This window comes from Bacillus sp. OTU530, assembly GCF_038440375.1.
On record NZ_JASATP010000007.1, the window covers coordinates 1 to 57,671 of the forward strand.

Annotated in this window: 48 protein-coding genes and 1 pseudogene (1 of these 49 running past the window's edge); 39 read left to right on the forward strand and 10 right to left on the reverse strand. The window is 42.7% G+C overall.

The genetic code is table 11. From position 1 onward, the window contains the following. Positions 1-241: 241 nt before the first annotated feature. Complete coding sequence (locus AAHB12_RS06875; protein ID WP_129727440.1) at positions 242-682, forward strand: DUF1934 domain-containing protein; 441 nt, start codon at positions 242-244, stop codon at positions 680-682. Further along, entirely contained in the window at positions 679-2,349 is a 1,671-nt protein-coding gene (gene argS, locus AAHB12_RS06880; protein ID WP_342044737.1) for an arginine--tRNA ligase, read from the forward strand. Before AAHB12_RS06875 ends, argS begins: the two co-directional genes overlap by 4 nt. Positions 2,350-2,565: 216 nt before the next feature. Here argS and AAHB12_RS06885 read toward each other — a convergent pair whose 3' ends face one another. Beyond that, entirely contained in the window at positions 2,566-3,771 is a 1,206-nt protein-coding gene (locus AAHB12_RS06885; RefSeq protein ID WP_342044738.1) for a nitrate/nitrite transporter, read from the reverse strand. A gap of 415 nt (positions 3,772-4,186) precedes the next feature. Next, entirely contained in the window at positions 4,187-4,936 is a 750-nt protein-coding gene (map, locus tag AAHB12_RS06890) for a type I methionyl aminopeptidase (protein ID WP_342044739.1), read from the reverse strand. A gap of 228 nt (positions 4,937-5,164) precedes the next feature. Between map and treR the strand changes: the two genes are divergently transcribed. The 3 genes from treR to treC all read left to right on the forward strand — a co-directional run bounded on the left by treR (position 5,165) and on the right by treC (position 9,321). Beyond that, positions 5,165-5,869 carry a trehalose operon repressor gene (treR, locus tag AAHB12_RS06895; protein WP_342044740.1) on the forward strand — a complete coding sequence of 235 codons (705 nt, stop codon included), beginning with the start codon at positions 5,165-5,167 and terminating at the stop codon, positions 5,867-5,869. Positions 5,870-6,071: 202 nt separating this feature from the next. Further along, positions 6,072-7,478: a PTS system trehalose-specific EIIBC component gene (gene treP / locus AAHB12_RS06900; RefSeq protein WP_129727449.1), complete on the forward strand. Its 1,407-nt coding sequence runs from the start codon at positions 6,072-6,074 to the stop codon at positions 7,476-7,478. 178 nt (positions 7,479-7,656) lie between these two features. Beyond that, the gene (gene treC, locus AAHB12_RS06905) at positions 7,657-9,321 is read left to right on the forward strand and encodes an alpha,alpha-phosphotrehalase (protein ID WP_342044741.1); all 1,665 of its coding nucleotides are present in this window, start codon (positions 7,657-7,659) and stop codon (positions 9,319-9,321) included. 151 nt (positions 9,322-9,472) lie between these two features. Here treC and AAHB12_RS06910 read toward each other — a convergent pair whose 3' ends face one another. Then, positions 9,473-10,492, reverse strand: a complete 1,020-nt coding sequence (locus AAHB12_RS06910) for a DUF3231 family protein (protein ID WP_342044742.1) — start codon at positions 10,490-10,492, stop codon at positions 9,473-9,475. A gap of 227 nt (positions 10,493-10,719) precedes the next feature. On the opposite strand from AAHB12_RS06910, the gene AAHB12_RS06915 reads away from it, so the two are divergent. The 3 genes from AAHB12_RS06915 to AAHB12_RS06925 all read left to right on the forward strand — a co-directional run bounded on the left by AAHB12_RS06915 (position 10,720) and on the right by AAHB12_RS06925 (position 12,579). After that, the gene (locus AAHB12_RS06915; protein WP_342044743.1) at positions 10,720-10,941 is read left to right on the forward strand and encodes an aspartyl-phosphate phosphatase Spo0E family protein; all 222 of its coding nucleotides are present in this window, start codon (positions 10,720-10,722) and stop codon (positions 10,939-10,941) included. Positions 10,942-11,092: 151 nt separating this feature from the next. Continuing rightward, on the forward strand, positions 11,093-12,097 hold the full coding sequence (locus AAHB12_RS06920) for a DUF3231 family protein (protein ID WP_342044744.1): 1,005 nt from the start codon (positions 11,093-11,095) through the stop codon (positions 12,095-12,097). A gap of 26 nt (positions 12,098-12,123) precedes the next feature. Further along, a complete protein-coding gene (locus AAHB12_RS06925) occupies positions 12,124-12,579 on the forward strand; it encodes a hypothetical protein (protein ID WP_342044745.1) in 456 nt (151 codons plus the stop codon). A 382-nt stretch (positions 12,580-12,961) separates the two neighbouring features. Here AAHB12_RS06925 and AAHB12_RS06930 read toward each other — a convergent pair whose 3' ends face one another. Genes AAHB12_RS06930 through AAHB12_RS06940 form a run of 3 tightly spaced genes read right to left on the reverse strand, consistent with a single transcriptional unit; the run spans position 12,962 to position 14,607 of the window. After that, positions 12,962-13,501 (reverse strand): chromate transporter, encoded by a 540-nt coding sequence (locus AAHB12_RS06930; RefSeq protein ID WP_342044746.1) that lies wholly within the window; start codon positions 13,499-13,501, stop codon positions 12,962-12,964. Further along, positions 13,498-14,085, reverse strand: a complete 588-nt coding sequence (locus AAHB12_RS06935; RefSeq protein ID WP_342044747.1) for a chromate transporter — start codon at positions 14,083-14,085, stop codon at positions 13,498-13,500. Before AAHB12_RS06935 ends, AAHB12_RS06930 begins: the two co-directional genes overlap by 4 nt. A gap of 18 nt (positions 14,086-14,103) precedes the next feature. Beyond that, positions 14,104-14,607, reverse strand: coding sequence for an Lrp/AsnC family transcriptional regulator (locus tag AAHB12_RS06940; RefSeq protein WP_425455866.1), 504 nt, complete (start codon positions 14,605-14,607; stop codon positions 14,104-14,106). Between the two features lie 186 nt (positions 14,608-14,793). On the opposite strand from AAHB12_RS06940, the gene AAHB12_RS06945 reads away from it, so the two are divergent. Together AAHB12_RS06945 and ggt are read left to right on the forward strand one after the other, a co-directional pair. Further along, entirely contained in the window at positions 14,794-16,041 is a 1,248-nt protein-coding gene (locus AAHB12_RS06945) for an MFS transporter (RefSeq protein ID WP_342044748.1), read from the forward strand. Further along, positions 16,038-17,618: a gamma-glutamyltransferase gene (gene ggt, locus AAHB12_RS06950; RefSeq protein WP_342044749.1), complete on the forward strand. Its 1,581-nt coding sequence runs from the start codon at positions 16,038-16,040 to the stop codon at positions 17,616-17,618. Before AAHB12_RS06945 ends, ggt begins: the two co-directional genes overlap by 4 nt. A gap of 180 nt (positions 17,619-17,798) precedes the next feature. On the opposite strand, the gene AAHB12_RS06955 is transcribed toward ggt, so the two are convergent. Beyond that, positions 17,799-18,581, reverse strand: a complete 783-nt coding sequence (locus tag AAHB12_RS06955; protein WP_205650899.1) for a DeoR/GlpR family DNA-binding transcription regulator — start codon at positions 18,579-18,581, stop codon at positions 17,799-17,801. A gap of 496 nt (positions 18,582-19,077) precedes the next feature. Between AAHB12_RS06955 and AAHB12_RS06960 the strand changes: the two genes are divergently transcribed. From AAHB12_RS06960 to ribB, 8 genes and pseudogenes are all read left to right on the forward strand, one after another. Beyond that, a complete protein-coding gene (locus AAHB12_RS06960; RefSeq protein ID WP_342044750.1) occupies positions 19,078-20,193 on the forward strand; it encodes an MDR/zinc-dependent alcohol dehydrogenase-like family protein in 1,116 nt (371 codons plus the stop codon). Positions 20,194-20,280: 87 nt separating this feature from the next. Next, complete coding sequence (locus AAHB12_RS06965; protein WP_342044751.1) at positions 20,281-21,561, forward strand: MFS transporter; 1,281 nt, start codon at positions 20,281-20,283, stop codon at positions 21,559-21,561. A gap of 453 nt (positions 21,562-22,014) precedes the next feature. Continuing rightward, a complete protein-coding gene (gene rpiB, locus AAHB12_RS06970; protein WP_342044752.1) occupies positions 22,015-22,479 on the forward strand; it encodes a ribose 5-phosphate isomerase B in 465 nt (154 codons plus the stop codon). 1 nt (position 22,480) lies between these two features. Beyond that, positions 22,481-23,485 carry a dihydroxyacetone kinase subunit DhaK gene (locus tag AAHB12_RS06975; RefSeq protein WP_342044753.1) on the forward strand — a complete coding sequence of 335 codons (1,005 nt, stop codon included), beginning with the start codon at positions 22,481-22,483 and terminating at the stop codon, positions 23,483-23,485. Positions 23,486-23,499: 14 nt separating this feature from the next. After that, positions 23,500-24,150, forward strand: coding sequence for a dihydroxyacetone kinase subunit DhaL (gene dhaL, locus AAHB12_RS06980; protein ID WP_342044754.1), 651 nt, complete (start codon positions 23,500-23,502; stop codon positions 24,148-24,150). A 329-nt stretch (positions 24,151-24,479) separates the two neighbouring features. Beyond that, positions 24,480-25,460 (forward strand): class II fructose-bisphosphatase, encoded by a 981-nt coding sequence (gene glpX / locus AAHB12_RS06985; RefSeq protein WP_342044755.1) that lies wholly within the window; start codon positions 24,480-24,482, stop codon positions 25,458-25,460. 12 nt (positions 25,461-25,472) lie between these two features. Beyond that, positions 25,473-27,476 carry a transketolase gene (gene tkt, locus AAHB12_RS06990; RefSeq protein ID WP_342044756.1) on the forward strand — a complete coding sequence of 668 codons (2,004 nt, stop codon included), beginning with the start codon at positions 25,473-25,475 and terminating at the stop codon, positions 27,474-27,476. Between the two features lie 35 nt (positions 27,477-27,511). Continuing rightward, positions 27,512-28,126: pseudogene (gene ribB, locus AAHB12_RS06995) on the forward strand (3,4-dihydroxy-2-butanone-4-phosphate synthase); the annotation flags it as partial. A gap of 152 nt (positions 28,127-28,278) precedes the next feature. Here the strand turns inward: ribB and uvsE are convergent. Further along, positions 28,279-29,232 carry a UV DNA damage repair endonuclease UvsE gene (gene uvsE / locus AAHB12_RS07000; RefSeq protein ID WP_342044757.1) on the reverse strand — a complete coding sequence of 318 codons (954 nt, stop codon included), beginning with the start codon at positions 29,230-29,232 and terminating at the stop codon, positions 28,279-28,281. A gap of 34 nt (positions 29,233-29,266) precedes the next feature. Further along, on the reverse strand, positions 29,267-30,460 hold the full coding sequence (gene cls / locus AAHB12_RS07005; protein ID WP_342044758.1) for a cardiolipin synthase: 1,194 nt from the start codon (positions 30,458-30,460) through the stop codon (positions 29,267-29,269). Between the two features lie 468 nt (positions 30,461-30,928). Between cls and AAHB12_RS07010 the strand changes: the two genes are divergently transcribed. From AAHB12_RS07010 to AAHB12_RS07060, 11 genes are all read left to right on the forward strand, one after another. After that, positions 30,929-33,040, forward strand: coding sequence for a (Fe-S)-binding protein (locus AAHB12_RS07010; RefSeq protein WP_342044759.1), 2,112 nt, complete (start codon positions 30,929-30,931; stop codon positions 33,038-33,040). A gap of 141 nt (positions 33,041-33,181) precedes the next feature. Further along, complete coding sequence (locus tag AAHB12_RS07015; protein ID WP_342044760.1) at positions 33,182-34,363, forward strand: acetyl-CoA C-acetyltransferase; 1,182 nt, start codon at positions 33,182-33,184, stop codon at positions 34,361-34,363. A 258-nt stretch (positions 34,364-34,621) separates the two neighbouring features. After that, positions 34,622-35,473 carry a 3-hydroxybutyryl-CoA dehydrogenase gene (locus AAHB12_RS07020; protein WP_342044761.1) on the forward strand — a complete coding sequence of 284 codons (852 nt, stop codon included), beginning with the start codon at positions 34,622-34,624 and terminating at the stop codon, positions 35,471-35,473. A 62-nt stretch (positions 35,474-35,535) separates the two neighbouring features. Continuing rightward, on the forward strand, positions 35,536-36,666 hold the full coding sequence (locus tag AAHB12_RS07025) for an acyl-CoA dehydrogenase (protein ID WP_129727468.1): 1,131 nt from the start codon (positions 35,536-35,538) through the stop codon (positions 36,664-36,666). Positions 36,667-36,683: 17 nt separating this feature from the next. Beyond that, positions 36,684-37,823 carry an acyl-CoA dehydrogenase gene (locus AAHB12_RS07030; protein WP_342044762.1) on the forward strand — a complete coding sequence of 380 codons (1,140 nt, stop codon included), beginning with the start codon at positions 36,684-36,686 and terminating at the stop codon, positions 37,821-37,823. Positions 37,824-37,916: 93 nt separating this feature from the next. Beyond that, positions 37,917-38,549 carry a TetR/AcrR family transcriptional regulator gene (locus AAHB12_RS07035; protein WP_342044763.1) on the forward strand — a complete coding sequence of 211 codons (633 nt, stop codon included), beginning with the start codon at positions 37,917-37,919 and terminating at the stop codon, positions 38,547-38,549. 20 nt (positions 38,550-38,569) lie between these two features. Further along, positions 38,570-41,815 (forward strand): fused isobutyryl-CoA mutase/GTPase IcmF, encoded by a 3,246-nt coding sequence (gene icmF / locus AAHB12_RS07040; protein WP_342044764.1) that lies wholly within the window; start codon positions 38,570-38,572, stop codon positions 41,813-41,815. A 322-nt stretch (positions 41,816-42,137) separates the two neighbouring features. Continuing rightward, complete coding sequence (gene rpoE, locus AAHB12_RS07045) at positions 42,138-42,701, forward strand: DNA-directed RNA polymerase subunit delta (protein WP_342044765.1); 564 nt, start codon at positions 42,138-42,140, stop codon at positions 42,699-42,701. Between the two features lie 448 nt (positions 42,702-43,149). Then, entirely contained in the window at positions 43,150-44,757 is a 1,608-nt protein-coding gene (locus tag AAHB12_RS07050) for a CTP synthase (protein WP_129727473.1), read from the forward strand. 340 nt (positions 44,758-45,097) lie between these two features. Continuing rightward, positions 45,098-45,424: a hypothetical protein gene (locus AAHB12_RS07055; protein WP_246040202.1), complete on the forward strand. Its 327-nt coding sequence runs from the start codon at positions 45,098-45,100 to the stop codon at positions 45,422-45,424. A gap of 818 nt (positions 45,425-46,242) precedes the next feature. After that, the gene (locus tag AAHB12_RS07060; protein WP_342044766.1) at positions 46,243-47,394 is read left to right on the forward strand and encodes an SLC13 family permease; all 1,152 of its coding nucleotides are present in this window, start codon (positions 46,243-46,245) and stop codon (positions 47,392-47,394) included. A 477-nt stretch (positions 47,395-47,871) separates the two neighbouring features. On the opposite strand, the gene AAHB12_RS07065 is transcribed toward AAHB12_RS07060, so the two are convergent. Next, positions 47,872-48,399 carry a DUF2529 domain-containing protein gene (locus AAHB12_RS07065; RefSeq protein WP_342044767.1) on the reverse strand — a complete coding sequence of 176 codons (528 nt, stop codon included), beginning with the start codon at positions 48,397-48,399 and terminating at the stop codon, positions 47,872-47,874. A 255-nt stretch (positions 48,400-48,654) separates the two neighbouring features. Here AAHB12_RS07065 and AAHB12_RS07070 point away from each other — a divergent pair, with 255 nt between their 5' ends. The 10 genes from AAHB12_RS07070 to spoIIR form a co-directional block, all read left to right on the forward strand. After that, positions 48,655-49,023, forward strand: coding sequence for a response regulator (locus tag AAHB12_RS07070; protein ID WP_129727477.1), 369 nt, complete (start codon positions 48,655-48,657; stop codon positions 49,021-49,023). Positions 49,024-49,230: 207 nt separating this feature from the next. After that, positions 49,231-50,091, forward strand: coding sequence for a class II fructose-bisphosphate aldolase (locus AAHB12_RS07075; RefSeq protein ID WP_342044768.1), 861 nt, complete (start codon positions 49,231-49,233; stop codon positions 50,089-50,091). A gap of 229 nt (positions 50,092-50,320) precedes the next feature. After that, complete coding sequence (gene fsa, locus AAHB12_RS07080) at positions 50,321-50,980, forward strand: fructose-6-phosphate aldolase (RefSeq protein WP_129727479.1); 660 nt, start codon at positions 50,321-50,323, stop codon at positions 50,978-50,980. 46 nt (positions 50,981-51,026) lie between these two features. Continuing rightward, the gene (locus AAHB12_RS07085) at positions 51,027-52,313 is read left to right on the forward strand and encodes a UDP-N-acetylglucosamine 1-carboxyvinyltransferase (protein WP_342044769.1); all 1,287 of its coding nucleotides are present in this window, start codon (positions 51,027-51,029) and stop codon (positions 52,311-52,313) included. A 303-nt stretch (positions 52,314-52,616) separates the two neighbouring features. Continuing rightward, entirely contained in the window at positions 52,617-53,894 is a 1,278-nt protein-coding gene (rho, locus tag AAHB12_RS07090; RefSeq protein WP_129727481.1) for a transcription termination factor Rho, read from the forward strand. Positions 53,895-54,197: 303 nt separating this feature from the next. Beyond that, positions 54,198-54,440, forward strand: coding sequence for a type B 50S ribosomal protein L31 (locus AAHB12_RS07095; protein WP_129727482.1), 243 nt, complete (start codon positions 54,198-54,200; stop codon positions 54,438-54,440). A 171-nt stretch (positions 54,441-54,611) separates the two neighbouring features. Continuing rightward, positions 54,612-55,187: a thymidine kinase gene (locus AAHB12_RS07100; RefSeq protein WP_129727493.1), complete on the forward strand. Its 576-nt coding sequence runs from the start codon at positions 54,612-54,614 to the stop codon at positions 55,185-55,187. Between the two features lie 327 nt (positions 55,188-55,514). Beyond that, positions 55,515-56,582 carry a peptide chain release factor 1 gene (gene prfA, locus AAHB12_RS07105; protein ID WP_129727483.1) on the forward strand — a complete coding sequence of 356 codons (1,068 nt, stop codon included), beginning with the start codon at positions 55,515-55,517 and terminating at the stop codon, positions 56,580-56,582. Next, complete coding sequence (prmC, locus tag AAHB12_RS07110; protein ID WP_342044770.1) at positions 56,582-57,430, forward strand: peptide chain release factor N(5)-glutamine methyltransferase; 849 nt, start codon at positions 56,582-56,584, stop codon at positions 57,428-57,430. Before prfA ends, prmC begins: the two co-directional genes overlap by 1 nt. Before the next feature lie 235 nt (positions 57,431-57,665). Continuing rightward, a protein-coding gene (spoIIR, locus tag AAHB12_RS07115; RefSeq protein ID WP_342044771.1) for a stage II sporulation protein R crosses the window boundary here: on the forward strand, positions 57,666-57,671 show its beginning. It continues 897 nt past the right edge of the window; 6 of the gene's 903 nt are visible here — the first part of the coding sequence; its start codon is at positions 57,666-57,668; its stop codon lies beyond the right edge, outside the window.

The following is a 57,671-nucleotide window of genomic DNA, read 5'->3' on the forward strand; positions in this document are numbered from 1 at the left end:
AGCTAGAAGATAATTCGACGTAGTGAGAAATTTTGGGAATAAAGTATAAATAGAGCTACGCCTCTGTCTTCACCCGAAGGCAGGGCTCGCCAATCGGCGAGTTTTCTTTACATCTTAGGAAAGTATGAGCTTTCAGCTAAGCAGTCAATGCTTTTTCTCACTTTTTGCAAGACATTCCCCTTTTCTTTTTGGTATGATAGTGAAAGTGACTATTTTAGCGAATGAGAAAGGTGGGCAAGATGTGGACAAGGGTACTGCAGGTTTGCCGATACATGTTCATTTTGTAACACAAATTCGCGAAGGGGCGCGCAAGGAAACTATTGCTTTTGAAACAAATGGTTTATACTATGAAAAAGGTCAAGGTACATACATTACGTTTCAAGAGCCAAATGAGCAGGGAGAGGTAAAGACAGTCGTTAAAATTCAGGACGATACAGTGCTCATTATGCGCTCTGGTTCTGTGTCCATGCGGCAAACCCATAAAAAGGGAGAATGGACAAAAGGAACGTACACAAGCGAGCTAGGAACATTTCCATTAGAAACAAAAACAGATAACGTTCTTTTTGAATGGTCGGATCAGAAGAAAAGAGGACAGCTGTTTTTTACATACGCTTTGCGCATTAGCGGCAGTGAAGCGGGACGATATACGATTACGATGAAGTTGAAGGAGAGTGTAAAATGAATTCCTTAGAGCAAGTAAAAGAACTAGTAAAGCAAGAGATTCAAGCGGCAGTTGTGAAGGCAGGCTTGGCTTCAGAAGAGCAAATCCCCAATGTTATCCTTGAAACGCCGAAGGACAAGACACATGGCGATTACTCTACAAACATGGCGATGCAGCTAGCGCGTGTTGCGAAAAAGCCTCCTCGTGCGATTGCCGAGGAAATTGCTGCAGGCTTTGACAAAAATAAGGCATCTGTTGAGAAAATTGAGATTGCCGGACCAGGCTTTATCAACTTTTACATGAATAACAGCTATTTAACAGACCTCATCCCTGCGATTCTGCAAGCAGGAGAGAAGTATGGCGAAACGAATACAGGGAAGGGGCAAAAGGTTCAGGTGGAATTCGTATCCGCAAACCCAACCGGTGACCTTCACTTAGGGCATGCCCGCGGCGCGGCTGTTGGCGATACCCTGTGCAATTTGCTTGCAAAGGCGGGCTACGATGTATCTCGGGAGTATTATATTAACGATGCCGGAAACCAAATTCATAATCTCGCTCTTTCCGTAGAGGCGCGCTACATGCAGGCACTTGGCAAGGAGGCAGAAATGCCGGCGGATGGTTATTATGGCGAGGACGTTATCCAAATCGGTAAGCGCTTGGCTGACGAGTTTGGGGATCGCTATCTAAATGCGGACGAAAAAGAACGTTATGATTTCTTCCGCGAATACGGCTTAAAATATGAATTAGAAAAGCTGCAAAAAGACTTAGAAAGCTTCCGTGTTGGCTTTGATGTGTGGTATTCTGAGACGTCCCTATACCATAACGGAAAGATTGACCAAGCTTTAGACGTATTAAAGGAGCGCGGCGAAATCTTTGAGGAGGGCGGGGCGACATGGTTCCGTTCCACAACGTATGGCGATGACAAGGACCGCGTGCTTATTAAAAATGACGGTTCTTACACATACCTAACACCGGATATCGCCTACCACCGTGATAAGCTAGAGCGCGGCTTTGAGAAGCTTATTAACATCTGGGGCGCGGACCATCACGGCTACATCCCGCGTATGAGAGCGGCAATCCAGGCACTTGGCTATAGCGGCGATGCCCTGGAAGTACAAATCATCCAGATGGTGCAGCTGTACCAAAACGGTGAAAAGGTAAAAATGAGCAAACGTACAGGAAAGGCTGTTACATTGCGCGAGCTGATGGAAGAGGTTGGCGTAGATGCGATGCGCTACTTCTTCGCGATGCGCAGCAGCGATTCCCATCTTGATTTTGATATGGACCTTGCTGTATCCACATCAAATGAAAATCCTGTATACTATGGACAATATGCGCATGCCCGTGTTTGCAGCATCCTTCGTCAAGGCGAAGAGCTTGGCTTAACACACGGCAGCAGTGCCAATTATGCATTAGTGGACTCTGAGAAAGAAATTGACCTCTTGAAAAAGCTTGGTGAATTTCCGGCAGCAGTAGCGGAGGCGGCTGTAAAACGTTTGCCGCATCGCATGACGCACTACGTATTTGAGCTAGCATCTGCCCTTCATAGCTTCTACAATGCGGAAAAGGTATTAGATCGTGAAAACATGGAAAAAAGTCAGGCGCGTTATGACCTAATGAAGGCAGTGCAAATTACCTTGCATAATGCATTAGCTTTAATTGGCGTCTCTGCACCGGAGAAAATGTAAAGACAAGAAGCAAAGCAGATTTAATCTGCTTCACTGCTTCTTAAAGCATAAAAAAACACAGCCGGAATGGCTGTGTTTTTTATTGCACTTTCAGAAAGTATAAATTTCTAGCTGGATGCCAATTCGACGGAGCGAGAAATTTTAGGAATAAAGTATAAGTAGGGCTATGCCGCTGTCTTCGCCCAAGGGCAGGGCTCGCCAGTCGGCGAGTTTTCTTTATGCTTCTACCTTATTGCTTTGAACTAAGAAAGTTTTCTTCCAAGTTTGTACAGCTGTAAGCAATACAATTAAAGCTGCAAGTCCCATTAAAGAATACCCAATAAATCCTGATGCATATGTGCCTGTAATCTGCTTAAGAGATCCTAATAGGTTTGGTACGAAGAAGCCGCCGATACCGCCAGCCGCGCCGACAAGACCTGTAACCATACCGATCTCTTCACGGAAGCGCTGTGGAATGATTTGAAATACTGCGCCATTCCCCATACCAAGGCAGCCCATTCCGACAAATAGCATAACCATAACGATACTAAAGGCAGGCAAGTAGCTTACGCCGAACATGAGAATAGCCACTGCGCTAAACAAGAAGATAAGTAGCTTTGTTCCGCCGATTCTATCAGCAAGAAAACCGCCAACTGGTCGTAAGATACTTCCAGATGCCACGCAAAGGGTTACGAAATCACCTGCAGATACCTTTGATAAGCCATACTGATCTACGAAGAAAATGCTCAGGAAGCTGGAAAGTCCCACAAAGCCTCCGAATGTAACGCTATATAGAGCACAGAAGAACCAAGTATCTTTATGTTTGAACACGGAGAATGTCTCTTTTAATGTTTTTGGTGCTGGTTGGGACGGTGCATCCTTTGCCATAAATAGGTAAGCAATAAATACAAGGATTAAAGGAATAAGTGCAAAACCTAAAACACTGTGCCAACCGTATGCTGTTGCAAGACGAGGACCAAATAATGTTGCAAATAATGTTCCGCTGTTACCTGCGCCAGCGATCCCCATTGCCAAGCCCTGCAGATGAGGCGGATACCAACGGCTTGCCATTGGCAGTGCAGCAGAGAAGCTTGCGCCGGCTACCCCTAATAAAATACCAATTGCAAGTAATTCATTCAGGCTGCTTCCAGCTAACCATCCCCAAAGCAGAGGAACCATTGTGACAATCATACCGCCGATTGCTGTTTTTCTTGGGCCAATGCGGTCTGTTAGAACCCCTAATATGATTCGGAAGATAGATCCCCCTAAGATCGGAATCCCAACGATTAATCCTTTTTGCGCTGGCGATAATCCGAAATCGGCTGTGATGAAGGCTCCAAGTGCTCCAAGGATAACCCAAATCATAAAGCTTACATCAAAGTATAAAAACGAGGCAATGAGTGATGGTGTATGTCCGCTCTTCTTTAAATCAGCTAACTTCATATTTTCCCTCTCCCTTACTCAATTATTGTATCTAGAGTATTTATACTATGGCTAAAGAAAAAATGAAGCAGTTTTGTGAGAAAAGTTAACATCATTTTGAAAATTCAGAAAATGATAACGCATACATTTCATATTGGTCAAAGAGGAAGAAGCCTAGGAAATTCAAGTAGAATAAGGGTTTAAGGGAAAAAGGAGCTTTATTATATAAAAAATTGAATGTTATAAAACATTACATGAAGTGGAATTTTTAGGAAGTAAAGTGTTTAGGGAATAGAACGAATCAGTCAAAATCATAGCTGCTTAGTGGGCGAATTCCTGCAAGTGCATAATGGGGAACTTTCTGAAAGTTTAAAATAGGACACTCTTCCCTGCAACACTGCACGGAAGAGTGTCCCGTTTCCATAAGATTATCCCCTTAATCTAGAGCAGTTAAAATAATTGGTTCACCTTTGGTAACAACAATTGTATGCTCACATTGTGCCACCAAGCTTTTATCCGGTGTTACAAATGTCCAGCCGTCACCTAGCTCAACAATATGGTTTGCTCCTGCGGAGATAAACGGCTCTACTGCTAATACAAGTCCATCCTTTAGCAATGCCCCGTCACGCGGATCGAAGTAGTTTAAGATATGCTCTGGTTCCTCATGGAGGCTGCGGCCGATGCCATGACCGGTCAGGTTTTCGATAACAGCAAGCCCATTTTTACGTGCCTCGTTAAAGACGGCACGCCCAATTTGGTTACGCTTCGCACCAGCTCTTGTTTTTTTCATCGCTGCCCAAAATGCATCCTCTGCAACCTGGCATAGCTTTGCTTTGAGCTCATCTCCTTGCCCAACTACAAAGGAAATGCCGGTATCCGCGTAATAGCCGTCGAGCGCTGCCGAAATATCAATATTTACAAGATCACCATCTTGAATCATGCGATCCCCAGGGATACCATGTGCGACTTCCTCGTTAACACTGATGCATGTGATGCCTGGGAAGTTATATTCCTTCTCTGGCGCAGATTCTGCACCATGCTCGTCAAGGATGCGTTTACCGATTAAATCGAGCTCCTTCGTTGTCATGCCGGGTTTTGCCGATCGCTTCATTTCCTCACGCGCGAGAGCGACAATTCGTCCGATTTTTCGTAATCCTTCCAAATCCTGTTCATTTCTAATGATCATGATAAACCTACCTTTTCTCTGAAGTGTATCTCACATGATAGTATCATTTTTCCCTAGATGATGACAATTGCCGCCTCTAAATAATGATAATATATGTGGCGGAGAAGTTTTGTGATAAAGCAGCTAAAAGTCTTTGTATTATACACCATTAGCCATGTAGGGCGCTTTTTTTCCTGTCGCCGCAAACAATGGTATACTAAGGTTATATAGAAAAAAGGAGATTTTTGAATGAGCAAGTACGAAACGATATATAACGCAATCATAAAACAAATTGAAGGCGGTAAACTGAAAGAAGGAGACAAGATCCCATCAGAGACAGAGTTAATGGCACAGTTCGATGCAAGCCGCGGTACGGTGCGCAAAGCGGTGGATCTATTGCAGGAGCGCGGGTATGTGCAAAAGATTCATGGTAAGGGCGTCTTCGTTCTTCGTAAGAAAAATATTGAGTTTCGTCTTGGCGGAATTGTAAGCTTTAGAGAGGAAAATGAACGGCTCAATCGACATATTGTAACCAAGGTAGTTGAAATGCAGAGGCTGTCTGCTGACAAGGCTGTTGCGAAGCTTCTGAATGTAAAAAGAAAAACAGAGATTGATCTAATTAAGCGTGTTCGTAATATTGATGGGGAGAATGTGATTTTAGACGTGAACTATTTTGTCTCTGATATCATACCCGACCTCACGAAGGAGACTGTACAGGCCTCAATTTACGAGTATATTGAACAAACGTTAAATCTGCAAATTAGCTATGCACACCGAGTAATTGAAGCACAGCCCTGTACGGAGGAAGACCAAAAATACTTAGACTTAAATGGAACAGATTATGTAATTGTGGTTAAAAACTATACGCATTTATATGATGGACGGCAATTTGAATATACAGAATCACGACACCGCCTGGATAGATTTTATTTTTCAGATGTGGCTCGTCGCTAGAAGCATACCCAGCAATGTGTATGCTTTTTATTATGGTGAAAAATATGTACTGTCTATTAAGGACCAATCAGCAGTTGATTGAGGCAATATATAACTCGTATATATAAGTGTTGACTAACTCGTATATATAAGTTAAGATGAAAACTGTAAACGCTACATGTAAACGCTATCTAAGGCGTTTCTAATAAAGGGAGGATTAATAATGAGCGATAAACATCGTCAGGTTGCTGAAGAGATACTTGTCCATGTTGGCGGTAAAGAAAACATTGCTGCTGCGACTCACTGTGTAACTCGTTTGCGCTTTGCTTTAAAGGATGAGAGTAAAGTAGATAAAGAGGCATTAGAGCAGATTGATTTAGTTAAAGGCTCCTTCTCTACAAACGGTCAGTTCCAGGTTGTTATCGGGCAAGGGACCGTTGATAAAGTGTATAACGAAATGGTTGGGATGACAGGAATCTCTCAAGCTAGTAAGCAAGAAATAAAGGATGAAGCGGCTAAAAAATTGAATCCGCTGCAGCGTGCGATTAAAACATTGGCAGATATCTTTATTCCAATTTTGCCAGCCATTGTAACAGCAGGTTTGCTGATGGGGATTAATAATATCTTGACCGGACCTGGCATTTTCTTTGATAAGAAGGCGTTAGTCGATGTCTATCCGCAATGGAAGGACTTTGCCAGCATTATTAACTTAATTGCAAATACGGCGTTTGTATTTTTGCCAGGCTTGATTGGTTGGTCCGCTGTCAATAGATTTGGCGGAAGTCCGCTATTGGGGATCGTTCTTGGTTTAATGCTCGTCCATCCTGATCTTCTCAACGCATGGGGATATGGAGCGGCAAAGGAAATCCCGAAATGGAACTTATTTGGTCTAGACGTCCAAAAGGTTGGTTATCAAGGTCAGGTATTGCCGGTATTACTTGCTTCTTATGTGTTAGCTACGATTGAAAAATTTCTAAGGAAGCGTATCGCAGATGCATTCCAGCTATTACTTGTAGCACCGATCGCGTTATTACTAACAGGCTTTCTTTCATTTATCGTAATTGGACCAATCACATTTGCGATTGGCAACGTCATTACAAATGCAGTAGTAGGTATTTTCGAGGTGGCGCCGCTTTTAGGCGGACTTATTTACGGAGGACTTTACGCACCGCTTGTTATTACAGGGATGCACCATACGTTTTTGGCGGTGGACCTGCAGCTAATTGGAAGCACAGGAGGTACATTCTTATGGCCGATGGTTGCTTTGTCAAATATTGCGCAAGGTACGGCTGCATTGGCTATGATGTTCGTAGTAAAGGATGAGAAATTAAAGAGCTTATCCGCAACGTCTGCTGTCTCTGCTTATCTTGGTATTACAGAACCGGCTATGTTTGGTGTAAACCTACGATTCCGCTATGCCTTTATTTCAGCTGTCATTGGCTCCGCGCTTGCGGGTATGTTTATTTCACTTCAAGGTGTAAAAGCTGCATCCATTGGTGTAGGCGGTTTACCTGGATTCTTATCCATTTTCCCGGAAAAATGGGGAGCGTTTTTCATCGGTATGGTAATCGTGTTAGTTGTACCATTCGTATTAACTATAATCCTTGGAAAACTGCGTAAGGAAAAATAATCTATGCATCATTCGGAGCCTGTCACTTGCACAGTCTCCTAGTGCTGCTGATGCAGCGAAGTAAAACGATATCACTATAAGCGGACAAGGTTTGCTCATAGTGGTATCTTGTCTTATTTTAGAAGCGGCGATAGGAGTAAGAAATGTCCGCTTCAATAACAAATGGTGGTGGAAAAAAATGAAACAGGACTGGAAAAAGTCTGTAGTATATCAAATTTATCCGAAAAGCTTTCGCAGTCATAATGGTGGTGCAACAGGAGATATAAAAGGGATTATTGAAAAATTGGACTATCTTTCCTTTTTAGGAGTCGATTATATTTGGTTAACTCCGATTTATGAATCGCCGCAAAATGATAATGGCTATGATGTAAGTGATTATTATGGAATTGATGAAAGCTACGGTACGATGGAGGAGTTTGAAGAGCTTCTTGCGGAATCCAAAAAGCGAAATATCGGCATTATGATGGATATCGTCGTGAATCATAGCTCAACGGAGCATAAATGGTTTCAAGAGTCGAAAAAGAGCCAGGACAACCCGTACCGCAATTTTTACATTTGGCGTGACGAGCCAACGAATTGGGAATCCAAATTCGGCGGATCTGCTTGGAAGTATGATGAAATAACCGGACAGTATTACCTTCATTTGTTTGATACTACACAAGCAGATTTAAATTGGGAAAATGAAGAGCTGCGCAAGGAAGTATATAAAATGATGGCGTTTTGGGCGGAAAAAGGGGTGACTGGCTTTCGACTTGATGTTATCAATCTAATCTCAAAGGATCAAAGCTTTCCGAATGACACAGCAGAGGGCGCAATGAATGATGGGCGTAAATATTATACTGACGGTCCGCGTGTGCATGAATTCCTGCAAGAGATGCATGAGGAAGTATTTGCAGGCACAGATATTATTACGGTCGGTGAGATGTCTTCTACAACGATTGATAACTGCATCAAGTATTCAAACCCAGACCGAAAAGAGCTAAGTATGACGTTTAGTTTCCATCACTTAAAGGTAGATTACCCGAATGGAGACAAATGGACAAAAGCGGACTTTGATTTCTTGCAGCTAAAAGACATTATGTCAACATGGCAGAAGGGGATGTATGATGGAGGAGGCTGGAATGCCATCTTCTGGTGCAACCATGACCAGCCGCGTATTGTTTCTCGGTTTGGTAACGACACGATGTATCGAAAGGAATCAGCAAAAATGCTGGCAACCTCCTTGCATATGCTGCAGGGGACTCCTTACATTTATCAAGGCGAAGAAATTGGCATGACAAACCCAGGCTTCAATTCGATTGATGACTACCGTGATGTAGAAACATTAAATATCTATAAATTAAAGCGGGAGCAAGGCATGAGCCATGAGGATATTATGGCCGCGATCCAGCAAAAATCCAGAGACAATTCACGTACGCCAATGCAGTGGGATGCTACTGAAAACGCGGGCTTCACAACAGGAATGCCTTGGATTGCAGCAGCTTCCAATTACAAGGATATTAATACAGAAGAAGCGGTCAAGGATCCTGATTCCATTTTACATTATTATAAAAAGCTCATTGAACTTCGAAAGCAATACGATGTTATTACGTATGGCAATTATGAGCTGCTGCTGGCAGATCATCCACGGATTTGGGCGTATATACGCCGTACGGAGGATGAGGTATTATTGACGGTCAGCAACTATTACAGTGAGGGGGCAGAATGGGTATTTCCGGAAGAGATCAGCTTTGAAGGCTGGAACAGCGAAGTGTTGATTTCTAATTACGCAGACCCAGCTCAAGACTATAAGCGTAGTAACCTTCGCCCATATGAGGCAGTTGTATACCGTTTTACCAAATAATTGTTGGACTGTGAGGGTGTCCCAAAGGTTAGCGATGCATGCTATCCTTTGGGACACCCTTGATTACTTGGAGAAGGTTTAACTGTTGATTAGGAAAAAGAAACATCATACTGGAAAGCTTGTCATTTCTCAGTGTGATGTTTGTGAAAAGCTATGATAGGTTCTTTTTTTTCGTCAACGCTGCTTTATCTAGTGTCCCAGGTGGTTGCTCTAGCCATTCGTTTTGAATCATGATATCCGCACCATCTTTAGCATATTGTCCTATTTCAAGTGATAGACGCTCATAATTGGTTGCTAAGTCGCTTCGCTGACTCGCTGCAGCTGCGGTCGCATAGTTTCCCATACCTGCCGTACTTAACAATGTCATGTGAAACATGGTCAATTTGTCAGAAAAGGGAGGAACTGTCGAATCGGTTATAGAGCTATCGGACGACATAGGCGGTTGTATATCGTTATCCATAAGGATAGCAGTGAAGAGTTTTACATGTTTTTTAGAGATGTCCCTTCCTCGTAACATCCATTGCTGAATGTTTTCTATGGGGGAGATTTGGGCAAAGCTAATTGCCAATTTTGACCCTATTAAGTTGGTTTGCATATTCATGAAAAGATGAGAGATCTCAATAGTATTTAACGGTCTTTCTTTACTAAAGAGAGAAAACCCGCTTAAATATTTTTTGCTATCAACATAATCGGTTGTTGTTGGATAGGCAATATAAGGAGCTCTAACAAATATACCCTTTGATAGAGCAACATCAGAGCTTCTATCATATAACTCGGATAATTTCTCAAGACCTTTTATAAAATGGGTTCTTACATCTTTACGTGCGCTTACACTAATATAACCACTGTATGTAAGTAAACCAACCTTTGCCATATGGTTAAGGTATGTAAGCATAAACATATCCGTATATAGACGAGGAGCATTCATATTAACATCTTCATTTGTGAAACCTATCGGCACAGGTAAAGCCTCTTCTTTATACAAATGAGTAAGCTTTTCTAAATTAGTAGTTGCAGTATCATAAATAAATTGAACAATAGGGCGAATATCTTCATCTTCTACATCTTTCAGAAAATAGCTTAAAATGCATTTGGCCATACTATTATTGATGTAAGATGTCCAAATCGCAGCAAGTTCAGATGAAGTTAATTTGATCCGATTTTCATTCATATTGATTTTCCTCCAAAGAATAAATTTTCCAACTAGAATTTATTCTTTACAAAAACGTAGATATTCATAAAAAAGCCAAGAAATAAAAACATTTCTTGGCCTTTTTGTGCTTTTCAGCTAGTTGTCAGATATAAGGTGTAAATGAATACCATAATTTGGACTGTTTTATATGGACTTACTTTTGTTTATTATTTAATACCTTATTTTTGGACAAAAGGATTGCTACTATGTTTAGTCTTACAAACTTAATCGAAACAAAAAGAGAGCAACTATTTTATTTAGGTAAGTTATATGGGCTAACCCATCCTAAAACCATTCAATGCAGTCAACAATTAGATGTATTGATAAATGCTTCTTTCAAAAAAGAGAAGCACAAGGGTAAAATTACAGGAAAATATTTAAAAAGGTATATCTTTATTGAGAGATGTATCTTTTTTTGTATACCCTAGTCATGAAAGGTTGACATAATAAACGAAAGAGGAAGTTGATACACTATAAGGTGAGCATAGTGTTTTGCTTACCCTTTTTAGTGAATTTGCCTGTCTAAAAAAAATTCATATTTATTGCTAAATAAGTGAATAATACTTAAGAGGTGATAACATGGATCAGAATAAATTAAAACTCACATCTTCCGAAATAGGGTCACTGTGGGCAGAATATGTAAACGGAACAATGACAGATACAGTAAATAGATATATGGTCTCTATTATTGAGGATGAGGAAATAAAAGCCATTTTTGAGGATGCTATCAGGACGTTCGAAAAACATAAGAAACAACTTGTAACTTTTATAGAAAATGAGGGATTTCCAGTTCCGATTGGATTTACTGAATCTGACCTCAATAAAGGTGCAGAGAGACTGTTTACTGACATATTTTGCTTAAATTATTTACATGTCATGACTTTGCATGGTTTGTTAGGACATTCAACTGCATTAGCTGTTTCTGTTAGAAAGGATTTAAGATATTTTTACGACTCTTGTGATAACGACGGGAAAAGGATGTATCATCAAACCATTGAGTTATTGCTTAAGAAGGGGAATTTTCAGAGAGATCCTTTATTTTATCCTGCCAAGAACCCTGAATTTGTTTCTAGCCAAGATTTTACAGATGGAATTTTCGGAAAAGAGAGATGTTTAGCCGCAACAGAAATCATTGGCATTTCGTTCAACCTTAAAAAGAGCATTATGGCTAAAACCCTTTCTATCGCATTCAGTCAAGTTACTCAAACAAAAGAAGTAAGAGAATTTTTGACGGATTCCGAGAAAACAGCTGATCAACAAATACAAGCCTTTGCGAAAATCATGATGGCAGATAATTTACCAGTTCCTAAGTCCTGGGAAACAGAAGTGACAACTTCAACAAATGCTCCTTTTTCGGATAAGTTAATGTTGTATCATACTGGCTTTTTATTTCAAACTGCCCAAGCATATCACGGGACTGGTTTAGCAGCAGCTATGCGAACAGACCTTGTAACGACTTATGAACGCATCATTCTAAAAAACCTGATGGTTACCAAAAAATGGTTTAATCTTATGGTACAAAATAAATGGTTAGAGCAGCCACCACTTGCTCCTAGTAGAAACAAAATTGCAAAAGAAAAATAATAATAACAATATCTAGGTATGTATAAGTGAATAAGAATATATTTGAAAAACTAATGTGGAGCATTGCACTTCCTGGGTTTGGACAGTATTTAAATGGAAAGTATTTTAAAGGTACAGTTTTATTGATACTTGAATTCCTGGTTAATGTACAAGCCAATTTTAATCAGGTCATACTTCTAAGTTTTCACGGGGAAATTGGTGCTGCCATAAAACATACCAATTATCAGTGGTTGATGTTTTATCCTTGTTTGTATTTTTTTTCTATGTGGGATGCTGTGAAAGATGCAGGCGGCAGGAAAGGCCCTTATTCTTTTCTTCCGTATGTGTTCGCTGCGTTTTTTGTAACTGTTGGATTGATTTTTTCCTCAAACATAACGATCTTTGGATTGTTATTGGGTCCTGTTTGGCTTCCAATATTGTTTGTTTTTCCTGGAATAATAATCGGATTTATTATTAGAGAAATCATAAATAACATTTCATAAAAAACCATCCTCTATCTACCAATTACAATCGGATGGTTTTTTATGTTGAATAAGTTTGAAGAACAATTCTTATATGGAAGTTGAACAAGAAGCAATGTATATTCTATACAAATCCAGTTAACATAATCCCTAATTACCGGCAGTGGGATTCCCGAGGGATTCCGCACCAATACTGGGTTTATCACAATCTCAGACAATAGAAAATATACAGAATTTTATGCAAGGCAGTAATGGAGCGGCTTTGGCCGCCTCCGTGCCTCGACAGGTCTCCCTGTTTTCTGCATAGAATCCTGTATATTTCTATCTGGTTCAAAAGGTGGCCGGATATTGTTTGTAGGAGATGAAAAGCATACTCCTAAGGATGCACTTTTTTGCATGTAAACTACAAATACGGAAGAATCAGCCCGCCGTATGTAAAGGCAGCAACGATAAGTAGGGCAGGATGAACCTTCCATTTTGTTAGCGCCAGCAAAGCAATAAGCGCAATAATGAGTGATTGCCATATTCCGATGGATAGGGCAGCATCCTTCATCATTTGCCAGGTTAGGACGGCCATCATAATCGCAATGACAGGCTGAACAAGTAAAGTCATTCCTTTTACGATGAGGGACTGGCGATGGCGCTGGATAACCTTTAATAACAGAATCAGCGCAAGAGCCGATGGAAAAACAGTCGCGAATAAAGCAACAAAGAAGCCCCACCATCCATAGACATCATAGCCAACATATGCAGCAATTTTGGTCGCAATTGGTCCTGGCAATGCGTTTCCAAGTGCCAGCATATTTGAAAATTCTGTATTGGTTAACCAATGATGATGGGTTACAATCTCTGCATACATAAGAGGAATGGAAGCTGGGCCTCCGCCATAGCCAAGTACATTTGCAAGGAAGAAGCCTATCAATATATTAATCCAATCAGTCATACCGACATCTCCTTGCCTTTTGATTTGTTATGCTTACTTTTATCCTTGAGCTTGAAGTGAACAGCCCCATATGCGAGAAATATGACAATGACAATGGCAGGATGGATGGAAATCACCTGCAGCAGTAAAAAGGAAATGATAAAACAAAGCCCGCCAAGCCATTTCCCTAAGCCCTTCACAGCCTTTTCCGCAAACTCATAGGCCATGAGCCCAAGCATGACTGCAATTACCGGCATCACCGCTGCAATCATACCGCCCACAGCTTTTGAGTAGCTCAGGACATTTACAGCTGTGAGAAGCAGAATCATCGCCAAACCCGTTGGCAAAATATGTGCCAGCACACCAGTAAAGGCGCCCAATACCCCTTTTTGTTTATACCCTAAGTAAGCTGCCATTTTTGTTGCAATTGGTCCGGGTAAAGCATTGGCGATTGCCAAAACTTCACCAAATTCATCATCCTCCAGCCAGCGGTAACGAGAAACGGCCTCATGGCGGATTAACGGAATAACCGAAGGACCGCCGCCAAACCCGAATATACCTGTGCGAAGCATCGCCAGTGTAAGCTCCTTATATGAACCTTTCACCTTTCTTCCCCCATTCGTCTATAACTTCATTCCCATACGGCTTTTATAGCGCTTAATTAAAATCTGACAGTCGACGCTTACTACCCCTTGAAGAGGGTACAGCTTTGTTGTTAAAAAAGTCTCCATTTCCTGATTATCAGTAAAAATCCCATGCATATGCAATTTGCTTGGTCCTGTCATATGATATAGGCTTGTAACCGCATGCTCCTCAGCTAGCCGATCAGCTACCGCCTCTAAATGCTGCGGCTCTACCTCCACGCTAAAAAAAGCAGATACGTGAATTCCAATTTTGGTTGGATTGATAACGGTCGTAAATTTTTCGATTACTCCCTTTTCCATCAAATTGTTAATACGAGACTGTACTGCTACACGTGATATTCCAATTTCCTTTCCTAAATCTGTGTAGGAGAGACGGCTGTTTTCGTGAAGCCGGGACAGAATCTTCTTGTCTAGTTCGTCTAAAACCAGATTTGGAACATGATAGTCAGATGACAAAAAACTCACCTTTCCTTTCGTAATCATATTTGATAAATATTGATCTATTTGTAATTATATTAACATTTTTTTGTTCTTAATCAATAAAAATGAGTGATTATAATTTCGAAACGAAAGAAAGTGTGTAAGAAAATCTTCCGAGAATACAGCAGGGTGGAAAATGTGTTTATATAATGAGCTCATCATTTCCAAAAAACGTAAGGAGTGAAAGCGATGAAGAAAACACATCCTGCTGTGGTCATTTTCCTATTCTTTTTAGGGTGGGTGTTTATGTATGCTGACCGCAATATTTTGTCACCGGTGATGGGGGAGATTGGACAGCAATGGAATTTAGACAAGGCGCACCTGGGACTTATGTCCACTGTCTTTTTTGCTGCATACGCGTTTATGCAGATTCCAACTGGATTTTTAGCTGATAAGTTTGGTCGGGTGAGGGTGTTGGTGACTGGGTACATTTTATTTGGTGTTGCTACTTATCTGAGCGGTACGGCTGCCACCTTTGTCATGTTTCTGATGCTGCGGGCTTTAACGGGATTAGGAGAAGGGACATATTACGGCTCTCAATACGGTATTTCTTCTAACTTAACTCCTAAAAAGTACCGTGGTATTGTATCAGCTCTTATCAATAGCGGTATGGCATTTGGGATTTCACTTGGTTTTATTTCCGCTAGTTATTTTACATATACATTAGATAAAGGCTGGCAGTTCTCATTTTACCTATTTGCAATTCCAACCATCGTAATTGCGATTTTAATTGGTTTATTTGTCCGTGATAGTCAGGGAGGAAATGAGAAGCAGCATGTGCAACAACAAGAGAAGGGGAATTTAAAGCTTTTATTCACAAAAAACCACATTTTCGTCTATATTATCATTTTTTGTTCTCTATATGGCTTTTTCGGAATGCTAACCTGGCTTCCGTATTACCTGCAAACCGCAAGAGGTGTGGAGGGCTCACAAACAGGTATCATCTCTTCCTTGGTACCATGGGCTTCTATACCAGGTGCGATTTTCTTTGGATTCATCTCAGATAAAATCAAAAGCAAGAAGCCGCTTATTATTGGTTTAGCCTTAGCTGGAGCTGTTTGTCAGCTTGTAATTCCATATACAGAAAATTACTCGCTGATGATTGTCGGCTTAGTATTGTATGGATTACTTGGAAAGCTTGCGCTGGATCCAGTTCTTATTTCTTATATTGCCGATATCACACCATCGTCAATGTATTCCAAGGTATATGGGTTCTTTAATTTTAGCGGTATGCTGTCATCTATCTTTGCACCATACATTACAGGCTATTTTGCTGATGTAACAGGAAGTTTGGAATTTGGTTTTTACCTGTCAGGAGCTTTATTGATTGTCGGAGCGATTCTGTTTATGTTTACCGATAAAGGAATAAATAGAGATGATCGCTCTATATTAGGGATAAATAAAGATCATAAAACAGGGGAGGAACATGCGGTATGAATGAAGCTATGGTTGGAACGAAAACAATGGTTGTCAGCCCGCATTACTTGGCTTCCGCGGCAGGACAGAGGATTTTACAAAAAGGGGGAAATGCCTTTGACGCAGCAGTGGCAGTAAGTGCCTGCCTCGCAGTTGTCTATCCGCATATGACAGGGCTTGGGGGAGATTCATTTTGGCTGCTGTACAATAAGAAGGATCATAAGGCGCGAGCATATAATGGCAGCGGGAGATCAGGGTATAAGGTAACAAGGGCGTCCTTTGCTGGTCTTTCCTCGATTCCAACTCGCGGGATCAAAAGTGCCATTACCGTTCCGGGCATGGTTGATAGCTGGGATGCTGTATTACGGGAGTATGGCCGTCTTTCCCTCAGCGATGTCTTGGAGCCTGCGATTACATATGCAGAGTCTGGCTTTCCTTTTTCAAAAAATCAGCATGTTAACACATTGCATACTATGGACGTATTGGCTCAGTATCCTGAAACAGCAGCTATTTTCTTGCCGAATGGTCGGGCTCCGCGCATAAATGAGAAGTTTATTCAAAAAGGCTTAGCTAACACATTAAAAGCTCTTGCCGAGCAGGGAAGGGATTCCTTTTATAAGGGCGAACTAGCGAGGCGGATTGTAGCGGGTCTGCAAGAAAAGGGCGGATTGCTGGAGATGGAGGATTTTGCAGCGCACAAGGGGAGCTGGGCAGAGCCAATATCCTCTACCTATCGTGGCTATAATATCATGCAGGTGCCGCCAAATTCACAAGGCTTTGTTGGTTTAATGGCATTAAATATTTTAGAGAACTATGATCTTAAGACAATTCCACACGGCTCCTATGAATACTATCATCTGCTAGTAGAAGCACTGAAACGGAGCTTTGAGGATCGAAACGCATTCTTAACAGATCCTAATTTTGCTTCCATTCCTCTTGAGAGGCTATTAAGCAAGACATATGCAAAAGAAATGGCCCAATCCATCAGCCTCCAAAAGGTGCGGGATATCACGACACAGCCAATTGGAAGTGACACAGCCCATGCGGCTGTAGTTGATGAGGAGGGTAATGCAGTATCATTTATTCAAAGTCTTTATTTTGAATTTGGCTCTGGGATCGTTGCAGGGGACACGGGCATTCTTATGCAAAATCGCGGCTCCTTCTTTTCAATAGACCCGAATCATGTCAACTGCTTAGAGCCTCGGAAACGAAGCTTCCATACGTTAATGCCAGCAATGGCCTTTAAGGATGATAAGCCTTATGTGTTATATGGCACGCAAGGGGGAGAGGGGCAGCCGCAAACACAAACAGTTATAATTACAAGAATGCTAGATTATGGAATGAATCCGCAGCAAGCCATTAGTGAACCTCGGTTTGTCTGGGGAAGAACATGGGGAGAAGCTTCGCAGGAGCTGAAAATAGAGGGGCGGATTTCCAAGGAGGTTACAGCAGCGCTGCAGGCGGCGGGTCACCTAGTAAAACGGGTTCATGATCTGGATCAGGCAATGGGGCACGCAAATGCAATTTTGATAGATGAGCAAGGGTTTCTGCATGGCGGGGTAGATCCGCGGAGTGATGGGGCTGCGAATGGGGTATAGCAATCAAATTTAGTCCCCTATAAATCAGGATATGGCAACAACGGTTATGACAAAATATGATTTTGTATGAATTGATACATGCGTAGAAGCACTTTACTATAAAAAATATCCCTCTTCCAGTTATATGGGGAGGGATGTTTTTGTTGAAGATAATCTTTAATGAAGGAAGCAAAGAACGTCTCAGTAAATTGCTACTACCTTTACATCGATGTTGTGTTCTTTAAATTTCTTTAGAAGATTATCCTGCATTGCATAGTCAGTTATAATGGTGTCTACTTGGTCAATTGAAGCAAATGAAGCAATAGAATTTTTGTTGATTTTAGTATGATCAAGCAAGGCAACTACCCGATTTGCGGCATTGACCATAGCCTTTTTTAGCTCTACTTCATATACGCTGAAATCAGTTAAGCCAGATTCGAATGAAAAGCCATTGGCTGATGTAAACATCAAGTCGATATTAATTTGGCTTAAAATATTTATACCTAAGCTTCCCTCTAGGGAATAGGAGCCCTTTTTGACAATTCCGCCTAGTAGGATAACCGTAATATCGGGATGATCATGCAATTCAAGGGCGGTGTTAATTCCGCTTGTAACGACAGTTAGGCGAATTTGCATATCTCTCAGATAACGGGCAAGTTCCAGAGCTGTCGAGCTTGCGTCTAACATGATACATTGGCCCGGGGAAAGTAATTCTGCCGCTTTTTTTGCAATGGCAGATTTTTCATCCCTATTTTTTTGTTCCCGTGTGGAGAAGCTAGTTTCGTTATCTATATCATCTGGCAGAATAGCTCCGCCGTGTGTTCTTTTGAGGAGGCCTTCTTCCTCCATTTTAGTCAGGTCTGTTCTTAAGGTAGCTTCCGATACGTTTATTTCTCTTGAGAGATCCTTTATGATGATTCTTTGTTGTTCGTTTAATTTTTCCATTATAATCTTTTGTCTTTCTGGAGCAAACATTTTTCTCATGAGTCTCACCCTCGTGTATGTGTATTTTGTTAATGTATTTTTCGTTTTATAAGGTATAATTACAAAATTTGATATTAAACAATAATAAACAAAAACGGATTTTCATTTATAATAATATTACAACACTTATTAGATATAATGTAAATTATTTAATAATAAAAAATAAACGAAAATAAAACGAAAGATAACGAAAAAATAAATTGACTAAACGATAAAAAGTGTAATATAATGAAAACAATCAATCATCTAACGAAAGAAAACAACAAGAAGGAGTAAGGTGATCATGTAGAATGTGTGCTTATACTTGGTGTTAGATTATAAGGAGGGGGATAGATTTATTAAACCTTTCACTATCGCAAATGTAAGCGTTATCTGAAGGGTAGGGGTTGAATTCTTTTTATCCTACTACTCATAATTGGAAGTGCAGGTTCACGTAAAACCTAACTCAAAGAATTTAAAAAGCAAAGCATCTTATTAAACAAGGGAGAGATATATTATGTGTCCAATTACTATCACAAATCAAGATCCTAATCAGGTTACTATTCCAAAAACAATGAAAGCTGTAGTAGCCTATACACCTGGTGATTATCGATTGGAAGAAGTCCCAGTTCCAGAGATTGGTGAAGGCGAAATCTTAGTAAAGGTTGAAGCTTGCGGAATTTGTGCAGGGGATTTGAAAGCGTTTGAAGGCGCTCCAAGTTTCTGGGGAGATGCGACACAACCGGCTTATATTAAAGCACCGATGATTCCAGGACATGAATTTATTGGTCATGTTGTTGCATTGGGTGAAGGAGTAGAAGGATTTGCGATTGGAGATCGAGTGATTTCTGAACAAATTGTTCCTTGTTGGAAATGCCGCTTCTGTAACCGTGGTCAGTATTGGATGTGCGAAAAACATGATTTATATGGATTCCAAAACAATGTAAATGGTGCAATGGCTGAATATATGAAGTTTACAAAGGAAGCAATCAACTATAAGGTTCCAGAGGACCTGCCAATCGAGAAAGCCATTCTAATTGAACCGTATGCTTGTTCATTCCACGCAGTGCAGCGTGCACAAATTCAGCTTGGGGATGTAGTTGTACTTGCTGGAGCAGGAACTCTCGGCCTTGGAATGATTGGAGCTATTAAAAAATCAGGTCCAGGAAAATTAATTGTGTTAGATTTATTTGAAGATCGTCTAGAGCTTGCAAAGAAATTCGGTGCTGACATGGTTATCAACCCAGCAAAAGAAGATGCAATCGCTATTGTAAAAGAGTTAACAGATGGCTATGGCTGTGACATTTATATTGAAGCAACTGGAGCGCAAAAATCAGTTGAGCAAGGCTTAACGATGATTCGTAAGCTGGGTAGATTCGTAGAATTTAGCGTATTTAAAGATCCAGTTACAGTTGATTGGAGTATTATCAGTGATAGAAAAGAGCTAGATATATTAGGATCACACTTAGGCCCATATTGCTATGAGCACGTTATTAAAGGAATTGCAAATGGTGACCTTCCAACAGAAGGAGTTGTAACACATACATTGCCATTAGAAGAATTTGAAAAAGGCTTCCAGCTTGTTAAAAATGGATCCCAATCATTAAAGGTAGTTTTAAATCCAAATCTATAAGAAACCTTTAACTCAGTAAAGTGAGGAATAGTCTCCGGCGCATACTCCGGAGACTATTCCTGAAATAAGTATAAAGGAGGAAGACACGTGAATGGAGTGTTACAAAAACTAGGCTTGGATTCTAAAATGGCATTAGGTTTGTTTGGGGTATTAATCTTTATGATGGGGGACGGTCTTGAGCAGGGATGGCTTTCTTCCTATTTAATGGATCATGGCTTAACGGTACAAGAATCTGCCCTATTGTTTTCTGTATACGGTTTCGCGGTTGCAATCGCAGCATGGCTATCTGGGGTACTTGCTGAAATTTTAGGACCACGAAAAGCAATGATTATTGGATTATCTTTATTTGTAATTGGCACATTGGCTTTCTTGACAGTTGGGATAAAAGGCATGAATCTTGCTATTATGATTCCTACGTATTCTCTTAGGGGTCTTGGTTATCCATTGTTTGCGTATTCCTTTTTGGTTTGGATTACATACTATGCTCCAAGCGACAAGCTTGGTACGGCAGTGGGCTGGTTTTGGTTTGCATTTACGGGTGGTTTAAATGTGTTAGGTGCCTATTATTCTAGTTTTGCTCTTCCAATTTTAGGTGAAATCCATACACTTTGGAGCGCATTAATCTTTGTTGCGTTAGGCGCTACCATTGCGATTTTGTTAAATAAAGAAGATGCGAGTCAAAAAAATAATAAGAAGTTTGAAACGAAAGCGGAAGCTCTCAAATACTTGACAAAAGGGATTACTATTGCGTTTGAAATCCCAAAGGTTGGATTAGGCGGTCTTGTAAGAACAATTAATACAGCAGGAGCATACGGATTTGTTGTATTCATGCCAACATATATGATGGATGCTGGATTTACACGGACAGAATGGCTGCAAATTTACGGTGCACTTTGGACAACCAATATTGTGTTTAACTTAATTTTTGGTATCGTTGGTGATAAGCTGGGCTGGCGTAATACGGTTATGTGGTTTGGTGGAGTAGGCTGTGCGTTCTTTACTCTAGCGTTTTATTATGTACCAGCGTTTATGGGGGCGAATTATATAGCAGCAACGAGTGCAGCTGCAGGCTTTGGAGCATGCTTAGCCGGCTACGTTCCGTTATCTGCACTCGTTCCTTCATTAGCTCCTGAAAATAAGGGTGCTGCAATGTCAATTCTTAGTCTTGGAGCAGGATTAAGTACATTTGTTGGACCTGCAATTGTAGGCGTTTTCATTGGCAGCCTTGGTGCAGTGGGTGTAATTTGGATCTATACAGCGTTATATATAGTTAGCGCACTTTTAATGAGGTTTGTTACTCTTCCTAAGATTGGAAAGGTAACTCAATCCAATGATTTAAATAATATTAAGCAGACTGCAAGCAATTAAATGTTCATTTGATAAATAAGGAGAGGAATCAGTTGGGATATATAGCGATCCAGCTGATTTACTCTTCTTTTTTTACACTGTAAGAAAGTATAAATTCCCAGCTAGAAGTGAATTCGGCGTAGTCGGAAATTTTAGGAATGCAGTATAAGTAGGGCTACGCCTCTGTCTTCACTGGGGAACAAGGCTCGCCAATCGGTGAGTTTTCTTTCAAGACAAGAAAGTATAAATTTTCGGGGCGATGTCTAGCTCCCAAGGCCAAAAATGGCACGCTTTGTCTACTTTTCTTATATCTAAGTTTTTGTTTTGAAAAATGGATAAATAAAAACAAAAACAAAAAATATCGAAAATAAACGAAAATAATCAATTGACAAATTTAAGAATAAATGAAAAAATAAGATTATAAAAATAAGCTTTCAAAAATCTAGTTAGAAAAATCAGAAAGGTGGATGTATAATGAAAATTGGATTAGGCTCCGATCACAATGCGTTTGGAATGAAAGAAACTATTAAAGAATATATAAAAGAATTAGGTCACGAGGTGTATGATTACGGTTGTGCTGATTCTTGCAGCGAAGTTGATTATCCTGAGGTAGCTTTCCAAGTTGCTAGCGATATTAATGCAAACAAAATCGAAAGAGGAATTTTAGTTTGCGGCACTGGTATAGGAGTTGCAATCGCAGCTGGGAAGGTACCAGGAATTCGCGCAGCTTTGTGTCACGACGTATATTCAGCCGAACGTGCTCAAAAAAGTAATAACGCACAAGTGTTAACAATGGGAGCTAAGGTAATTGGTATTGAACTCGCTAAAGCTGTTGTAAAAACATACTTAGAATCAGAATTTACTGGAGGAAACTCTGGACGTAAAATTCAACAAATTAGCGATAGAGAACAAGAATTCCTGAAGGGAGCAAGTGTCTAACATGAAAAAGCTTATTAATAATCCAAATAACGTCGTAAATGAGATGATAGAAGGCTACGTGAAAGCGTATCCTCAATATGTAAAGCAGTTATCAGAGAATAAGCGCTCCCTTGTAACAGCCAAAGAAACTCGCGAAGGAAAAGTGGGTGTATTAATTGGCGGCGGCTCTGGTCACGAACCTGCTTTTATGGGATATGTTGGAGATGGGATGGCTGATGGGGTTGCTGTCGGTAACATTTTTGCTTCTCCGCCGCCAGATCCAATCTTAGAAGTGACAAGAACAATTGATAAAGGCGCCGGTGTTGTGTACGTATACGGCAATTATGCTGGAGATGTAATGAACTTTGGTATGGCAGCTGATTTAGCTGATTTAGAATATGGAACTAAGGTAGGAATGGTATTAGTAACAGATGATGTAGCATCTGCTCCGAAAGAAGAAATTGAAAAGCGCAGAGGTATTGCGGGTGAGTTTTTTGTAACGAAGGCTGCCGGTGCAGCAGCAGAGAAAGGCTACGATTTAGAAGAAGTAGTAAGAGTTGCGAAAAAAGCAAATGACCATACACGTACAATGGGTGTAGGATTAACGCCTTGCTCTCTTCCACAGACTGGAAAGCCAAGCTTCGAACTTGAGGAAAATGAAATGGAAATCGGCCTTGGTCATCATGGAGAGCCAGGAATTGAAAAAGGCGAGCTTCAACCGGCTGATCAAGTTGCGGATCGTTTAGTCAATGATATTCTAGCTGATATGCCTTTGGAAAAAGGGGAAAAGGTAGCCGTTCTTGTAAACGGTTTAGGCTCCACAACACGTATGGAGTTATACATCATGTTTAGAAGAGTAGAGCAAATTCTTACTGAAAAGGGTATTGAAATTCACCGTTCTTACGTTGGGGATTATAGCACATCATTAGAAATGGGCGGTTGTTCTGTTACTTTAATTAAGTTAGATGATGAGCTAACGGAGCTTGTTGACCACCCAGCAGATTGCCCAATGTATGTTCAGAAATAAGGAGGAAATATAAGATGAAGTTTACTGCAGCAGACTTAAAAGCCTTTTTGAAGAATGTAGTTCAAGTGATTGAAGAAAATAAAGACTATTTATCAGAGCTGGACAGAAAGCTTGGTGACGGTGACCACGGTGTAACGATGTCAATCGGCTGGCAGGCTATTGATGAAAAGTTAAATAATGAGCTAAGAGAAGAACAGGATTGCGGAAGAGTTTGTATTACTGCAGGCCGGACATTCTTAAGTGCAGTAGGCTCCTCTGTAGGACCTCTATACGCAACAGGATTTCTGAAAGGGGCAAAGGTATTTCAAGGTAAATCAGAACTGACAGGCGAAGATTTGAAGGACTTCTGGGTAGCTTTTATTGAGGGAATTAAAGAACGCGGAAAGGCAGAGGTTGGCGATAAGACAATGGTTGATACACTGCAGCCTGCTTTAGAAAGCCTAAAGAGCCGCTATGAGCAAACTGGTGACTTTATGGCAGCGTTTGCGGAAGCGGTTTCCGCTGGAGAAAAGGGTATGGAATCTACGAAGGATTTACTTTCTAAGAGAGGAAGATCTAGTCGTTTAGGGGAGAGATCATTAGGAAACCAAGATCCAGGTGCAACATCAGCATTCTTAATTCTCTCTACTTTCTTAACTACAGTTAATGCGGTGCAAACTGTTTAAGGTATACGATTAATAGAGATAAGAAATAGTTGTAAGTAAGGAAATAGTAGAGAATCCGCCAGCTTATGGAAAGGAAAACAGTCGGTCTTGCCGTTTCAATAAGAGGGTGGATTCTCATTATGACTTTTAAGTTGAGAGATATATTTTCCCTAAAAGATAAAGGGAAGCATTATAGCGGTTTTGTTTATACCTCTTAAAAGAAAATGGAGTTTACCATTCCCAGTGTGGGTTTTCCTAGTGAATCCTCCATGACTTTGTTGTATATTTATTTATTTAATCGTATATAAATTCATCTCTTTAACTGAAGTCTTAACTAGTAGGGGGATAATATGCTGATTAGAACAAGTATTAGCAGTAAAGAGTGCGTCCAAACGTTGGCCATGGATTTCCTCACTGTAGCACAGCGGGCAGCTATTGCTTCCTATCCATGGATAGGAAAGGGAGATAAAAATGCAGCGGATGGGGCCGGAACAGAAGCGATGCGTAATCAAATGAACCTCATTGATATGAATGGTCGGATTGTAATTGGTGAGGGGGAAATGGATGAGGCCCCTATGCTTTATATCGGTGAGGAACTTGGAACGGGAAATGGACCTGAGGTAGATATCGCAGTTGACCCTGTTGAAGGGACAAGCTTAATGGCGAAAGGGCAGGATAACTCACTTGTTGTACTTGCTGCAGCTACTAAAGGAAGTTTACTGCATGCTCCTGATATGTATATGAAAAAGATAGCTGTAGGTCCAAAGGCAAAGGGAGCCATAAATATAGATGCATCGTTAACTGAAAATATGAAGTCTGTCGCAAAGGCATTAGGAAAAGATGTAACCGAACTGACAGTTATGATTCAAGATCGACCGCGTCATCATGATTTAATTCAACAAGTATTTGCTGCGGGCGCGAGAGTCAAGCTGTTTTCTGATGGTGATGTGACTGGCGCAATCGCTACAGCAATTGAGGAAATGGATATTGACATATTAGTAGGGACAGGCGGCGCTCCAGAAGGGGTTATTGCTGCGGCTGCTTTAAAATGTTTGGGAGGCGACTTTCAAGCCAAGCTTGTTCCTCAAAACCAAGAGGAATTCGATCGCTGCATTCAAATGGGGTTAACCGATCCTGAAAAAGTGTTAACGATTGATGAAATTGTAAAGTCAGATGACTGCTTTTTTGTAGCAACAGGAATTACAGATGGAGCGTTGCTTAAGGGAGTTAAGGGAGTTCGTAAAAAAGAAGCGGGTGTTATGCTAACACACTCCTTTATAGCAATTGGAGGTAGTATTAAAAACTTTCAATTCATTGAGGCGCGCCATTAAGGAGGAAAAGTCGTGATTGAACAAAAAGTAAATGTTGATCAGCTATCTATTAATACTATTAGAACTCTTTCTATTGATGCAATCGAAAAGGTTGGGTCTGGTCATCCGGGAATGCCGATGGGCGCCGCACCGATGGCTTATGCACTTTGGGCAAAGTTTATGAATTATAACCCAAGCAATCCGAACTGGTTTAATCGTGACCGTTTTGTATTATCGGCAGGTCATGGATCTATGTTATTATACAGCTTGCTTCATTTAACTGGTTACGATCTATCATTAGAAGAACTAAAAAACTTCCGTCAGTGGGGCAGCAAAACACCAGGTCATCCTGAGTTTGGGCACACACCTGGGGTAGATGCTACAACTGGGCCTCTAGGACAAGGGATTGCCATGGCCGTAGGGATGGCAATGGCAGAAAGACATTTAGCGACTACGTACAATCGCGATCATTTTAATGTTGTTGATCATTATACCTACAGCATTTGCGGTGATGGCGATCTGATGGAGGGTGTATCTGCAGAAGCAGCTTCGCTTGCGGGTCATCTTAAGCTTGGCCGTTTAGTTGTATTATATGATTCAAATGATATTTCTCTTGATGGCGACCTTCATATGTCATTTAGTGAAAGTGCTGCGGACCGTTTTAAAGCATATGGCTGGCAAGTGATTCGTGTTGAGGATGGCAATGATATTCATGCACTTGCCAAAGCATTAGCTGAAGCGAAGGAAAATGAGGAGCAGCCAACGTTAATCGAAGTCAAAACAATCATTGGTTATGGTTCTCCGAATAAAGGCGGTACATCTGATTCACATGGTTCCCCGCTCGGGAAAGCTGAAATCAAGCTTGTAAAGGAGCAGTACGGCTGGAATTATGAAGAGGAATTCTATGTTCCAGAAGAAGTGAAAGAACATTTTGCAGGCCTAAAGGAAGCAGGGGAACAGAAGGAGCAAGCATGGGATCAGTTATTTGCCCAATATGCTGAAGCATATCCAGCCTTGGCGAAGGAGTTAACGCAAGCAATTCATGGCGAGCTTCCAGAAGGATGGGCTGGGGACGTTCCTGTGTACCGCGTTGGCGAAGATAAGCTAGCAACCCGTGCTTCAAGCAGCACAGTATTAAATGCTCTTGCGAAACATACACCGCAATTATTTGGAGGTTCCGCTGACTTAGCCTCTTCTAATAAAACCTTACTAAAGGGTGAAGGAAACTTTAGCGCTGCAGATTACAGCGGGCGTAATATTTGGTTTGGTGTTCGTGAGTTCGGAATGGGTGCAGCTCTTAATGGAATGGCGCTGCATGGCGGTGTGAAGGTCTTTGGTGCTACATTCTTTGTCTTCTCGGATTATTTACGCCCGGCGATTCGTCTTTCTGCATTAATGAAGCTGCCCGTTATTTATGTATTTACTCATGACAGTATTGCTGTTGGAGAGGATGGACCAACGCACGAGCCGATTGAGCAGCTTGCATCCTTACGTGCACTGCCGGGTTTATCTACCATGCGCCCGGCAGAAGGCAATGAGACAGCGGCAGCTTGGAAGCTGGCATTAGAAAGTAAAGACACACCAACAGCTCTTGTTTTTACACGTCAGGATTTGCCAACGCTTGTTGATGCTGAAAAGGCATATGAAGGTGTGAAAAAGGGTGCATATGTGATTTCTGAAGCAAAAGGTGATGCTGTTGGTCTATTGCTCGCATCCGGCTCTGAAGTTTCTCTAGCTGTCGAAGCACAAAAGGCGCTTCAGGAGGAAGGGATTCACGTATCAGTAATTAGCATGCCGAGCTGGGATCGTTTTGAAAAACAATCAGCAGCATACAAAGAAAGTGTAATTCCTAAAAACGTAAAAGCGCGTCTCGGCATTGAGATGGGAGCTTCCTTAGGCTGGAGCAAATATGTTGGTGACCATGGCTCTGTACTGGCTATCGATCAATTTGGGGCTTCAGCACCAGGAGATAAGCTAATTGAGGAATACGGCTTTACAGTTGAAAATGTCATTTCCCAGTTTAAAAAGCTTCTTTAAAAATTCTTGCTAGTTAAATGGTTGAGGTGACAAATATGTTTCATACAATTGAAGAAGCATTGAAGGATTTACAGAGCGGAAAAATCATTATTGTGTGTGATGATGAAGACCGCGAAAATGAAGGTGATTTTGTTGCGCTTGCTGAACATTCTACACCTGAAGTGATTAATTTTATGGCTATGTACGGCCGAGGGCTTATTTGCACACCTATTTCTGAACAGCTGGCTGCAAAACTTGAACTGCATCCGATGATTGTCCGGCAGCATAATACAGATATGCATGGTACAGCTTTTACAATTAGTATTGATTACAAAACGACTACCACAGGAATTAGTGCATTTGAACGCTCTGAAACAATCCAATCTTTATTACGTGAGGATACAAAAGCGAGCGATTTTCGCCGTCCGGGGCATGTGTTTCCGTTAATAGCGAAAGCTGGTGGAGTGCTTTGTCGAGCAGGGCATACAGAAGCAGCCGTCGATTTAGCAGTATTGGCAGGCGGGGAGCCCACGGGGGTAATTTGTGAAATTTTGAAGGATGACGGTACAATGGCACGTGTGCCAGACCTAGTCTTACTTGCTGAACGTTTTAACTTAAAAATCATTACGATTAAAGATCTAATTGCGTTTCGTCGTAGCTACGAAAGTCTCTGCGTTACGAAATAGATAGTTGTTGCATTACCTTGTTTATTTGCCCAGAAAAGAGCTGATATCCAAAAGTCCGCTGAAAGCAGGCTCGAGGTATCAGCCCCTTTTCATTTCTACTTTTCTACAGCATGCTCGTTTGTAGCTCTTTAGTAGGATTAAATTTCAATTGTAGCGCCGCCTATCCGTTTATACCCTCTCATTTTGGCAAGGTCCTCGACAAGCTGCAGCGCCGCCCTGTCCTTTTGCTTGCTTTCAACCATCACATCAAAGTCGCGTCCGGTCCCCTTGGCTGCTTCAAAAAATGGTTTGACAAAAGCGGCATCTACATAATCAGCATGAGAGCGAAATTCCTTTTCAGATTTTGGAGAAGACAAGTGTACCTTCGGAATTATCTCTGTATGATCCCAGGTTGTGAATACATCCGTAAGCAGTGCAGTAAGATCATCACCGCTCTCATTTGCCTTGTGATGATGATAGTCAAACACAAGCGGAATTTGCTCTTTTTGACAAACGGCGAGGGTTTCCTCAGTTGTGTATGTTTTGTCATCATTCTCAAGCGTCATTTGCCGCTTAATCGGTAAAGGGAGCTTTTGGAGATTTTGATGGAAACGGGCGATAGCTGCCTCCTTATCTCCGTAAGCGCCGCCGACATGGATGTTAATATAGGATTCCTTCGCGATGCCCATCGCTTCGAGAACACGATAATGGTATTCCATATCCACTACGGCATTGTCCGTAATATGCTGCTTGTCACTTGTAAACAGCGTGAATTGATTTGGATGAAAACTAACGCGCAGGCGATGCTTTTGAATAAGCTGTCCAATCTCCTTCCACATATCACGAAACAGATCAATATAATCAAACTCTACCTCAGGATGTGTAGCTAACGGAACGATAGAGGAGGAGAGGCGATAGAGCCATATTTCTTGAGCGATATTGTAATGAAGTGCCCGCAGTGTGTGCTGTAGATTTTGCAAGGTAATAATAGAGAGCTTTTCCTCCCGCTCCCCTTTTTCAAGCTGCTGCCACCGGGTGAATGTCATGGTCTTTGCAGGGGAGCAGTCCCAAAGCGAAAGTGCGTGCGATACATACCCGAATCGAATCTTCACATAATCCTCTCCCGTATGATTTCTTATCTTTAATTTAGAGAAAGAACGCGATAATATTCGCAATTCCTTCCTTTACTCGATCTGGAAGCGGCAAGGATGTAAGATCAGCTAAGGTGATTTTTGTTGATGCCTCCAAATCTTGGTCGACCTCCTTTTTAATTACCTCTAAGAAGGGCGAGTCATACATAATACAGTTCATTTCATGATTAATATAAAGACTTCGGAAATCAACATTTGCGGTTCCGATATCACAGATTCGGCCGTCAATCATGATTATTTTTGCGTGAAAGAAGCCATCTTGGAATTCATAAACAGTGCAGCCGGCTTTCAGCAGGCGCCGCAAGTACGGAAACTTCGCCTCTCTCACAAAGGAATGATCCGCTTTTTTCGGAACGAGAATGGCAATGCGTACCCCGCGTTTTGCGGCTGCGACTAATGCATCTGCTAGCTCCTTGCCTGGAATGAAGTAGGGCGTTCCAATATATAAATCATGCTTGGCTTCTTCAATCAAGTCGAGAAAGGTTTGCTTCAAATAAGCACCGTCTGTTGGGATGAAACGGTGCCGAACACTTCCTTTTTGCAGCTTTGGAAAATATTTTGCTTCGGACATGAGGTTTTCGGCTGTCTCATCATACCAATCATGAAGAAATTGCTCCTGTAAATCCTGTACACCATCTCCTGCTAGCCGAAGATGATAATCCCGCCAGTGTCCAAGCTTTGGGTCATGCCCCAAATACTCCTCGCCGATATTAAAGCCGCCGATATAGCCGATTTCGCCGTCAATGACAGTAATTTTTCGATGATTACGTTCATTAGCGGAATAAAATAAAAATGGAAGCCGTATGTTATGACAAAATGAAAAATATACGCCGCTTTGGCGCAGCTTGCGAATCCATTTTCTTGAAAGGCTAATGCTGCCAATTCGGTCAAGCAGCAACCGTACCTCTATCCCTTGCTGTGCCTTTTCCATGAGCAGGCGCAAAAACTCATGACTAATCGGGTCATTTTTAACGATGAAAAATAGAATATGAATATGATGGCGGGCTCCTCGAACATCAGCGAAGAGGTCATCATAAAGAGCTTGGCCGTATGTATATAAACGAAAGTCACTCTCACGCATGGGAAGAACACGATGTCGAACCCGTTTAAGCTGCCTTTGTCTGCCGAACCAATAATCAGCAGACAGCCAAATGAGAAGGAAAGCGAGGGATAACAAGAAAAATAGCATAATACTCCCCCTTCTTTGTACTAGTTCTTTTAGTTTTCACAGCGTTAGGAAAAAAATTCGCTGCCCTTATGAATAAAAACATTGACTGAATGCTCATTCAAATTATAATGGAAGTATAATCCACGTATTTACACTGTAAGAAAGTATAAATTCCCAGCTAGGAGCCAGTTCGACGTAGTCGGAAATTTTAGGAATACAGTGTAAGTAGGGCTACACCTCTGTTTTCGCCCAAGAGCAGGGCTCGCCAGTCGGCGAGTTTTCTTTAAAACTATATCCTCTAAAAAACTGCCGCCATTCTCATTTCTTTTTTAAGCGCTTACATAAAACTTTACATACTGCCTGCTCATTTTATTTGGATGAATTCTCTTCTTGCTTCATATATATTGTAGTATACGATCTCCAGCAAACTGTATAGTACTTTTCTAGAAGCCCATCAGGCAAGTGCCATAATAGAAAGGGGTTGAGAGAATGAACATATGGCTGCTCTTCAACTGGCTAGCGTTTGCAGTGATTACCCTATATGCGGTGTATCTATTCGTATATGTAATTCAAACGCGTAGCGCCTATATTAAGCTTGGGCGGAAAGCGGAGTTTGATGGAAGAGTGAAAGAAAGATGGCAAAACGTGAAAGAAAATGTTTTTGGCCAAAAGAAGCTGCTGAAGGATAAAAAAAGCGGCACTATCCATGTCATGTTCTTCTATGGTTTTATTCTTGTCCAATTTGGGGCGATTGACTTCATTTGGAAAGGCTTAGCACCCGGTTCTCATCTTCCCCTTGGACCGTTCTACCCTGCATTTACATTCTTCCAAGAAATTGTGACACTCATTATTTTAATTGCAGTATTTTGGGCATTTTACCGCCGCTATATCGAAAAGCTTGTACGGCTGAAGCGTAATTTTAAATCTGGTCTTGTGCTGATTTTTATCGGAGGCCTGATGATTTCTGTTTTGTTGGGAAATGGGGCAGGGATTATTTGGCACGGTGAAGAATTATCGTGGAGTGAACCGATCGCCTCTGTAATCGCATACATTCTATCTCATCTAAATTCACTAGCTGCAACGGTTCTTTTTTACCTCTCTTGGTGGATACATCTTCTGATTCTACTTACATTTCTTGTCTATGTACCTCAGTCTAAACATGCTCACTTAATCGCTGGTCCTGTAAATGTCTATTTTAGCCGCCTAACAAACCCGGGTAAGCTTGAAAAAATTGATTTTGAAGATGAGTCGCAGGAAACATTCGGAGTTGGAAGCATCACCGATTTTAGACAGAACCAGCTCATCGATTTGTACGCCTGTGTGGAATGCGGCCGCTGTACAAATATGTGCCCAGCAACAGGGACAGGCAAGCTGCTATCGCCGATGGACCTGATTGTAAAGCTCCGTGATCATTTAACGGATACAGGGGCGGCCGTTACCTCTAGAACACCGTGGGTTCCGTCCTTTGCCTTCAATCACACGCGCGGTAATCAGCTTGCAGCGCAAGGCTCAGGGGTGGGCGTGCAGGAAACGGCAGCTGCCGCAGGGTACAACCCGAACTTAATCGGCGATGTTATTACCGAAGCTGAAATTTGGGCGTGTACAACATGCCGCAACTGCGAAGACCAGTGCCCGGTTATGAATGAACACGTTGATAAAATTATCGATCTCCGCCGGTATCTTGTGTTAACGGAAGGACGGATGGATGCCGATGCGCAGCGGGCAATGACAAATATTGAACGGCAGGGCAACCCATGGGGGCTCAGCAAAAAGGAACGCGAGACGTGGCGTGAAGCATGTGAGGATGTAAGTATCCCAACAGTGAAGGAGTTGTCCAAGAGGGGAGAAAATTTTGAGTACTTATTTTGGATTGGTTCTATGGGCTCCTACGATAACCGCAGCCAAAAAATTGCCCGTTCATTTGCAAGGCTGATGAATGAGGCTGGCGTCTCATTTGCGATTCTTGGGAATAAAGAAAGAAATTCCGGTGATACACCTCGTCGTCTTGGGAATGAGTTCTTATTTCAGGATCTGGCAACTAAGAATATAGAGGAGTTTGAAAAAGCGGGTGTGAAAAAAATTGTTACGATTGATCCGCATGCGTATAACAGCTTTAAAAATGAATACCCTGACTTCGGTCTAGAGGCAGATGTGTATCATCATACGGAATTACTTGCTAAATGGGTAAAGGAAGGCAAATTAAAGCCCCAGCATGCGGTTCAAGAGACAATCACATTCCATGACTCCTGTTATTTGGGCCGCTACAACGAGGTATATGATGCGCCGCGCGATATTTTAAGGGCGATTCCCGGCGTAACTCTGGTGGAGATGGAACGAAATCGTGAAACCGGCATGTGCTGTGGTGCGGGGGGCGGGCTGATGTGGATGGAGGAGTCAGCAGGAACACGCATTAATGTTGCAAGAACAGAGCAGGCGCTCGCAGTTCGTCCGTCCGTAATTAGCGCAGGATGTCCATATTGTTTAACGATGCTAAGCGACGGTACGAAGGCGAAGGAAGTGGAGGAAATGGTAGAAACCCTCGATGTAACAGAGATTCTAGAGCGTTCAGTGATTGGAGACATGGGGCACCCGGCTTCTTAGTCTAAGGGATGCGGTCAGCTAAGATGAGAGAGGTTTGTATCTCATCTTCTCCTGATAGAGCAAGGTTGAACAATTGTTCAGTCATCTCATTTTTGGGAGTGGTGCTGTGCTGTCGTGAGTGCGGCAAAGGGGGGATATGGCTTGGCTAGAACAGTTATTCTGGGAGCAGCAAGGACACCCATTGGAAAATTGGGCGGCGCCTTGAGGGATGTAAAGGCGGTCGAGCTTGGAGGCATTGCCATTCAAGCTGCCTTACAGCGGGCGGATATTGTACCGCAGCAGGTGGAAGAAGTGATTTTTGGAACGGTTGTGCAGGGCGGGCAAGGGCAAATTCCTTCTCGTCAAGCTGCCCGGTACGCAAACATCCCCTGGGAGGCGCGTACAGAAACGATTAATAAGGTATGCGCATCCGGCATGAGAAGCGTGACGCTTGCTGACCAAATCATCCGCGCTGGCGATCAGTCGCTTATTGTAGCGGGCGGCATGGAATCAATGAGCAATGCCCCCTATTTATTGGGCGGGGCACGCTGGGGTTATCGGATGGGGCATAACGAAGTTGTTGATGCCAATGTAGCGGACGGTCTAACATGTGCATTTTCCGGTGTTCATATGGGAACATACGGAAACGCTGTAGCGAAGGAAGAGGGAATCCTGCGCAAGGAGCAGGATGAATGGGCGTATCACAGCCATATGAGAGCGGTGGCGGCGCAGCAGTCGGGCAGCTTTCAGGAGGAAATTACTCCTGTTGCAATCCCGCGGCGTAAGGGCGATGCCCTCATGATTACAAGGGATGAAGCACCGCGCACGGATACATCTTTAGAAAAGCTCTCCCAGCTAAGACCTGTATTTGGCGCGGACGGTACGATTACGGCAGGAAATGCGCCGGGACTAAACGATGGCGCCGCTGCGCTTGTGTTAATGAGTGAGGAGCGGGCACGGCAGGAGGGAAGGGCACCGCTTGCGACGATTCTTGGGCATGCGGCCATCGCGGTAGAGGCAAAGGATTTCCCAAGGACGCCTGGCTATGTCATTAATGAACTCCTGAGGAAAACGGGGAAGGCTGCCAGAGATATTGACTTATTTGAGATTAATGAAGCATTTGCGGCAGTTGTGCTAGTTAGCAGCAAGATTGCGGGGATCCCCATGGAAAAGGTGAATGTAAACGGCGGCGCCGTAGCGCTCGGTCACCCGATTGGCGCCAGTGGTGCTCGTATCATTGTAACGCTTATTCACGCACTTAAGGCTAGGGGCGGCGGCATCGGTATTGCGGCAATTTGCAGTGGCGGCGGTCAAGGCGATGCAGTCATGATTGAGGTTCGTTAAGGGGAGAGAGCTTTCACCTTTCTCGCACCGTAAAAATGTATAAGTTTTCAGCTAGAAGACGTCAATTCGATCTAGCCGGAAACAGTGTAGGGGTAATTAGGCTTCTGTCTTCGTCCAAAGGCGGGGCTCGCCAACCGGCAAGTTTTCTTTAAAGGTTGTCTAGCATCATCGGTCTATTTGCTAAGGGAGGAGACTTTTGGCGCAAGCAAAGCAGGCTGATTTTGCTTATCATTACATATTTATTAAGGGGGAAAAAACATGAGTGTACAACACATTATGGTAATTGGTGCAGGTCAGATGGGATCCGGAATTGCGCAAGTATGCGCGATGGCAGGCTATAGCGTTGTGCTCCAGGATGTAAAGAAGGAGCAGATCGACAAAGGGATTGCTGTTATTACGAAGAATCTTGCTCGGCAGGTCGAAAAGGGGCGTATGGCAGAAGAGGATATGAATGACACACTTGCACGTATTACACCTGTTTTGACCATCCAAAGCGCAGCTGAAGCGGACCTTGTGATTGAAGCAGCAGTCGAGCGCATGGATATTAAGAAGCAAATTTTTGCACAACTCGATGAAATTGCGCCAGCTCGGACAATTCTTGCGTCTAATACCTCATCCTTGCCGATCACTGAAATTGCTGCTGCGACAAAGAGACCGGAACAAGTAATCGGTATGCACTTTATGAACCCAGTTCCCGTTATGAAACTCGTAGAAATTATTCGGGGTCTTGCGACAACGGATGAGGTTTATGAAGCAATTGAAGAGGTTACAAAGCAAATCGGTAAAGTTCCAGTAGAAGTTAATGACTTCCCAGGCTTCGTTTCGAACCGTATTTTGCTTCCTATGATTAATGAAGCTATCTATACATTATATGAAGGCGTCGCAACTAAGGAAGCGATCGATGAAGTGATGAAGCTCGGGATGAATCATCCGATGGGGCCGCTAACGCTTGCTGATTTTATTGGGCTTGATACATGTCTCTATATTATGGAGGTTTTGCATGAGGGCTTAGGCGACAGCAAATACCGCCCATGCCCGCTTCTTCGAAAATATGTGAAGGCAGGCTGGCTTGGAAAGAAAACAGGCCGCGGCTTTTATGTATACGAGTAGCCGGTAGGGACTGAGCCGCACCGGCCTGTCCTTCGGTACTATATGAGCTAGGGGTGAAGAATGTGAACTTTTCATTGACAGATGAACAGCGCACCCTGCAAAAAATGGTTCGGGATTTCGCACAAAAGGAGGTTGCCCCCTTTGTTCCTCGTATGGAGCAGGGGGAATTTCCGCGTGATATCTTGCGGAAGATGGGCAGCCTGGGGCTGATGGGGATTCCGGTTCCGGAGGAGTACGGCGGTGCGGGCATGGATTTTACGTCATATGTGATTGCTATTCATGAGTTTTCCAAGGTAAGCGCAGCGGTTGGTGTGATTCTTGCCGTGCATACCTCTGTAGGAACAAATCCAATTTTATATTTTGGTACGGAGGAGCAAAAGCAGAAATTTGTGCCGCGCTTAGCAACTGGGCAACTGCTGGGTGCATTTGCTTTAACGGAGCCGAGCGCGGGCTCGGATGCCGCAAGCTTAAAAACCCATGCCGTCAAGAAGGGCGATCACTATCTAATCAATGGTTCAAAGGCATTTATTACGAACGGGGGCGAGGCGGATACGTATATCGTATTCGCCTCTACGAATCGGTCAGCTGGCCGGCGGGGGATCTCGGCTTTCATCGTAGAGAAGGGAGCACCCGGGCTTATTATCGGTAAAGATGAGAAGAAAATGGGACTGCACGGCTCACGTACAGTCCAGCTTACGTTTGACAATATGATGGTACCGGCGGAAAACCTTCTTGGTGCAGAAGGGAAGGGCTTTAATATCGCCATGGCCAATCTTGATGCCGGACGCATCGGCATCGCTGCTCAAGCGCTTGGCATCGCGGAGGCCGCGCTGGCAGAGGCTGTTCGTTACGCAAAGGCGCGCCATCAGTTCGGCAAGCCGATTTACGCGCAGCAAGGAATCTCTTTTAAGCTGGCAGATATGGCCGCAGGCGTGGAGGCCGCGCATCTTCTTGTCTATCGAGCCGCATCGCTTCGGCAACGAGGGCTTCCGTGTGCGAAGGAGGCATCAATCGCAAAGCTATTTGCATCAAAAACAGCTGTGGAGGTTTCCATTGAGGCCATTCAGGTTTTCGGCGGATATGGCTACACAGAGGACTATCCGGTCGAGCGTTTTTTCCGCGATGCCAAGGTTTGCGAGATCTATGAGGGAACGAGTGAAATTCAGCGCCTTGTGATTAGCAAGCATCTGTAGAATCGGGGGAATGAAGCATGAGATTCAGATTATCAGAGGAACATGAGATGATCCGGAAAATGGTTCGGGATTTTGCTGAAAATGAAGTAGCACCTACTGCAGCGGCGCGTGATGAGGAAGAGCGTTTTGAGCGGGAGATTTTTGAGCAAATGGCGGAGCTTGGCCTAACGGGGATTCCATGGCCGGAGGAATACGGCGGAATTGGCAGCGATTACCTGGCTTATTGCATCGCGGTAGAGGAGTTGTCCCGCGTTTGCGCTTCGACGGGAGTTACGCTATCTGCTCATGTTTCTCTAGCAGGTTGGCCGCTGTATACATTTGGTACGGAGGAGCAAAAGCAATTATACTTACGACCGCTGGCGGAGGGGAAAAAAATCGGAGCCTACGGTTTAACAGAACCGGGATCTGGTTCTGATGCTGGAGGCATGAAGACAACGGCAAAACGTGACGGTGATCATTATATTCTGAACGGCTCCAAAATTTTTATTACAAATGGAGGGGTTGCGGACATCTATATTGTATTTGCTTTAACAGACCCTGGGGTAAAGCATCGCGGCACAAGTGCGTTTATTGTTGAGGCTAACACACCGGGATTCTCTATTGGCAAGAAGGAAGCAAAGCTTGGCATTCGTTCCTCACCGACAACGGAAATTATCTTTGAAGATTGCCGCGTACCGGCTCGGAATCTTCTTGGCGCGGAAGGTCAAGGTTTTAAGATTGCGATGCAGACACTCGACGGCGGCCGTAACGGCATCGCGGCACAGGCTGTTGGAATTGCACAGGGTGCTCTGGACGCAGCGGTGGCGTATGCTAAAGAACGCCGGCAATTTGGCAAGCCAATTATTGAGCAGCAGGGCATCGCCTTTAAGCTGGCAGATATGGCGACACAGGTGGAGGCGGCAAGACTATTAACATATCAAGCGGCGTGGCTGGAATCAGCGGGGCTCCCCTACAGCAAGGAATCCGCTATGTCGAAGCTTTTCGCCGGGGATGCCGCAATGAAGGTTACAGTAGAAGCGGTACAGGTATTTGGCGGCTACGGTTATACGAAGGATTACCCGGTGGAGCGTTTTATGCGCGATGCGAAAATCACACAGATTTATGAGGGGACGCAAGAAATTCAAAGACTTGTTATCTCCCGTATATTAGCCAAATAACTTGGCGCTTTAAGGAATCGGTGAAGCGGGAGACGAGGAGGGAAGCGCAGGCTCTCTTGTGCTTCCCTTGTACAATAGGAGAGGGGAATTACATTGGGGAAACATACTGTACAAGCATCCGTCAAGGATGAAAAGCTCGTTGCGGTGCGGCGGGCGCAAATGGTCAAAGGTGCTGTAAGCCTCTTTAAAGAGAAAGGATTCCATCGGACAACAACAAGAGAAATTGCGAGGGCTGCCGGCTTTAGCATCGGTACGCTCTATGAATATATTCGCACCAAGGATGATGTGCTTTATCTTGTGTGTGACAGCATTTATGAAAATGTAAAGGAACGGCTCGATCAGGAGGCCCTCAATACAGAAAAGGGGAGCCTAGAAAGCTTGACAGCAGCTGTGGCCAGCTATTTTAAGGTAATGAATGAATTTCAAGAAGAGGTTCTGATTTTATATCAGGAAATGCGGTCTTTACCAAGTGAATCCATTAAGTACATTCTCGGAAAAGAGATGGAAATGGTTGCGATGTTTGAAACCATTTTACAAAAATGCGTAGAAAACGGCGAATTCCTCTTAACGAAGCGGGAGATTGATGGGATTGCCCATAATATTTTCGTACAAGGACAAATGTGGGGCTTTCGTCGCTGGGCGATGCAGAAGCTATATACGATTGAGGAATACACAGATTTGCAGCTTAGGTACCTATTGAATGGTGTTCGAATGAAGGATATCTAAAAGGAATAGGGGAGTGAAATATGGCTGTAATTCAAGTATACCGTCCGACATACAAGGTTCGTTTTGTAACAGCCTCTAGTTTATTTGATGGGCATGATGCTTCTATCAATATTATGAGACGAATTCTGCAAGCAAGCGGAGCGGAAGTCATTCATCTTGGCCATAACCGTTCCGTAGAGGAGGTTGTCAACGCGGCGATTCAAGAGGATGTGCAGGGAATTGCTGTGTCATCTTATCAAGGCGGGCATGTAGAATACTTTAAATACATGTATGATCTTCTTCAGGAAAAAGGAGCGAACCAAATTCGGATTTATGGCGGCGGCGGAGGTGTCATCATTCCGCGGGAAATGGATGAGCTGCATGCCTACGGTATTAGGAGAATCTTCTCACCAGAGGATGGGCGTCGTCTTGGATTGCAGGGGATGATCAATAAAATGCTGGAGGAATGTGATGCCCCGACCACGCGGGACGTCATGAATATAACGAAGCAGATCGACTTAGACGATGCAAGTACTGTTGCAAGACTCATCACCCTGGCGGAGGAAAGCGTTGGAAAGGGGAGTGAAATCATTGCTTCATTAGGCGAGTGCGCCAAGGGCAATGCGATTGTGCTTGGGATTACGGGAACGGGCGGTGCTGGAAAAAGCTCCTTAACAGATGAGATGATCCGCCGTTTTTTGCAGGAAATCGATGATATAAAAATAGCAATCCTCTCGATTGATCCAACGAAGCAAAAAACAGGCGGAGCCCTTCTTGGCGACCGCATTCGGATGAACGCTATTCACTCTCCGCGCGTCTACATGCGCAGTCTTGCTACAAGGGAGTCGCGATCGGAGCTCTCTCTTGCGATTCAGGATGCAATTACGGTTGTCAAAGCGGCAGGATTTGACCTAGTTATTGTTGAAACGAGCGGTATTGGTCAGGGAGATGCAGCCATTACGGATTACAGCGATTTAAGTATGTATGTTATGACAAGTGAGTTCGGGGCCCCGTCTCAGCTTGAGAAAATTGATATGATTGATTATGCAGACCTCATTGTAATTAACAAGTTTGAACGCAAAGGTTCAGAAGATGCGCTGCGTCAGGTGCAAAAGCAGTACCAACGAAGCCATATGCTGTTTGAGCAGCGGCTGGAGGAAATGCCTGTATACGGAACGATTGCGAGCCAATTTAACGATGCGGGTACCAACACTGTATTTCTGAGGCTGCTAGAGCTCATCAATAGGAAAGCGAATAAGAATTGGAAACCAAAAACAATCCAAGCAGGTTCTGTACAAAAGCAAAATATGATTATTCCGAATGACCGCCGCTACTATCTGCGTGACATAACCGATACAGTGCGCAATTATCATAAGAGTACAGAGGAACAGGGGAAGGCAGCGGAGCGCCTTTTTCAAATTGAAGGTGCGGTAAAGGCGATCGAGGAGCAGGGGGCAGATGCCGCTGCTATTGAGACGCTGCAGGCTGTCAAGATCAGCTATGAAAATAGTCTTTCACCAGAAGCGAAGCGGATTCTGGATACGTGGGATGAGGTAAAGGCGAAGTATGCGGCGGATGAATTTGTCATCAAGGTGCGTGATAAGGAAACTCGGACAAAATTAAAGGTGAAAACGCTTTCTGGCACGGAAATCCCGAAGGTCGCGCTCCCAAAATACAGGGATTACGGGGAAATATTACGCTGGGTACGCAAGGAGAATGTCCCGGGTGAATTTCCGTATACTGCAGGGGTGTTTCCGTTTAAGCGCTCTGATGAAGACCCGAAGCGGCAGTTTGCTGGTGAGGGGACGCCCGAACGTACAAATCGCCGTTTTCATTACCTATGTCAGGAGGATCAAGCGAAGCGCCTGAGCACGGCATTTGATTCGGTTACGCTATACGGAGAAGACCCGGCGCATCGTCCGGATATTTTCGGGAAAATTGGTGAAAGCGGTGTGAACGTTTGTACACTAGATGATATGAAGAAGCTGTACAGCGGCTTTGATTTATGCGCGCCGTCCACATCGGTATCAATGACGATTAATGGACCAGCGCCAATCATTTTAGCGATGTTTATGAACACAGCAATTGAGCAGCAGATCGAAAAGGCAGAGCAGGAGCTTGGCCGTACGATAACTTATGAAGAATCTGAGAGAACCAAAGCGCAAACCTTGCAGCGCGTTCGCGGCACGGTGCAGGCGGATATTTTAAAAGAGGACCAAGGGCAAAATACATGCATTTTCTCCACCGAGTTTGCGCTGCGGTTAATGGGGGATATTCAAGAGTACTTTATCCAGCATAAGGTACGCAATTACTACTCTGTATCCATTTCCGGCTATCATATTGCAGAGGCTGGCGCAAATCCAATTTCCCAGCTGGCGTTCACGCTGTCAAATGGCTTCACCTATGTAGAGTACTACTTAAGCCGCGGTATGCATATTGATGACTTTGCGCCAAATCTATCATATTTTTTCAGCAATGGACTTGATGCGGAATATTCGGTAATTGGTCGTGTGGCGCGCCGCATTTGGGCAATTGTGATGAAGGAAAGATATGGCGCAAACGAAAGAAGTCAAAAGCTGAAGTACCATGTGCAAACGTCTGGCCGCTCCTTGCATGCGCAGGAAATTGCCTTCAATGATATTCGCACAACGCTTCAGGCGCTTATGGCACTGCATGATAATTGCAACTCCCTGCATACAAATGCGTATGATGAAGCTATTACAACACCGACGGAGGAATCAGTACGCCGAGCGATGGCCATACAGCTTATTATCACAAAGGAGCACGGCTTAACCAAAAATGAGAATCCGCTGCAAGGCTCCTTCATTTTAGAGGAACTGACAGATCTCGTGGAGGAGGCTGTTTTGCAGGAATTTGAGCGTATTAATGACCGCGGCGGCGTACTCGGTGCGATGGAAACACAATACCAGCGCGGCAAAATTCAGGATGAATCTATGTATTATGAGATGCAAAAACATACGGGAGAGCTGCCGATTATCGGAGTGAATACGTATCTAAACCAAAATGAGGCATCAGAAGAGAACATGAACAACATGGAGCTTGCCCGCGCTTCATATGAAGAAAAAGAAACACAAATCCGTAATTTGAAGGCATTCCAAGCACGGAATAAAAAGCAAACGGAAGCGGCTCTGGATCGGCTGAAGCAGACTGCTGTCTCTGGCGGCAATATTTTCGCCGAGCTGATGGAGACGGTCAAGTATGCGAGCCTTGGCCAAATTACCCATGCGTTATATGAAGTGGGCGGGCAATACCGGCGCAATATGTAAGAAAGCTAGCGATCTGAGGCTATCGGTCAGCGCTTGGAGGGAGGGCAAGCGGGCTGTTTTCCCTCTTTTGCTACACTTTAAGAAAAGTTTCTCTTTTCTTAAAGGAAAAGGACTCTTTTCTATAGCATATTTCCTGCTGTTTTGTTTATAATGAATAGTATGGATTTTTTTTGTACAGGCCTTATAGTAAAATGAGATTTCCCTTAAAATAAGCTAATTGGTATAAGGGCTAGTCAAATGAATCGGCGCTGGATTCTATTTCTGGCGATCGGAACGAAATGATGCAAGATGATATATGGTAAAGAAAGGAAGTGCCTCACACGTGAATCTAGAGCAATATTCTCCAGAGGAACTGAAAGAATTGTCTATGATCGAGCTTGCTTATGCGATTCTCGAGGGCAAAAAGCAGGCAACTGCATTCCGAGATATCGTAGAGGAAGTATCAGAAACGCTCGGTTTATCAAAAGAACAAGTAACGGTACGACTCGCTCAGTTTTATACAGATTTGAACGTTGATGGTCGTTTTATCAGCTTAGGTGAAAACCGTTGGGGCTTGCGCAGCTGGTACCCTTACGAGCAAATTGAAGAAGAAGTATTGCCGCAGCCGAAACCGAAGAAGAAGCGCAAAGTCGATGAGGATGAATTTGATGACTTCGCAGCCGAAGATACAGATTATGAAGATACTGATGATCTCGATGACCTCGATGAGATGGAAGAGGATGTTGACTTCATCGATGATGAAGATGAAGACGAAGACTTGATTGAAGACGAAGACTTGATTGAAGACGATGAGGAACTCGACGACCTGGAAGAGGAAGAGGAACTTGAAGAGCTAGAAGAAGACTTCGAAGAAACAGAAGAAACAGAAGAAGAGGAAGAATTGTAGTTCTTGACTTTTCTACATAGTGTAGGTACAATCATTTTTGGGCTCTTTAAAAAAGCAAAAACATGTACGTTGTTTATATAGAAAGAGAATTGCTCCCTATTTTGAAACACTAACAGTATAGGGTTAGCAATTTTCTTTTTTTATTTGGGTAGCATAAGTTTAGGGCATGTCTAAATCCCTGTGCAAGAAAGCCCTGCTATGTATCGGCAAGCAGCCTGTGGGCGGGGATGGTTATTTTTACGGAAGAGAGCAAGGGTGAGCCGTTAGGCGAAGACAGAGGCGTAGTTGCACTTACACTGTATTCCTAAAACTTCCCACTACGTCAAATGGCTTCTAGCTGGAAATTTATACTTTCCTACAGTGTAAATAAACGAGCTGCTCCTTACATACTGCCGTAATAAGCGGCGTATTAAATAATAGATGTGATACGACGGAAGGGAGAACATTCATGACTAAGTATATTTTTGTAACAGGCGGTGTAGTATCGTCGTTAGGAAAAGGGATCACTGCAGCATCTCTTGGAAGATTATTAAAAAATCGCGGGTTAAATGTTACAATTCAAAAATTTGATCCTTACATCAATGTTGACCCAGGGACAATGAGCCCATATCAGCATGGAGAAGTATTTGTGACAGGTGATGGTGCAGAAACGGATCTTGACCTTGGCCACTATGAGCGTTTTATCGATATTAACTTAACGAAGCATTCGAATGTTACAACAGGTAAGGTATATTCTACGGTTATTCAAAAGGAGCGCCGCGGCGATTACCTAGGAGGGACAGTGCAGGTTATCCCTCATATTACCAATGAATTGAAAGAGCGCGTATACCGTGCGGGCCGTGAAACAAGTGCGGATGTAGTTATTACAGAAATCGGCGGCACAGTTGGCGATATTGAATCATTGCCGTTCTTAGAAGCCATTCGTCAAATTAAAAGTGATATCGGCCACAATAATGTAATGTACATTCACTGTACTTTAATTCCATATATTAAAGCGGCAGGTGAAATGAAAACAAAGCCAACGCAGCATAGCGTAAAAGAGCTTCGCAGCTTAGGTATTCAGCCGAATATTATTGTTGTTCGTACAGAAATGGCGGTTTCTCAGGATATGAAGGACAAGCTTGCCTTATTCTGTGATATTGATCCGAAGGCAGTTATTGAATGTCGTGATGCTGATACACTATATGCTGTGCCATTGGCGCTTCAGGACCAAAAGATGGATCAAATTGTTTGCGATCACTTAAAGCTTGACTGCAAACCGGCAGAGATGGAAGAGTGGAAGTCACTTGTTAATAAGGTTCGCAACTTATCTAAAGTCGTGAAGATTGCTTTAGTAGGAAAATATGTAGAGCTTCAAGATGCTTACATTTCCGTTGTAGAATCACTTCGTCATGCGGGCTATGCATTTGATGCTGATATTGACATTCAGTGGATTAATGCTGAGCATGTAACTGCCGAAAATGTACAAGAGCTTGTAGGAGATGCAGATGGTATTCTTGTACCAGGTGGTTTTGGTGACCGCGGCATAGAAGGTAAAATTGTTGCGACGCAATATGCTCGTGAACATCATGTACCATTCCTTGGCATTTGCTTAGGCATGCAGCTGGCATGTATTGAATTTGCACGAAATGTAGTAGGGCTTCAAGGAGCAAACTCCTCTGAAATTAACCCAACGACACCGTACCCAATTATCGATTTGCTTCCAGAGCAAAAGGATGTAGAAGATCTTGGCGGAACGCTTCGTCTTGGCCTATACCCTTGTAAGCTTAGTGAAGAAACAAAAGCATTTAATGCATACGGTGAGCCGGTTGTATATGAACGTCATCGTCATCGTTATGAGTTTAATAACCAATATCGTCAAGAGATGGAGAAGGCGGGCTTTGTTTTCTCTGGTACAAGCCCAGATGGTCGCCTAGTCGAAATTATTGAGCTGAAAAACCATCCTTGGTTTGTAGCATCTCAGTTCCATCCAGAATTTTTATCTCGTCCAACAAGACCGCAGCCGTTGTTCCGTGACTTCGTGCACGCGTCTTTAATTAATACAGAGAGCAAGTAATAGTAAGAAGAGCGGGCACTGAAAAAGTCCGTTTAAAGAGAAAAAGAAGCTGATCGTCTACATATGTAGAAGATTAGCTTCTTTTTTTGCTTTAATTTTAGGAATGATTCGCTTTTTACATCGTAAAAAAGTATAAATTCCCAGTTGGAAGTTCATTCGACGTAGTGGGGAATTTTAGGGGTACAGTATAAGTGCAACTACGCCTCTGTCTTCGCCCAAGAGCAGGGCTCGCCAATCGGCGAGTTTTCTTTATGAACAATTTACTTGACAGGGTGCATACATTTGTATACATTAGGTATATAAATGCTGTATACAAATGTATACGAAAGGGTGTGTAGCAATGAAGGATTTTGATGGTCATATGAAAGGTGAAAAGCATAGGGGAGGGAGACATAAAGGAAAGCATCATCATCATGGTGCTCAAACCTTTCGCCGAGGTCGAGCACTTGAGTTTTTAGAAAGACTAAAGGTAAAAAGTATCACATTAAAACAGCAGCTAGAAGCACCAGAGTTCCAAGAAATTAAACCAATTATTCTTGGGGAATTAAAAGCGATTGAGTTGGTGATTGACGAATTTACCAAGCACTTTGAACTCCATGAAGTCGAAGATACGAATCCAAAAACGGATCAAACAGAGAAAGAGGAAGAAAAAGGACCCTTAGAATGAGCCAATTTTGAAAAGATTATCTAGCCAAAGGAGCAAAGTAAGTATGTGGGGATTAAAAACATATATCAGGCCTTACTGGAAATACGATATCCTCGGGCCGCTCTTTATGATATTTGAAGTATTTTTGATTTGCTCCAGCCCACATTAGCAGCGCATATTGTTAATTTTGGAGTGTAGAACGCAATGTCCACGTTATCCAGCAAACGGGATTGATTATGGTGTTGGTGGCGCTACTTTCATTAGTAACGGATGTTGGATGTAACATCTTTGCAAGTCATGCCTCTCAAAATGTCGGTGCAGACATTAGAGAGGCGTTATATTTATGGAGATGTTAGAATTGAAGAAAAAAAAGCTTTATAAAATAATAAGGGAATATGAAAAAGCCATCTAGCTTGTAGGAGATGCTTCTTTGCCTGCCAACATTACGTGGATTTACAAAAGAAAAAATGCCTCAATTCAGTCACGCTAAGAACCTATTTCTATATGTCATAAAGTGTTTTGCAGGGATGACATATTGCAAAATTCTCATTCAGGACCTTGTGACCTACTCTTTTCTAGACATATCGAGCCTGTCTGTCATAAAGCATGCTTTTTGACAGGAGCCACACATAAAAAATACCTTATGTTATTGTTGTTTAAAAACGTTAGTCATATTATTCCATTTAAGGACCAGATTATGGAACATCTAGTTGATAAGAAAAGCTATTGAATTTATTGTAATCTATGGATTTTGTTGGGTATATATTAGAGAATGCTTATTTAGGGTAATAATTGCTCTTTCGTTTCTTTCTATTAACATAGATTACAGGTGGTGCATTGTGAAAGAATTAATATTCGTCCAAAATAAAAAAAGAATCCTTATGAAATTTGCATTTTTAAAAAAGGATATAGTGCTTACCATTTCACTGATACTGGCAGTTGTAAGCTGTTTTATATATCCGCCAAGGCTCGAATATATTGATTTTAAAGTGCTGATCAGTTTATTTAATCTAATGGTGGCCATAAAGGCCTTTGAAGAGCTGAGGTTATTAGACAAATTTGCTGTTGCTATATTGAATAAATGCAATAACAGCAGGACAATATCCGTTATTCTGATTTTGTTATGCTTTATTTGCTCGATGTTTGTAACGAATGATGTCGCTTTGCTCACCTTTGTACCAATAACACTTGTCATTAGTAAAAAGACACAAATGAATATGATGGATACGATCATCCTGCAGACAATTGCGGCAAACATCGGAAGCAGCCTGACGCCTATGGGAAATCCGCAAAATTTGTACATTTATTCTTACTATGGAATTAAGCCCATCCCATTTTTTGGTTCAGTCCTGTTATTAGCTGTGCTTGGCATCAGTTCGTTGTTTATATTTACTCAAAAACTTCGTAAAACAGAATTAAAAATAGAACTTCCTGTTACTACCATAAGAGATCGAAAAAAAGCTGTAGTCTGGAGCCTGATACTTGTCATTATTATCGCGTCTATTTTTGGAGCCATCAATTATTACATTGCGCTAGTAATCACATTGATGACAGCATTTATTTTGAATAGAAAATTACTATTTAAGATTGATTATCTTCTTCTGATAACCTTTGTCTGTTTTTTTATTTTTATTGGAAATATATCTAACTCAAATGAAATGAACACATTTGCTCGCGCTAATTTAAGAGGAGGCACATCGGTCTTTTTTAGTTCTATAGTTTTGAGTCAATTGATCAGCAATGTGCCTGCTTCAATTCTCCTGTCAAACTTTACTTCTGATTGGAAACCCTTATTATTAGGAGTAAATATCGGAGGACTTGGAACAATTATCGCGTCTTTAGCCAGTGTAATCTCTTATAAACTATTCATTCAGGCCAACCGTAAAGAGAGCAAAAAGTTTTTAATCAAATTCAGTGTTTACAACTTTTCGTTTTTAGTCATACTTGCATGTATACAATATTTCATCTTTAAATTTCTAAGAATCTTTTAAAAAAATGATTACCGAATGAGGAATGGATTTTACTCCGACCTTTATAATAATCAGCTGACACAAGGGAATGTAGGTTGATGATGCTAACATTCTTAGATTTGTTGCAATGTTTTTTCAAGTGATCGAAGGTTTGCAGCCTTGTACTTGGATACCCAGAGATGACTCCAGATGCCAGACCAAGAACACCTGCACGAGAGAAATTAACGTTGATTGATAGTATGGAATTGAAATATTATAAAAATTTAAATTAAACCTTCAGTGGCAGAGAGAATGTTGTGGAATGTCAATTTGAAAGCAAATATGAACACCTTTCCATCAAGGATGTGGACTGACAGGATGTATGTACAAACGCATTTAATTTCCAGCAGAACGTGAACTCAACGTAGTCGTAAATGTTAAGAATACAGTATAAGTGTAACTTGCTTTTATCTTCACCAATCGACGAGTACAAATAAGAGACGAGCATATTTTCGCCTCTTATTTGTATTCTGCCATAATTTCATCCATTGTAAATTTTAAGCCGTAATATGCAAGCAGCGCAATAATTAGGCTTGGAAAGCCGAAGCGGCCGCCATCTTCATCAGGAATAAGTCCTTTAATTAGCTTTGTATCAATGTGAACATCCGTAAATTGCTCAAGGGAATGCATCCCTTCTTTGATTGCGGATACACCTACAATAAAATGTCCCTCTGTCTGCAGGCGCCTTGCTAGTTCTACCGCTTCGGTATCTGTAGAAAAACGGCTGATGAGCAGCACGCGGTCAGCTGAAGTGATAGCCGCTAGCTCTCCGCCCTCAAATAAGGGTTTGGTTCCCTCTAGCGGCTCTTCTCCATATAAGGCCTCTAGAACTACACCTTCCATTTCTTTCATTCCATGCATATAAATAGAACCATTTCCAATTAACGCTTGCGCGAGCAGCCGTGCGCCATCTTCTATATTCATTTCTTCCTGTTCAGCGATCCTTTTGAAATACCCGCTCAGCTGCGTTGAGAATATTTTTAACACAATGATTCACTCCTTTTGAAATCCCTGTTCATTATATCTTATTTCTTGAAAAACTCGAAATAGGAGTTGGCAGAAATGGAAGAGGACAAGTACAATGGAGGAGAAATAGATTTCCACACCAGAACGCCTTCTTAATATAGCAATTTTTGGCAGTTTTTAGGAGACGAAGAAGGAAAACAATAAAGTGTATAGAAGTAGTTGTGGGAGAGAAAGTAGAATACCACGTGCTTTTAACTAAGAAAGGTTGGGGAAACAATGAGTGGAAAGATTTTAATTGTGGACGATCAGTACGGAATTCGTATTTTACTGAACGAGGTATTTCAGAAGGAGGGCTATCAAACATATCAGGCGGCTAATGGCTTTCAGGCCATCGATATCGTTTTAAATGACCGTCCAGATTTAGTTGTTTTGGATATGAAGATTCCTGGGATGGACGGAATTGAAATTTTAAAACGTGTGAAGGAAATTGATAAGGATATTAAAGTAATTTTAATGACGGCATATGGTGAGCTGGACATGATTCAGGAAGCAAAGGATTTAGGAGCTCTTATGCATTTTGCGAAGCCGTTTGATATCGATGAAATACGCCAAGCAGTACGGGCAGAGATTGGTGTAAACGCTTAGATTTAAAAATTTCCAAAAATAATTATAAAAAAACGCTTTCAAGTGCGGAAGCCTTGTGGAATTCAGTTGAGTTTTCCTAGACAAGTTGTTATTCTATGAAGGTAGAAAAAAGTCCGATAGGGTTCAATACATATTTTCTATTACGTCGGTAACAATACGAATGATGGAAACTTATCGGATGCCAAAAACGGTTTAGGAGGATTCACCATGCCTTTAGTTTCAATGACAGAAATGCTTAACAAAGCATTAGCGGGTAAATACGCAGTTGGTCAATTTAACCTTAACAACCTTGAGTGGACACAAGCAATCCTAGCAGCTGCTGAGGAAGAAAAGTCTCCTGTTATCCTTGGGGTTTCTGAGGGTGCAGCTCGTCATATGGGCGGTTTCAAAACAACTGTTATGATGGTAAAGGGTTTAATGGAGGATATGAACATTACAGTTCCTGTTGCAATCCATTTAGACCACGGTTCTAGCTTTGAAAAATGTAAAGCTGCGATTGACGCAGGTTTCACATCTGTTATGATCGATGCTTCTCATCATCCATTTGAAGAGAATGTTGAGACTACAAAGAAGGTAGTAGAATATGCTCATGCTAACGGTATTTCTGTAGAAGCTGAATTAGGCACTGTAGGCGGACAAGAAGACGATGTTATCGCAGAAGGCGTAATTTATGCTGATCCACAAGAGTGTGCGGAGCTTGTAAAGCGTACAGGCATTGACTGCTTGGCACCAGCTTTAGGTTCAGTTCATGGACCTTACAAAGGTGAGCCAAACCTAGGCTTCAAAGAAATGGAAGAAGTTCGTAACTTAACTGGAGTACCATTAGTACTTCACGGTGGTACAGGAATTCCGAAAAAAGACATCGACCAAGCGATTTCTTTAGGAACATCCAAAATCAATGTGAACACAGAAAACCAACTCGCGTTTACGCATGCAGTTCGTGAAGTATTAGCTAGCGATGCTGAAGCTTACGATCCTCGTAAATTTATGGGACCAGGCCGCGAAGCAATTAAGCAAACTGTTATTGGCAAAATTCGCGAATTCGGTTCTAACGGTAAAGCAGTTTAATTTGTTGTTGAAATAAAATTACAGCTTGGAAACCGTCTAGTCTGTTAGACGGTTTCCTTTTCTTGTACGATGAAAACGTCAACATTTTACAAAAACAGACAAAAATCAACAATATGCTGAAAAATTCAAAAAATATGGTATGCTTAATACGTTAAAGACTAAGCTGCGAATCAGAGTGCTTGCCACTTCGATTTCGGATGCTTGATACATTAAAAGGGGGATTTTATCCATGAAGTTTTTTATCGATACTGCAAACCTAGAAGACATTAAAAAGGCATATAAGCTAGGAGTATTAGCTGGTGTAACGACAAACCCTTCCTTAGTAGCTAAAGAGGGCGTTAAATTCGAAGATCGTATTGCTGAAATCTGCCAAGCAGTTCCACGTGTAGAGTCTGTATCAGCTGAAGTAACGCCAGATGCGCTTACTGCTGATGAAATGATCGCGCAAGCTGACGAGCTTATTAAAATTAACGGTGGAGATGAAAAAGTTACAATCAAACTACCTATGACTTTAGCTGGTTTAGAAGCTTGTCGTTATCTTGCTGATAAAGGCGTTAAGACGAATGTTACCCTTATCTTTACAGTGAACCAAGCATTATTGGCAGCTCGTGCAGGTGCAACTTACGTATCTCCATTCTTGGGTCGCTTAGATGATATTTCTGAAGACGGTGTACAATTAGTAGCAAAGGTAGCTGAATTGTTCCGCATTCATAATTTCGATACGCAAATCATTGCAGCATCTGTTCGTCATCCAGACCATGTTACTCGCGTAGCTATGGCGGGCGCTCATATTGCAACAATTCCTTACAAAGTAATTGACCAAATTTCTAAGCATCCTCTTACAGACAAAGGTATGGAGCAATTCGCAAACGACTGGAAAAACCAGTAAAACATAAACCACCGGTGGAGCGGATCCACCAGGAAGGGAGAACAAAATGGAAAAGTTGATCATTCAAGGCGGAATGCCGCTTAAAGGCTCCGTCCGCATCAGCGGTGCGAAAAATAGCGCTGTCGCTCTTATTCCGGCGACCATTTTGGCAGAAACTCCTGTTACAATCGGCGGCATCCCCGGTATTTCTGATGTACAACTCTTAGGTGATTTACTTGAGGAAATTGGCGGTGTGGTTTCATATGATGGACAGGATATGACGGTAGATCCATCTCGTATGGTATCCATGCCGCTTCCAAATGGAAAAGTAAAAAAGCTGCGTGCATCTTATTACTTAATGGGCGCGATGCTCGGACGCTTCAAAAAGGCAGTTATCGGTCTCCCTGGCGGCTGTCACCTAGGTCCACGTCCGATTGATCAGCACATTAAAGGGTTTGAGGCACTCGGTGCGCGTGTAACAAATGAACAAGGCGCTATTTATTTGCGTGCGGACGAGCTGCGCGGGGCCCGTATTTATTTGGATGTTGTCAGCGTCGGCGCTACGATTAACATCATGCTTGCTGCTGTCCGGGCAAAAGGGCGTACGATTATTGAAAATGCGGCCAAGGAGCCAGAAATTATTGATGTCGCAACCCTTCTTACGAGCATGGGTGCTCGGATTAAAGGGGCAGGAACAGATGTTATTCGTATTGACGGTGTGGATACACTTAAGGGCTGTTACCACTCCATTATTCCAGATCGGATTGAGGCCGGTACATACATGATTCTAGGAGCAGCTGCCAGTGAAGAATTGTTAATTGACAATGTGATTCCTCAGCATCTTGAATCAGTAATTGCAAAGCTTCGCGAGATGGGAGTTCAAGTCGAAACAAACGATGACCAAATTATCGTGAGAGGCAGCCGCGATTTGAAGATGGTGGATATTAAAACGCTTGTGTATCCTGGTTTTCCTACCGATTTGCAGCAGCCATTCACAACGCTTTTAACGAGAGCAAACGGAACGGGTGTTGTTACGGATACGATTTATGGTGCCCGTTTCAAGCATATTGACGAACTGAGACGGATGAATGCACGTGTGAAGGTAGAAGGGCGCACAGCTATTGTCGCAGGTCCTGTCGAGCTCAATGGAGCAAAGGTAAAGGCAAGTGATCTTCGTGCTGGTGCAGCTCTTGTCATTGCTGGTTTGATGGCACAGGGAATAACAGAACTAACCGGTCTTGAACACGTGGATAGAGGATATGAAGAGTTAGAAGAGAAGCTTCGAGGACTTGGTGCTCGTATTCGGCGTGAAAAGCTGACTGAGCAGGAAATCGAACAAATACAAAATTCATAGCAATACTCACGGTTTAAAGGAAATGTGGGTACAATATAATCCCTTGTTATGCATGCGAAATCCGTCTTGTTGATGGTCGTCATAGTCTGCAAAAAGGTCGAACCTTGTTATTAAATAAGACCGTGAACGAAGGCAGCAATCGCTGCCTTCGTTTCTCCTTTTCTTTTTTAGTAAACGGTTGATTAAACCGAGAAAATTGGGTTACAATAGTGAATACTATTCTACTTGCGTTCACTTGCCTTTCACGATACCTTCCTTTCCTTTTACCCTTAAAAAAAGAAAAAACTAAAGAGTGGTGTTTCAATGAGTTTAACAATTGCAGCATTAGAAAATATGAAATTAAAAGAGCTGTATGAGCATGCCAAAGAATTTAAGATTTCTTACTACAGCAAATTAACAAAAAAAGAGCTCGTTTTTGCGATTTTGAAGGCGCAAGCAGAAAAAGAAGGCTTTTTCTTTATGGAAGGCGTTCTTGAAATTATTCAATCTGAAGGTTTTGGCTTCTTACGACCAATCAATTATTCTCCAAGCTCGGAAGACATTTATATTTCTGCCTCACAAATCCGTCGTTTCGATCTTCGAAACGGAGATAAAGTATCCGGCAAAGTACGTCCTCCTAAGGAAAATGAACGATATTTCGGACTGTTGCAAGTAGAAGCAGTAAACGGAGATGACCCAGAATCTGCCAAGGAGCGTGTTCATTTTCCTGCGCTCACGCCTTTATACCCAAATCGTCAAATGAAGCTTGAAACGCAGCACAATAAGCTGTCCACACGTATTATGGATTTAGTTGCGCCTGTCGGTTTTGGGCAGCGCGGATTGATTGTAGCTCCCCCAAAAGCCGGGAAAACAGAGCTGTTAAAGGAAATTGCTCATAGCATTACCACCAATCATCCAGAAGCAGAGCTAATTGTCCTGCTTATTGATGAGCGTCCAGAGGAAGTAACAGACATTGAGCGCTCTGTCCAAGGCGATGTTGTCAGCTCTACCTTCGATGAAGTTCCGGAAAATCACATTAAAGTAGCGGAGCTTGTATTAGAGAGAGCAATGCGTCTCGTTGAGCACAAAAAAGACGTTATTATTTTAATGGATAGTATTACTCGATTAGCGCGTGCGTACAATCTTGTCATTCCGCCAAGCGGCCGTACATTATCCGGCGGTATCGATCCAGCGGCATTCCATCGTCCGAAGCGTTTCTTTGGAGCGGCGCGAAATATTGAAGAAGGCGGCAGCCTAACGATTCTAGCAACAGCGCTCGTTGATACAGGATCACGTATGGATGATGTGATTTATGAGGAATTCAAAGGAACAGGAAATCTGGAGCTTCACCTAGATCGCAGCCTAGCAGAACGCCGCATTTTCCCTGCCATCGACATTCGCCGTTCCGGTACGCGTAAGGAAGATCTGCTCATTCCGAAGGAGCATTTAGACAAGCTTTGGGCAATTCGCAAAGCAATGACAGATATGTCCGACTTCACAGACCGCTTCCTGCGTACGCTCAAAACAACAAAGTCAAACGAAGAATTCTTTCAAATGATTTCACAAGAGCAAAAAGACAAAGGTGCCGTCACAATGAAATAAAGCAAGAAAACTCGCTGATGGGTGACATTAGGCGAGGATAAAGGTATAATTGCATTTGCACTCTATTCTTAAAGTTTCTTGCTGCATGGAATGAAATGCGAGATGAAACTTTACGCCTTTTTGAAAGTGCAAGAAAAGAGGGTGCAGCCTGTTTTGTTTTCTTGAAAAAACAGGTAGTTGCAATTTCAACACACTGTTGTTATAATTTCATCATGTGTGTTTCATCTAAGATTTTGCCTCAGGGCATCACATGGTGAAAAACTCTGTTTCGAAATAGATTCAGGGCGGAAGGAGATGACAAGAATGAAAGCAGGAATTCATCCGAACTATAAAAAGGTTGTATTCATGGACGTGAACACAGGTTTCAAAATTTTGACTGGTTCTACAAAGCACTCCAACGAAACAATCGAGTGGGAGGACGGTCAAACATATCCATTAATTAAAGTGGAGATCAGTTCTGACTCTCACCCATTCTACACAGGTCGTCAGAAGTTTGCTGCAGCGGCTGGCCGCGTAGATCGCTTCAACAAGAAATACGGTCTTTAATTCATGTAGAGATAAAAGCAGGCAAGTGTATATTCGCTTGCCTGCTTTTTTTGATATAAATAGGAATTTTACTAACCCAGCAGATAAGCTGGAAGGTAACATAGATGATTGGAACAGGCACTTTTCTCCTTCGCGCTTACGTGGTGAAGGAAAGCAGGAGGTATGCCGAACATGTACTTAATGAATCAAAACGGTTGGATTGAAGTAATTTGCGGCAGTATGTTTTCCGGCAAATCAGAGGAGCTGATCCGCCGTGTGCGTCGTACGCAATTTGCTAAACAATACGCAATCGTGTTTAAGCCTAGTATTGATAACCGCTACAGCGAAGAAGATGTTGTGTCTCACAATGGCGCAAAGACGAAGGCTATGGCAGTAACGTCTTCAGCTGAAATTCTGGATGCTGTAACGGAAGAGATAGATGTAGTAGCAATTGATGAGGTACAGTTTTTTGATGAAAATATCGTCGAGGTTGTGCAAACTCTCGCGAATAGCGGCTATCGTGTAATCGTAGCCGGATTGGATCAGGATTTCCGCGGACTGCCGTTTGGAAGGGTTCCAGAGCTGATGGCAATTGCCGAGCAAGTAACAAAACTGCAAGCTGTCTGTTCTGTGTGCGGTGCACCTGCAAGCCGTACGCAGCGGCTTATTGATGACAGGCCTGCATCATTTTATGATCCAATTATTTTAGTTGGCGCATCGGAGTCATATGAACCGCGGTGTCGTCATTGTCATAGTGTACCAAGGTGAAAGCAAACTCGCTCAAAAAGCGGGTTTTTTTGAAAATAGGAGGGCATTCCTGTTTGGGGGACCTGCTCAATGTTAGAGGCCCTCGAGCAATGAGACAAAAAGCAGGCTGCTGCTGTTTCACTGTAAGAAAGTATAAATTCCCAGCTGGAAGTTCATTCGACGTAGCGGGGAACTTTAGGAATACAGTGTAAGTGCAACTACGCCTCTGTCTTCGCCCAAAGGCAGGGCTTGCCAATCAGCGAGTTTTCTTTATTCTGTACGTATTTGATTTTCTTTGTTTTTCTCCCATATACTATTCCTTAGAAATTGAAGATTGAGGTGAATGATATGTTAGATCGTTTACAGGCGGTTGAAGACCGTTACGATAAATTAAATGAGCTGTTAAGTGATCCGGCAATTGTAAATGATCCGAAGAAGCTTCGCGAATATTCAAAAGAACAATCCGATATTCAAGAGACGGTGGAAGTGTACCGCGAATATAAAAGTGTACGCGAGCAGCTAAAGGATGCAAAAGCAATGCTTGAGGATAAGCTTGATGCAGACATGCGTGAGATGGTAAAGGAAGAGGTTTCTGAGCTTGAAAAGCAAGAAGCAGAGCTAGCAGGACGCCTAAAAATATTGCTCCTTCCAAAGGATCCAAATGATGACAAAAACGTAATTATTGAGATTCGCGGCGCTGCCGGTGGTGATGAAGCAGCCCTGTTTGCTGGTACTTTATATCGTATGTACAGCCGTTACGCCGAGGTACAGGGGTGGAAGTCTGAGGTTATTGAGGCAAGCCCTACAGAACTTGGCGGCTTTAAGGAGATTATTTTCATGATTAATGGGGCCGGTGCATACTCGAAGATGAAATTCGAAAATGGTGCGCACCGCGTACAACGTGTACCAGAAACAGAATCTGGCGGACGCATTCATACATCTACGGCAACGGTAGCGGTATTGCCGGAGGCGGAAGAGGTAGAGATTGAAATCCACGATAAGGATATTCGTGTTGATACATTTGCATCAAGCGGACCGGGCGGACAGAGCGTAAATACGACGATGTCAGCTGTTCGTTTGACACATATCCCAACAGGTGTTGTTGTATCGTGTCAGGACGAAAAGTCTCAGATTAAGAACAAGGAAAAGGCGATGAAGGTATTACGTGCCCGCGTGTATGATAAGTTTCAGCAGGAGGCGCAGGCGGAGTACGATCAAAATCGTAAGCAAGCAGTTGGAACAGGTGACCGCTCAGAGCGTATTCGCACATATAACTTCCCGCAAAACCGTGTAACGGATCACCGAATTGGCTTGACCATTCAAAAGCTTGATCAAATTATCCAAGGGAAGCTAGATGATATCATCAATGCGTTAATCATGGAAGATCAAGCACAGAAAATGGAGTCCGCACTGTAATGCGCGTGTACGAAGCCCTCAAATGGGCTTCTTCTTTTTTGCGGGAGAAAGGGCGCGATGAAAACGCAGGGGAGCTGTTGCTTTGCGATATCATGGGGACAAATCGGACTGGGCTTTTAATGAATATGAGAGAAGAGCTAGCTCTAGAACAAGAGAACGCATTCTTTGACGCAGTTGCTAAGCATGGAGAGGGAATCCCTGTCCAATATATAACAGGGGTGGAATCCTTTTATGGCCGCTCATTTTTTGTGAATGAAGAAGTACTGATCCCAAGACCAGAGACGGAAGAGCTTGTGCTCGGCGTGCTGGAGCGTATTCAAAGGAAATTCGGCTCAGCTCCGCTCGAGGTTGCTGATATTGGAACAGGAAGCGGTGCGATTTCCATTACACTGGCGCTGGAACATCCAGGCTTGCAGGTAGCAACTGTTGATATTGCCGAGGAGTCTATTGAGGTGGCGAAAAGAAATGCGGAGCACCTCGGTGCTCATGTAACATTCTATCATGGCGATTTATTGCAGCCGTTTATCCAAGAGGGAAAGAAACTGGACGTAGTCGTTTCCAATCCTCCTTATATTCCGTATGAAGATTGGCAAGGTCTATCCACTGTCGTAAAGGATCATGAACCAGTACGGGCTCTTGTGGGAGGGGAGGATGGCTTAGACTTTTACCGCCGCTTTATGACAGAATTGCCGCTTGTCCTCCGGGAGCAGGCAATTGTAGCGTTTGAGATAGGCGCTGGGCAAGGTGAGGCGGTACGGGATATGCTGCAGCAAACCTTTAAGTCGGCAACTGTTGAGATTGTTTTTGATATAAATGGAAAAGATCGAATGGTATTTGCAGAGATCTAACACGCTGCTCTATAAAGAAAACTCGCCGACTGGCGAGCCCTGCTCTTGGGCGAAAACAGAGGCGTAGTTGCACTTATGCTTTCTTAAAGTGGAACCAAAGCAAGGAGCGTAGACATTTATACGCTCCTTTTATAAAAGTCGGTCTTTAAAATTTTTATACTAGTTTCTTAATCTACTAGTTTAAATTGGCAGAATTGTGTCTACACTGTTTTACTGAAGGGACGGTGTGGGGAGAATGAAA

What these genes read in the sequence shown, in the direction of transcription:
- argS (WP_342044737.1), top strand. Translation starts at nt 679, where the DNA reads ATGAATTCCTTAGAGCAAGTAAAAGAACTAGTAAAGCAAGAGATTCAA.
- AAHB12_RS06885 (WP_342044738.1), bottom strand. Translation starts at nt 3,771, where the DNA reads ATGAAGTTAGCTGATTTAAAGAAGAGCGGACATACACCATCACTCATT.
- map (WP_342044739.1), bottom strand. Translation starts at nt 4,936, where the DNA reads ATGATCATTAGAAATGAACAGGATTTGGAAGGATTACGAAAAATCGGA.
- treR (WP_342044740.1), top strand. Translation starts at nt 5,165, where the DNA reads ATGAGCAAGTACGAAACGATATATAACGCAATCATAAAACAAATTGAA.
- treP (WP_129727449.1), top strand. Translation starts at nt 6,072, where the DNA reads ATGAGCGATAAACATCGTCAGGTTGCTGAAGAGATACTTGTCCATGTT.
- treC (WP_342044741.1), top strand. Translation starts at nt 7,657, where the DNA reads ATGAAACAGGACTGGAAAAAGTCTGTAGTATATCAAATTTATCCGAAA.
- AAHB12_RS06910 (WP_342044742.1), bottom strand. Translation starts at nt 10,492, where the DNA reads ATGAATGAAAATCGGATCAAATTAACTTCATCTGAACTTGCTGCGATT.
- AAHB12_RS06915 (WP_342044743.1), top strand. Translation starts at nt 10,720, where the DNA reads ATGTTTAGTCTTACAAACTTAATCGAAACAAAAAGAGAGCAACTATTT.
- AAHB12_RS06920 (WP_342044744.1), top strand. Translation starts at nt 11,093, where the DNA reads ATGGATCAGAATAAATTAAAACTCACATCTTCCGAAATAGGGTCACTG.
- AAHB12_RS06930 (WP_342044746.1), bottom strand. Translation starts at nt 13,501, where the DNA reads ATGACTGATTGGATTAATATATTGATAGGCTTCTTCCTTGCAAATGTA.
- AAHB12_RS06940 (WP_425455866.1), bottom strand. Translation starts at nt 14,607, where the DNA reads ATGATTACGAAAGGAAAGGTGAGTTTTTTGTCATCTGACTATCATGTT.
- AAHB12_RS06945 (WP_342044748.1), top strand. Translation starts at nt 14,794, where the DNA reads ATGAAGAAAACACATCCTGCTGTGGTCATTTTCCTATTCTTTTTAGGG.
- ggt (WP_342044749.1), top strand. Translation starts at nt 16,038, where the DNA reads ATGAATGAAGCTATGGTTGGAACGAAAACAATGGTTGTCAGCCCGCAT.
- AAHB12_RS06955 (WP_205650899.1), bottom strand. Translation starts at nt 18,581, where the DNA reads ATGAGAAAAATGTTTGCTCCAGAAAGACAAAAGATTATAATGGAAAAA.
- AAHB12_RS06960 (WP_342044750.1), top strand. Translation starts at nt 19,078, where the DNA reads ATGTGTCCAATTACTATCACAAATCAAGATCCTAATCAGGTTACTATT.
- rpiB (WP_342044752.1), top strand. Translation starts at nt 22,015, where the DNA reads ATGAAAATTGGATTAGGCTCCGATCACAATGCGTTTGGAATGAAAGAA.
- AAHB12_RS06975 (WP_342044753.1), top strand. Translation starts at nt 22,481, where the DNA reads ATGAAAAAGCTTATTAATAATCCAAATAACGTCGTAAATGAGATGATA.
- dhaL (WP_342044754.1), top strand. Translation starts at nt 23,500, where the DNA reads ATGAAGTTTACTGCAGCAGACTTAAAAGCCTTTTTGAAGAATGTAGTT.
- glpX (WP_342044755.1), top strand. Translation starts at nt 24,480, where the DNA reads ATGCTGATTAGAACAAGTATTAGCAGTAAAGAGTGCGTCCAAACGTTG.
- cls (WP_342044758.1), bottom strand. Translation starts at nt 30,460, where the DNA reads ATGCTATTTTTCTTGTTATCCCTCGCTTTCCTTCTCATTTGGCTGTCT.
- AAHB12_RS07010 (WP_342044759.1), top strand. Translation starts at nt 30,929, where the DNA reads ATGAACATATGGCTGCTCTTCAACTGGCTAGCGTTTGCAGTGATTACC.
- AAHB12_RS07020 (WP_342044761.1), top strand. Translation starts at nt 34,622, where the DNA reads ATGAGTGTACAACACATTATGGTAATTGGTGCAGGTCAGATGGGATCC.
- AAHB12_RS07030 (WP_342044762.1), top strand. Translation starts at nt 36,684, where the DNA reads ATGAGATTCAGATTATCAGAGGAACATGAGATGATCCGGAAAATGGTT.
- icmF (WP_342044764.1), top strand. Translation starts at nt 38,570, where the DNA reads ATGGCTGTAATTCAAGTATACCGTCCGACATACAAGGTTCGTTTTGTA.
- AAHB12_RS07050 (WP_129727473.1), top strand. Translation starts at nt 43,150, where the DNA reads ATGACTAAGTATATTTTTGTAACAGGCGGTGTAGTATCGTCGTTAGGA.
- AAHB12_RS07055 (WP_246040202.1), top strand. Translation starts at nt 45,098, where the DNA reads ATGAAGGATTTTGATGGTCATATGAAAGGTGAAAAGCATAGGGGAGGG.
- AAHB12_RS07070 (WP_129727477.1), top strand. Translation starts at nt 48,655, where the DNA reads ATGAGTGGAAAGATTTTAATTGTGGACGATCAGTACGGAATTCGTATT.
- AAHB12_RS07075 (WP_342044768.1), top strand. Translation starts at nt 49,231, where the DNA reads ATGCCTTTAGTTTCAATGACAGAAATGCTTAACAAAGCATTAGCGGGT.
- fsa (WP_129727479.1), top strand. Translation starts at nt 50,321, where the DNA reads ATGAAGTTTTTTATCGATACTGCAAACCTAGAAGACATTAAAAAGGCA.
- AAHB12_RS07085 (WP_342044769.1), top strand. Translation starts at nt 51,027, where the DNA reads ATGGAAAAGTTGATCATTCAAGGCGGAATGCCGCTTAAAGGCTCCGTC.
- rho (WP_129727481.1), top strand. Translation starts at nt 52,617, where the DNA reads ATGAGTTTAACAATTGCAGCATTAGAAAATATGAAATTAAAAGAGCTG.
- AAHB12_RS07095 (WP_129727482.1), top strand. Translation starts at nt 54,198, where the DNA reads ATGAAAGCAGGAATTCATCCGAACTATAAAAAGGTTGTATTCATGGAC.
- AAHB12_RS07100 (WP_129727493.1), top strand. Translation starts at nt 54,612, where the DNA reads ATGTACTTAATGAATCAAAACGGTTGGATTGAAGTAATTTGCGGCAGT.
- prfA (WP_129727483.1), top strand. Translation starts at nt 55,515, where the DNA reads ATGTTAGATCGTTTACAGGCGGTTGAAGACCGTTACGATAAATTAAAT.
- prmC (WP_342044770.1), top strand. Translation starts at nt 56,582, where the DNA reads ATGCGCGTGTACGAAGCCCTCAAATGGGCTTCTTCTTTTTTGCGGGAG.